We start from the raw sequence: 54525 nt of genomic DNA, 5'->3' as shown, positions 1-54525 counted from the left end.
GGGGTTGTCGTTCATGCTGGTGATCATGGAGTCGATCTATGTGATGACCCGCCGGCCGATCTGGCGGACCATCACCCGGTTCTGGGGCGTCCTCTTCGGCATCAACTTCGTTCTCGGCGTCGCCACCGGCATCACCATGGAATTCCAGTTCGGGATGAACTGGAGCTACTATAGCCACTACGTCGGCGACATCTTCGGGGCCCCGCTGGCCATCGAGGGGCTGATGGCCTTCTTCCTCGAGGCCACCTTCGTTGGACTGATGTTCTTCGGCTGGGACAAGCTTAAGCCGCACGCCCACCTGTTCGTCACCTTCATGGTGGCGCTGGGCACCAACCTGTCGGCCCTGTGGATCCTGATCGCCAACGGCTGGATGCAGAACCCGGTCGGCGCGGCCTTCAATCCCGACACCATGCGCATGGAAGTGACCGACTTCATGGCCGTGCTGTTCAACCCGGTCGCCCAGGCCAAGTTCGTGCACACCGTCAGCGCCGGCTATGTTTGCGCCGCCGTCTTCGTGCTCGGCGTCTCGGCCTTCTACCTGCTGCGGAACAAGCACGTCGGCTTCGCCAAGCGGTCGATGACCGTCGCCGCCGCCTTCGGTCTGGCCGCCTCTCTCTCGGTCGTCGTGCTGGGCGACCAGTCCGGCTACGCGCTGACCGACAACCAGAAAATGAAGCTGGCGGCGCTGGAGGCCATGTGGCGCACGGAGCCGGCCCCGGCCGGTCTGACGCTGGTGGGCATCCCCAGTATGGAGGATCGCACCACTCACTACGGCGTGCATGTGCCGTGGGTTATGGGCCTGATCGCCACCCGCACCATCGACAAGCCGGTCGAGGGCATCTTCGAGCTGGTCGCCACCGCCGAGACGCGGATCGAATCCGGGGTGATCGCCTATGACGCGCTGCAGAAGGTCAAGGCCAACCCGCAGGACATGGCCGCCCGCGGTCTGTTCGAAACCCACCGTCGCGACCTGGGCTACGGCCTGCTGCTAAAGCGTCACGTCGCCGATCCGCGTCAGGCCACGCCGGAGCTGATCCGTCAGACGGCGTGGGAGACGGTGCCGAACGTGCCGGTCCTGTTCTGGAGCTTCCGCGTCATGGCGGGCATCGGGATGTTCATGATCGCCCTGTTCGGCACGGCGTTCGTGCTGTGCACCCTGCGCAAGCACCAGACGAAATGGTTCCTGCGGATCGCGGTGCTGGCCATCCCCCTGCCGTGGATCGCCATCGAGTTCGGCTGGATTCTGGCCGAGTTCGGTCGCCAGCCCTGGGCGGTCGAGGGCGTGCTGCCGACCTTCCTCGGCGCGTCCAGCCTGACCGTGCCGCAGCTGTGGGCGACCATCGCGGGCTTCACCCTGCTGTACGGCACGCTGGCCGTCGTCGAGGTGAAGCTGATGCTTCAAGCCATCAAGAAGGGTCCGTTCCACGAACAGGAGGCGTTCGGCGATACCGACCCCGAGCAGCCCGGCGAGCGCGCCCCCGCGCCGGCCGTGGCCTGACCCAGACCTTCAGGACATCCGATCATGGAACTTCCTATCGACTTCGCCACGCTCCGCCTGATCTGGTGGGGACTGCTGGGCGTGCTGCTGATCGCCTTCGCCCTGACGGACGGGTTTGATCTCGGCGTCGGCGCCCTTTTGCCCTTCGTCGCAAAAACGGATGAAGAGCGGCGCATGGTGATCAACACCGTCGGCGCGACCTGGGAGGGCAACCAGGTGTGGTTCATCCTCGGCGGCGGCGCGATCTTCGCGGCCTGGCCCTTCGTCTACGCGGTCAGTTTCTCGGGCTTCTACCTGGCCATGTTCCTGGTCTTGTCCGCCCTGATCCTGCGGCCGGTCTCGTTCAAATACCGCTCCAAGCGGGCCTCGAAGACCTGGCGCACGATGTGGGACTGGGGCCTGTTCATCGGCGGCTTCGTGCCCTCGCTGGTCTTCGGCGTCGCCGTCGGCAACGTCCTGCTGGGCGCCCCCTTCCGGCTCGATGCCGACCTGCGCTCCTTCTACGACGGCAATCTGCTGGGCCTGTTCACCCCGTTCAGCCTGATCGCGGGCCTGCTGTCGGTCTGCATGCTGGTCCTGCACGGCGCCGCCTGGCTGTCGGTGAAGGCCGAACATGGGCCGGTGCTGGAACGGGCCCGCCTTTACGGCACCATCGCCGGCGTGCTGGCTCTGGTCCTGTTCGCGGTCGGCGGTCTGTTCATCGCCTTCGGAGACATGGGTTACCGCATCACCGGCGCGCTGGACCCGAACGGCTTCTCCAACCCGCTCCGCACAACGGTGGAGGCCGCTCCCGGCGCCTGGCTGGACAACTACAGCCGCTATCCCTGGATGCTGATCGCTCCGGCGCTGGGCTTCCTCGGCGCTCTGGCGGGCCTGATCGGCATGTGGCGCCGCTCCGCCCCGCTGGCCTTCGGCGGCTCCTCGGCCTCGGCGGTGGGCATCATCTCGACAGTCGGCCTGTCGATGTTCCCCTTCATCCTGCCCAGTTCGATCAATCCGCAGTCCAGCCTGACGGTCTGGAACGCGTCCTCCAGCCACCTGACGCTGTTCATCATGCTGTTGGTGACCATCGTCTTCCTGCCACTGGTCCTGCTCTACACCGCCTGGGTCTACAAGGTGCTGTGGGGCCGGACCTCGACGGCGGCGCTCAAGACCAACCCCGACCTGTACTGAACCCCGAGGAGATCTGACCCATGTGGTATTTTGCCTGGATCCTTGGCCTTGGTCTGGCGGTGGCGTTCGGCGTCCTGAACGGCCTGTGGCATGAGTTCGCCCTGTTCGATGAAGGCGATGAGGGCCTGTCCACCCCCGATGCGTCGAAAGAGGGCGATGTTCCCCTCTAGTCCCGCAGACCTGAAAACGTGGGAGCTGATCGCGCGCTACGACGCCCACGCCCCGCGTTACACCTCCTACCCGACGGCGGCGCAGTTCACGCCCGCCGTCGGAGCGGACGACTGGAGCGGCTGGCTAGTGGCCGCCCGTCCGGATCGCGCGGTGTCGCTGTATCTGCACATCCCGTTCTGCAAGCGGCTGTGCTGGTACTGCGGCTGCAACACCCGCGCGGTGAACCGCGAAAGCGTGATCACCAGCTACGTCGATCTGCTGCTGCGTGAGGTCGATCTGGTGGTGGCGCGGATGGGGCGGCGCCCGCGCGTCGGCTCGATCCATTTCGGCGGCGGCACGCCGAACATGCTGCCGCCGGTCGAGCTGGAGCGGCTGTACGCCGGTCTGGCCGAACGCTTTGACCTGACCGACTGTTTCGAGGTCGCCGCTGAACTGGACCCCGAGGTCCTGACGCAGGACTGGATCGAGGCGGCGGGGCGCATCGGCCTGAGCCGCGCCAGTCTGGGCGTGCAGGACCTGTCGCCGGACGTTCAGGCCGCGGTGAACCGGCCCGAACGGTTCGAGACCATCCAGTGGGCGGTGGCGGCGCTGCGGGAGCAGGGCGTCACCTCCATCAATCTGGACCTGATGTACGGGCTGCCGCTTCAGACCATCGAGCATGTGGTCACGACTTTGGGTCTGGTGACAACGCTGCGGCCCGAGCGGATCGCCCTGTTCGGCTACGCCCATGTGCCGTGGATGAAGCCGCACCAGAAGCTGATCCACGACGCCGACCTGCCGGGCGCCGAGGTGCGCTTCGCCCAGAGCCAGTCCGCCGCGCGCTATCTGACCGGCAAGGGCTGGGCAGCGATCGGACTGGACCACTTCGCCCTGCCGCACGACTCGCTCGCGGCGGCGGAGCGCGCCGGGCGGCTGCGCCGGAACTTCCAGGGTTATACGACGGATGAGGCCGAGGTGCTGATCGGGCTGGGCGCGTCGGCGATCAGCCGTGCGCCCGGCGGCTTCGCCCAGAACCATACCGTCGAACGCGACTGGCGCGCCGCCGTCGAACGGGGCGAACTGCCCATCGCGCGTGGCGTGGTCCTGACCGAACGGGACGCCTTCGTCGGCGAGATTATCGAACGGCTGATGTGCGACTTCACCGTCGATGTCCCGGCGATAGCTGACCGACGCGGACAGCCTCTGTCCGAGGTCGCCGGCGCGTGGCCGGCCCTCCGCCGGTTCCAGCGCGACGGCCTGGTTCGGGTCGATGAGGGCAGGGTGGACGTGACCCCTCCTGGACGACCCTTCGTAAGGGCTGTCTGCGCTGCCTTCGACCCGGATGCGGCCCGCATCCAGCAGCGGCACGCCCGCGTCGTCTGACCGGATAAATTACGCGGCCAGACAAGGGTTTGCGCTGGATCAATGCCGCGTTCGGCATAGGCGCGCATCACTCTTCCAAGACGCTCGCAACCGGCCGCATGAGGCGACCCCGGGCGTCGGGGATGAAAGAGATGAACTTCAGGACCCTGATCCTCGCCGCCGCCGCGGCGACCGCCTTCGCCGCTCCGGCGATGGCCCAGACCGCCAACACCTGGGAGGCCCCGCGCAAGGGCGACTGGCTGGTCACCGGCCGTGTCACCGACGTCTTCTCGGGCGCGGACAACGCCATCCTGACCAGCGCCGGCGCCGACAGCGGCCTGCATGTCGATGTGGGCGACAGTGTCATGCCGACCCTCGGCTTCACCTACTTCCTGACCGACCATTTCGCGATCGAGGGCATCCTCGGCACGACGCAGCATGAGATCCGCGCCCAGGGCGGCGGGACCGATGTCGCCGTGCATGAGACCTGGGTGCTGCCGCCGGTGGTCACCCTGCAATACCGCCCCCTGAGCGGCGGGCGTGTCAGCCCCTACGTCGGCGCGGGCGTGAACTACATGCTGTTCTACAGCGGCGACGACAAGAACGGCTTCACCGTCGATCTGGATGACGGCTTCGGCTACGCGCTGCAGGCGGGCGCGGACATCGGCATTCAGGGGCCGTGGAGCGTCAACGTCGATGTGAAGAAGATCTGGTTCAACACGGACGCCGACGTGAACAACGGCGCCCTGCACAGCGACGTCGACCTTGATCCGTGGGTCGTCTCGGTCGGTGTCAGCCGCAAATTCTAGGCTGATCAGGCCGCACCGACGCCCGGGCGCCGGTGCGGCCTTTCGCTGATCAGAGCTTCATGCCCAGACGCAGGCCGATGTCGTTCGAGCCTTCGTTCGGCAGCGAGGTGTCGGCGTTCGAGATGTGGTGGAAGGTGGCCGTCAGCGACCATTTTTCATTGAAGCGATAGCCGACGCCGAAACCGGTGCGGAACACCACACGGCTGCCGTGCGATTTCCATTCGTCCTCCAGCGGCGTGCCGCTGACGTCCAGCTTGCCGTCGTGCCAGGCGGCGCCGACCATGCCTTCCAGATAGATGGCGTCGTTCGGGCTGAAGACCTGGGATGCCAGGGTCCGTTCGGCCTGCAGGCCGAGATAGATCTGGTTGGTGTAGCCGTCGGTGTTCACCAGCGCGCCGGCCACGACCTTTGGTGAACCGATCAGACGCAAGGCTTCGATGGGCGTGGACAGGACTTCAACACCCAGATCGACACCGTCCTCGCGGTTCTCGCCGATCACGCCGGTGTCGTGCTGAAGCACGGCGAAGCGAACCTCGTCGACCAGCCGGAATTCCGGCGCGGTCTGGGCCCGGGCCTGTCCCGCGAGGGCGAGGGCGGCGGTGCAGGTCAGCAGGGCGCAAGTGCGGACGAACATGGTTCTCACCTTATTGTAGCGGTCCCGGACCGGGCGCGCCCTGCCGAGGATATGGACGGACGCCTGAAGGTCGCGACGCAAGCGCCGTCGAAGGCCGGGATTCCGTGAGGTTATTCAAGAATCCGGGGGTTGCAAGGGGAGGCCCGCCGATTGAATTCCGCCCCCCGGAAGCTTTGCCCGGCAAGGTTGCCGCGCCCGTCTGCCCGTGCCAGAAAGTCGCGAACGAACGGCGCTCTGACAGGAGAGAATCGATGAAGCCCGGCATCCTTGTGACTGGTGTGGTCCTTTCCGCTGCTCTTCTGGCGGCCCCGGCGACGCCGATGGCGGCCGCCCCGGCTGACGATGTCACCATCCACGAAATCGCCAATGTGCTGGAGCGTCCCGAATACGCTTCGCAACTGGAAGGCGTGACCTTCTATTTCGGCGACGCGCCGCACCCCCGTGTCGCGCGCCGCATCGAGGCTGACGCCACCACCTCGCAACGCAGCCGCCGCTTCGGCCGCTCGGCCGAGGAATCCTGCCAGTGGGTCATGCTGTCGGCCCTGATCCGCCTGAAGAACCAGACCTTGGCCAACGGCGGCAACGCCGTCATCAACGTCCGGTCCAACTGGGACAATGTCGAATGGTCCAGCCGCACCCAGTACAAGTGCTCGGCGGGCTTCCTTATGGCCGGCGTCGCCCTGAAGGGCGACATGGTCAGCCTTCGCTGATTTCAGGCGGCGCACAGTATGCGCTTGTGCGCCGTTGTTCCGAGTTATCGCCATGTCAGCCAGCTACCGCGTCTGTCGCGACGGCTGGTTGAGCTTTGCGACCACGTCCTGATTGTTGACGACGGCAATACGGAGCCCGTGCGCTCTGAAATCGCCGCCCTGCATGATCCCTCCAACGGCGTTCAGGTCCTGCGGCTGGACGTCAATGCGGGCAAGGGCGTGGCGGTCCTGACGGGCTTCCGCGAAGCCATCGCCCAGGGCTTCACTCACGCCCTCCAGATCGACGCCGACGGTCAGCATGACATCGAGGACGTCCACCGCTTCATCGAGGCCTCGCGGCAGCGGCCCGAGGCCCTGATTTGCGGTCAGGCGGTCTATGACGAAAGCGTGCCCAGGGCGCGCAAGATCGGTCGATGGATCACCCACGTCTGGGTGTGGATCGAGACCGCTTCGCTGGCCATCGCCGACTCGATGTGCGGCTTCCGCCTCTACCCGCTGCCCAAGGTGGCCGAGGTCATCGCGGGGACCAGAATCGGCTCGCGCATGGATTTCGACACCGAAATGGCCGTGCACATGCATTGGCGCGGGACGCCCGTAGTGAACCTGCCGACCAAGGTCATCTATCCGCCGGACAACGTCTCCAATTTCGAGATGCTGGCCGACAATGTGCGGATATCGAAGATGCACACCCGGCTGGCGTTGCAGGCCCCGTTCCGCCTGATCCGCAAGCTGTGGGTTTCAGTCTTCGCCCGGTAGTCGGACCGCTTCAACGGGGCCGTCCCAGACCAGCGTCAGGGCGAAATCTCCGTCGACAGTCTCATGCAGGACGTTCAGCCCCTCCGTCGTGCGGTAGGTCGGGGTTGTCGTGCCCGCCACAGCGCGCAGTCGCGCCGGGCCCGCCATCTCGCCGAACGCCTTGAAGTAGGCTTCGTGGAAGGTGAACACCCGCCAGGCGGCGTCGTCGTCCGTCGGCGTGGCGTCCATCAGCAGCCGGGCGATGTCCCGGATCGGCCGCGTTGGAAGACGATGCTCGATGTCGATGCCGATCCGGCCTTCCGGCGTCGCGGCCACGGCGATCCCGTTCCGGCTGTGCGCCCTGGACGACGGACCTTCGAACAGTCCGGTTCCAGCCCTCAATTCGGCCAGCAGGCTCGCCGCCGCTTCGCTCTGGATCGGGCGCGGCACGCGGGCGTCGCGGGGAAACTTTGCTATAAATCGAACAGCATAGCTCGCCGTCAGGGATCGATGGGTGCGCTGCATTACCCCGGATTATATTGAACTGCCCCGTGCAGCCATATAGGTTGCAAGGTGAACGTCGGGGGATGTGGGACAGTGCTAGCGTTGGGTGTGACCGCATGGGGCGCCATCCTCTCTTCAGAGAGCGATGAGCGTTTTGGCGTGGCTGAGGACGCCTCCGCCATCCCTGTGCAGCAACGCCGCCGCCTGCCTGCCTTCACCCGCAATGTCCTTCAATGCGCCCTGCCGCTGCTGCGCGATCGGCCCGGAACGCCGGTAGTGCTGTCCAGCCCCAACGGCGATCTCGACAGCACCGTGACCCTGCTCAGCGACATCGCGCGGAACGAGTTGCTGTCGCCGTCCCTGTTCGGCCTGTCGGTCCATAACGCCCCGCTGGGCGCGCTGAGCCTGTCCATTGAAGGTCCGGGCGATCAGATTTCCATCGGCGGCGATACGGCGACCCTGTCGGCCGGTCTGGTCGAGGCCTGGGCCCAGCTGACGACCGGGGAGGCCTCCTCCATCGTTCTGGTGCACGCCGACGAGCGCCTTTCGGGCCTCTACGCCGATCTGGATGAGGCCACCCCCGGCGTGTTCATCGCCATGACCCTCGCCCTGGTGGGTGACGGCGGGGAGGGCGTCGTGGTCACCCCCGGGCGCACCGGCGCACTGGCGGTGGTCAACGCCCTGAGGGCCGGACAGACGCGTCTGACCTTCTCGCCGCCGCGACTGGACGCGCTGGCGGCATGAAGGCGCTCGCAAGATTCTGGCTGCTGATCGCGACGGGCACGTCCTTCGCCCTGTTCGGGCTGGGGGGGCTGTTCCTCGCCATCGTGGTCTTCCCGCTGATCAACCTGCTTGTCCGCGATCGGGAGCAGCGGACCCGCATCGCCCAGCAGACCGTACACCGCGTCTGGCGCACCTATGTGCGGATCATGGTCTTCCTCGGGGCCGTTTCCTACGAGGTTCACGGCGCCGAGCTGCTGCGGAATGACCGGGGCACACTGGTCATCGCCAACCACCCCTCCCTGCTCGACATCGTCTTCATCATGTCCCTGATGGAGCGGACCCAATGCGTGGTGAAGGCGGGGGTCTGGCGCAATCCGTTCATGCGCGGCGTGGTGACGGCGGCGAACTATATTCCCAACGAGAACGATCCCGAGCGGCTGATCGAGGACTGCGTCGCGGCGTTGGAGGCCGGGAACAATCTGGTCATCTTCCCCGAGGGTTCGCGCACGCCGCCGGGCGTCAAGCCGAAGTACCAGCGGGGCTTCGCCTATATCGCCCACCGCTCACGGGCGCCGGTCCGGCTGGTCACCATCACCTGCAGTCCGCCGACCCTGCTGAAGGGCGAGCCGTGGTACAAAGTCCCCAGTCGGCGCGCTCACTGGGTTATCCAGGTCCATGAACATATTGACGTTCCGGACCAATCCATTCAATCCGCCATCGCCGCCCGGAGCCTGTGCATGCAGGTGGAGCGCCGAATAGAAGAACTGCTTGCCGCATGACGACACCCACCGAATTCGAGATGAAATCCGCGATCATCGAGGTCCTGAATCTCGAGGACATCACCCCGGACGACATCGGCGCCGACGAGGATCTGTTCGGCAACACCGGTCTGGCGCTCGATTCCATCGACGCGCTGGAGATCGGGGTCGCGCTGCAGAAGAAGTTCGACATCAAGATCGATGTTGATGACAAGCAACTGCACAGCCACTTCCAGACGATCAACGCCCTGATCGCCTTCGTGGCCCAGCAGAAGGCCCTGAAGCAATGAGCGCCGTCATGGAACGTGAGACCATCTATTCCGAGATCAAGGAGTATCTCGTCTCCGCCTTCGACGTGCCCCGTGACCTGATCACGCCCGAAGCCGATCTGGTGGAGCAGCTCAACCTCGACTCGATCGACGCGATCGATCTGATGGTCCAGCTGAAGGAAATCACCGGCCGCAAGATCGAACCGGACGAGTTCCGCGGCATCCGCACGATCGACGACGTGCTGAACCTCGCCCAGAAGAAGCATGCCCAAGGTTGATGTACCGGCGGTTCTGCTAGTCGCAACCTCGGTACTCTACCCTGTCGTCGCCGCGATCGCGGTGCGCACCGTCGGACCCGGATGGGTGGTCGGCGGTCTGCTGGTCTTCCTGCTTCTGCGCACCCTGTCTGACCGCGCCCGTCGCACGCCCGGAGCCCTGACCTTGGGGCTGTTGCTGGCGGCGGGGGGGCTGGTGACGGTGGCCCTGTTTGATCGCGAGCTGTCGGTCCGGCTCTATCCGGCCTTCATGAACGCGGCGATGTTCCTCGCCTTCGGTCAGACGCTTCTGCGCGGTCCCAGCATGATCGAGCGGTTCGCGCGGATGACCGATCCGGACCTGCCGCCCAGCGGAGTCGCCTACACCCGCGTGGTCACCATGATCTGGACCGGCTTCTTCGTTCTGAACGGCGCCGTCGCGGTCTGGACCGCCATCTGGGCCGACTGGCATGTCTGGACCCTCTACAACGCCGGCGTCTCCTATGCGCTGATCGGTGTCCTGATCGTCGGCGAGCTGGTGGTGCGTCCCTTCGCCCGGCGCGCCATGGAAGCACGATGAAAGGCCTTATCCAGACCCTGATCCAGACCGACGCCGCCCGTCCGCTGTTCCAGCGCGACGGCGAGGTCGTAACGGCGGGCGACGTCCGACGTCTGGCCGCCGCCCTTCTGCCGCGTGTACAGGCCACGCGCGACACGGTCTTCCTCAGCGTGGCGTCCGCCGCGCACCTGACCGCCAGTCTTCTCGCCGCCGCCGCGGCCGGGCGGATGATCGCCATGCCCGCCCACGCCCAGCCGGAGTATCTGGCGGAGATCGGCTGTCCGCCCGAGGCCCTGATCACCGACGACCTTTTCGGGGGTCTGCTGGATGGCGATGTCGCCGCGCTGGCTGACGCCGTCACGGACCCGGTCATCGATTTCTTCACCTCGGGCTCCTCGGGCGCGCCCAAGCGTGTCCGCAAGAACCTGTCCCGGCTTGAGGTCGAGGCGCGAGCTCTCGACAACCTTTGGGGCGCGGAGGCGGGGCCGGTCATTTCGACCGTCTCCCATCAACATTTCTACGGCTTCCTCTTCCGCGTGGTCTGGCCGGTCATGTCCGGTCGGGTCAGCGACGACGCTCCCGCCGTCTATTGGGAGAACCTCGAAGGCCGTTTCGGCGGGACCACGCTGGTCTCCAGCCCGGCCCATTTGACCCGTCTGTCGCCGCGCGTGGAGATGTACCAGCCGACGCCCGGTCTGATCTTTTCCTCCGGCCAGCTCCTGCCGACCGATGCGGCGGCTGAGTGCGTGATGGTCTTCGGTCGCCCGGCCACCGAGGTGCTCGGCTCGACCGAGACGGGCGGCCTCGCCTGGCGCCGTCAGACCGCGCCTGACGCCCTCTGGACCCCATTCCCGGACGTCTCGATCACCGCGGATGAGACGCAGGCCCTGATCGTCCGCTCGCCCTATCTGCAGGACGACGGGCCCGAGCGGACGGGCGACGTCATCGACCAGCAGGCCGACGGCCGCTTTCGTCTGAAGCCGCGCGGCGACCGGATCGTGAAGATCGACGGCAAGCGGGTCTCGCTGGCCCGGGTCGAGGACATGCTGGGCCGACTGCCAGAGATCGCGGCCGTCGCCGCCCTTTCGCTGCCGGATCACAAGGGCGCGCTGGGCGCGGTGGTCGAGCTGACCCTCGCCGGTCAGGCCTTGCTGGCGGAGGAGGGGACATTCCGCCTGTCCCGCCGCCTGCGCGCCGCTGTCTCTCCCCTGCTGGAGAGCGCCGAGCGCCCGAAATACTGGCGCTTCGTCGACCGGATCGAGACCAACAGTCAGGGCAAGCGTATCCTGTCCACGCTCAGCGCCCTGTTCGGCGCGCCTGAAGGGAGCCGCCCATGACCGTGACTGCTTCCAGCCCGCTGGACGTGCTTGATCTGGATATCCGGCGCACCGGCGAGACGACGGCGGAGATCGCCTTTACCCTCGTCCCCGAGCTGATCTATTTCGACGGCCATTTCCCCGGCCAGCCCATCCTGCCGGGCGTGTCACAGGCTCATCTGGCCGTGCTGCTGGCCGAGCGGGTATGGGGCGGCTGGCCGTCCAGCGCGACCATCTCGCGGCTGAAATTCCGCCGCGTGCTGGCGCCCGGCGACGCCGTGGTGCTGGAGCTGCGCCACTACCCGTCGACGGGCGGGCTGTCGTTCGTCTTCAAGCTGAACGGGGCGCCGGCCTCACAGGGCGACGTCGGCGATCTGGCCTGATACCGGTCCGGGCCGACGTCAGGCCCGCTTGAACACCAGCGAGGTGTTGATGCCGCCGAAGGCGAAGTTGTTGGACACGAAATAGTCCCCGTCGATCACGCGTCCGCCCACGCCGACGTAGTCCAGTTCGGCGCAACGCGGGTCGTGCTCGTGGAAGTTGGCGATGGGCGAGATCCACCCCGTCCGCAGCATCTCCACGCCCAGCCAGGCCTCGATGCCGCCACAGGCCCCCAGCGAGTGACCGAAATGGCCCTTCAGGGTGTGGAAGGGCACGTCCTTGCCATAGACCGCTTGGGTGGCCTGGCTCTCGACCACGTCGCCCGCGACGGTCGCGGTGCCGTGCCCGCTGATGAAGGCGATGTCGCTGACGCCGATCCCGGCCATCTCCATGGCCTGACGCATGACCCGCTCCTGGGTCTCACGCGCCGGGTGCGAGATGTGGGCGCCGTCGGCGTTGGTGGCGAAGCCCGTCACCTCTGCCAGAATGGTCGCGCCGCGCGCCAGCGCGTGCTCCCGCTCCTCAAGGATCAGGAAGCCCGCGCCTTCGCCTGTCACCATGCCGTCGCGGCTGGCTTCGAACGGGCGGCAGGCGGATTCCGGCGTATCGTTGCCGTTCGAGCTGGTGGCGTACAGGCGGTCGAAGACCATCGCCATGCTGGGACAGAACTCTTCGGTCCCGCCCACGATCATGATGTCCGCCTGATTGTGCAGGATGGTCTCATAGCCGTAGCCCACGCCCTGCGAGCCCGAGGTGCAGGCCGAGGAGGTGGTGATCACCCGGCCGGTCAGGCCGAAGAAGACGCTGATGTTCACCGCGGCCGTGTGGGCCATCATGCGGATGTAGCTGGTGGCGTTGAGCCCGCCCGCCTTGCCCGTTTCGAGGAAGTGCACGAAGTCCCGGATCGGGTCGGTCGAGCCGAACGATGAGCCGCAGGCCACGCCCGTCCGGCCGGTCTTCAGCACCGGATCATCGGTGAGGCCGGCCTGGGCTAACGCGCGCTCGACCGAGTCGACCGCCATGATGCCGACCCGGCCCATCGAGCGGGACTTCTGGCGGTGATAGCGGCCTTCGTGGACGAACCAGGACGCCGGGGCGCCGACCTTGCAGGTCAGGTCCGTCAGGCGCTCCCAGTCGGCGATGCGGCGCGTGCCGGTCTCGCCCGCGCGCATGCGGCGCTCGATTTCAGCCCATTCGCCCCCCAGGGCGGTGACGCCGGCCATGCCGGTCACCACGACACGACGCGTCAAATCAACCCCCCGTTCACGCCCAGAACCTGACGGGTGATATAGCCCGCGTCCGGTGAAAACAGAAACCCGACGGCCGCCGCGACTTCGCGCACCGTGCCCATGCGCTGCATCGGAACGGCGTCCACGATCTCCTTGGGGATCTCGTCGCTCATGGCCGTTTCGACCAGGCCGGGGGCGACGCAGTTGACGGTGATCTTGCGTTTGGCCAGCTCGACCGCCAGCGCCTTGGCGGCGCCGATCAGCCCGGCCTTGGAGGCGCTGTAGTTCACCTGTCCGCGGTTGCCGATCACGCCGGAGACCGAGGCGATGGCCACGATCCGCCCGCCGTCCCGACGCCGGATCATCGGCATGATCAGCGGCTGCAGCACATTGTAGAAGCCGTCCAGATTGGTCCGCAGGACCACATCCCAGTCGGCTCCGTCGATGGCGGGGAAGGCGTTGTCGCGGGTCACCCCGGCGCTCAGCACCACGCCCCAGAAGCCGTCCTCTCCGATGCGGGCGACCAGGGCGTCACGCGTGGCGTCACGGTCCCGGACGTCGAAGCCCAGCACATCCGCCACGCCGCCCGCCTCAACGATGGCCTGAACCACGGCCTCGGCGCCGGCGCGGTCGCCGCCGTAGTGGACTGTGACGGGATGACCGGCGCGCGCCAGATGCAGGGCGACCTCGCGGCCGATGCCCTTGCTGGCGCCGGTGACCAGAACGGGTCGCTTCAGGTTGTCTTGTGTCATTGCTGTGATCGCAGGAAGGCCGACAGGTCGTCGGGGCGGTAGGCGTTGATGGTGGCGCTGGCCAGTTCTTCCCCGGCGTCGTCCAGAATCCGGCAGCGGAAGGCGGTCATGCCCTCGTCGCTGATCAGGGGCGTCACCTCGGTCACCAGCCGCTCGCCCTCGGTGAAGAAGGTGCGGGAGACAGCATATTTCCGACAACCCAGCAGCAGGCCGACGACGGGCGGCAAACCTTCGTCGCGTCGGTCCAGTCCGTCCGAGGCGCTGATCGTCTGCGCCATCAGCTCGAAGCCGACATAGGCGGGTACGCCGCGTCCGGGCTGAAAGAAGAGCTGGTCAGAACGGATCACCACCTCGCTGGTCACGACCTCGTCCTCCCGGCCGATGATCCGGTCGATCAGCAGCATGCCGGCACGGTGGACGATCAGCGCCTCAATGGGGGGGAACTCGGTCATGCGGCGGTCAGAACCAGCGCGACGTTGTTGCCGCCGAACGCATAGCTGGCGCTCAGGATCGCCTTCAGCGAGGCGGTTTCGCCCGCTTGCGCCAGCCGGATCACCGGCAGTTCGGGATCGCGTTCGCCGTCCCAGACATGCGGCGGCAATTGTCCCTGCTCCATCGCCAGCAGGCACAGGGCCGCCTGGATCGCCCCGGCGGCGCCGAGGGTGTGTCCGGTCAGGGCCTTGGTCGAGGCGGCGGGGGTGTCCAGTCCGAACACCCGCTCGACCACATGGGCCTCCATCTGGTCGTTCAGCGGCGTCGCCGTGCCGTGCAGGTGGATGAAGTCCACCGCCTTGCGCCCGGCGTCGCCCTCAAGGCCCGCCATGGTCAGGGCGGCGCGCATGGCCGCCTCCGCCCCACGGCCCGTGGGGTCCGGCGCCGACATATGGTGCCCGTCGACGCTGCCGGCCCATCCCGCCAGTCGGTAGGGGCCGGGCTCGCGGGTCAGCAGGAACAGGGCGCCGCCCTCGCCGAGGTTCAGCCCGTCCCGGTTCGCGCTCATCGGGGCGCAGACCACGCCCGACAGCGAGCCCAGAGCCGAAAAGCCGTTCAGGGTCAGGTCGCACAGCGAGTCCGCGCCGCCACAGATCACCACGTCGCACAGACCCGACTGGATCAGCCGCGCGGCCGAGGCCAACGCCCGTCCGCCCGAGGTGCAGGCGGTCGAGACCGAGAAATACGGGCCCTGAACACCGGCCAGTCTGGCGGTGAAGGCGGCGCTGTCGCCCAGTTGTTGTGGCCTGATCGAGAAGCCTTCGGGCCATTGGTCGGTCGCCAGCCTGGCTTTCAGGGCCTCGCCGGCTTCGCCGATGCCGGAGGTCGAGGTGCCGATCACCACGCCGATCCGGTCGGCGCCGTAGCGCGCCTTGGCCGCCTCGACGGCGTCCTTCAGGGGCGCAAAGCAGTGGGCCAGAATCTGGTTGGTGCGGGTCTCGTGCGCCGGGCCGTCCAGATCGAAGGGCAGCCGTCCGACCGGCACGACCCGGCCCGTGGTCAGGGTGGCTTCACCCGACAGTCGGACGGGCTCGGCGGCGAACAGGGCGGCGGCGACCGCCTCCCGGTCCGCACCGAGCGCACAGGCGACCGAATAGTCGGCGATATGGATCGGCGTCGCCATCAGTCCAGCGACCGGCTGGTGATGGTGACTTCGTAACCGAAGGCCAGATTGCGGGACACGCGACGGGCCGGATTGGCGGCGTCCGGCACGATCTCGGAGATCAGTTCATCACCGCGACGGACCTGACGCCCGCCGTCGGCGGTTTCGGTCAGGGTCACACCCTCGGGAAGGGCGGCGTTGATCGCCTCCGCGGGCCACAGGGCGATGAAGATGTCCGCCAGAATGTTCGCCACCGGAATACTGTCCGGAGCGATGGGCGAACGGGTCTCGCGCACACCTGCGGCGGTCCAGGTGATGGTCGACAGCCGCAAGCCGCCGCCCGCCATGGTGATGACGATCTCCACCTCGTCGGGGGACAGCGCCAGGATCGACTCAAAGGCCGCCTGACGGTCGCCATGCCGAATCTGTCCGGCCTGCATCAGCGTGCGGGTCTGCGGATAGGCCGGCGGGCTGGGCAGCGTCAGGACGATGTCCGGCGCGATCCGCGCCTGCAACTCGGCCCCCGCCGTCGCGTGCGAGGGATCACGGGGCGCGGTCGCGCACCCCGTGACCGTCAGCAGCAGGACCGTCAGGCCCAGCGCTGACGCCAGCCTCAGGCGAGGCACCACTGCTCCACGGTCCGCATCGTCCGCTTGGGCGACTTGACGAAGATGTTGCTGCGATCCCAGGCATAGCCGGCCAGCACCGAGGTCAGCTGGCGGGTGATGTCGTTCATCTCCTTCGGCCGATTGAAGATGATCGTCTGCAGGGCGCCCGTGTACCAGGCGTCCACGCACTCCCGGAAGGTGTCGATACCGACGTAGAGCTCCCTGGAGAACTCCTCCTGCCAGTCGATGGTCTCGCCCTTGAGTTGGCGGTCCACCAGACCGGCGGCCAGGGTCGCGGACTTGAAGGCGATGGTCACGCCCGACGAGAAGACCGGGTCCAGGAACTCCGCTGCATTGCCCAGCAGGGCAAAGCTCGGGCCGTGCAGGCTCTTCACATTGCAGGCATAGCCCACGATGGTCGCGGCGGGGCGATAGACCTCGGCGTCCTTCAGGATGTCCTGCTTGTGCGGAACCTTGGCGATCAGGTTCCACAGGCGCTCGTGATCGGTCGCGCCGGCGGCCTCGATGTCGTCCTGTGGTCCGACCACGCCGACCGACGAGATGCCGTTGGCCAGCGGGATCAGCCAGTACCAGATGACCGGGTTCTCGGGGTGGATGGTGACCAGGATCTTGTTCCGGTCGAAGTGCGGGGCGGTGATGTTGTCCTTCACCTGACCGAAGACCGCGCGACGGGTGGGGAAGTCCGACGGGGTTTCCAGATCGCACAGCTTGCTCAGCGTCCGCCCGAAGCCGCTGGCGTCCAGCACGAAGCGGGCCTCGATGCGGCGGGTCTCGCCGGCTTCGTCACGCACGGTCACCACGGCGCCGTCGTCATCGCTCTCGAAGGCGATGACTTCCTGACCAAAGCTGGCCGTCGCGCCCTGTTTGACCGCGCCCTTGGCCAGCAGGTCGTCGAACTCCGAACGCATGACCTGGAAGGTCGTGGACCGGCCTGGTGCGCTCTTGTCGGGGAAATAGATCGGGGTGGTCACGCCCGCGCGTTCAAAGACGACGCCGTCCTTGAACTGGAAGCCGTGGGCCTCGATGTCCTCCAGCAGGCCGGCGTCGCCGAGGAACTCCAGCGACTGGGCCAGCAGGCTTTCGCCGATCGAGAATCGCGGGAAATGGGTGCGCTCGATCATCTCGACCTTATGGCCCTTGCGGGCCAGCAGCGCTGCGGCGAGCGAGCCCGCAGGCCCGGCCCCGATGATCAAGACATCAGTCCTGCTTGTTTGCATGAGCCAACTTCCCCCTCACTTTGATCGGCACGAATGAACACAGGTACGCGGCAGTCACCCCGACGGCGACCGCGATCCCGAAACTGGCGACCGGGAAGGTCCCGCTCAGCCCCAGAAGCCCCATCGAAAGGATGGTGGTCAAGCCGGCAAGGAAGACCACGAGCTCCTTTGACTCCCCGTCGGTCTCTTTCGCCTCGAACAGGAAGACCGAATGGTCGATGCCCACGCCGATGACGACGAACAGCGCCGCGACCGAGAAGAAGGACACCGGCATGCCCAGCGCCGAGGGCAGGGCAACCGCCATCAGCACGCCGACGGTCGGCGCGGCCAGAATAGCGAGCGCGCGCCAGGTCCGGTACAGCACCAGAACCAGAACCGCGCAGGCGGCGAACGTCGCCAGCACCGCGCCCGCCGCCAGTCCGCGGAAGGTGGCGAAGGCCTGGGTGTAGCGCGCCGTCGGGTCGACCACGCGTGAGCCTTCACGGTCTTCCTTCGGCTGGTTCACGGCCGTCGGCCCCAGCGGCGCCACGAGATAGTGCAGTCCGCCGGCCGAGCCTTCCAGATTGGCGATCAGCGGCGGCAGGGCAGGGGCGGGAACGGTCGTGGCGAACGCATCAACCGTTGTCAGGCCCAGATCCTGCGCCCGGGCGGCGAGGCGGGGCTCGAACAGTTCCGTGCGCAGGCGCGCTTCGTTTTCGGCGCGCCGTGCGTTCGACGGGTCGAAGCGGCTGACCGCGAGCACATCGCGGGCCGCATCCGCCGGCCAGCCGGCCAGCCGGGCTTCCTCGCGACGTCGGGCCTCCTGTGCGTCGGCGCCGAAGGACAACAGGAACTGAGGCGAGGAGCTGAAGCCCACGGCTTCGCGCACCTTCGCCTCCTCGGCGGACAGCTGGGCCGATCGCGGCTGGAACTGGCGCACGTCGTCCAGCACGTTGAAGCGCACCACGCCCGCGCCGACGGCGCCCAGCACGATCAGCAGGCCGACGACCGAATAGGCGCGCTTCCAGCGGAAGGCGAGGAACGGGCGCTCCAGCCAGTTCCACCAGGCCGTCAGCTTTTCGGCGTTCTTCCTCGGCTTCGGATCGAGGTACGGCAGGAGGGTAATGGTGAACCACCAGGCCGTCAGGATGCCCGCCACCGAGAAGACCGCCACCTGATTGAAGACCTCGACGCCGAACAGGCCCAGCCCGGCGAAGCCCAGCGAGGTGCTCAGCGCACAGACGGCCAGCGGACGACGGATGACCTTCAGCCGTTCCTTACGGCTGGCCCAGCCTGTCTGCGGACCGGTGGCGAGGTAGTGCAGCGCATAGTCGGACGTGACCCCGATCAGGGCCGAGCCGAAGACGAAGACCAGCACATGAACGCTGGGGAAGAACAGGAAGGCGGCGCCCAGCGACCCCGCGGCGCCCGCGGTCGTCACGGCGAAGGTGCCCAGAATCGCGTGCGGCCGCCGGAAACAGGCCAGCAGCAGGGCGAGGATGACCACGCCGGAGATCCCGGTGATCAGGGCCATCTCGTTGCGGGTCTGCTTGGCCGCGTCCTCGGCGAAGAAGACGACCCCGGCGCGCGACGCCTCGACGCCCGGCCAGCGGCCCTGCCAGCCGGTGAAGGTCTCGGCGATCCGGTCCTGTACGTCGATGCGGTAGGCCGACGCGGTCAGCACGCCGGACACCAGAACCGAGTCCCCGATCTGTCCGCCCGAAGGCGGCGCAAGGCATTCGGCCAGTTGCAGGGTCAGAAGGAACGGGTCCTTCTCCAGCATGCCGCCCGAGACCGGGGCCAGGGGGGAATAGAGCAGAACCTGCGACCGCCGCTCGACCGCCGCCGCGTCGAAGCTCGCCGGGTCGGCGCTGCACGACAGCTGGTTGCGGTTGGCGAACATCCAGCGGCCCAGCGCCTCGCCCTGGGCGTGGTCCGGCGCGAAACCGGCGGCGACGAAGCTGCGCTCCAGATCGGCGGCGGCTTCCTGCGCGCGGGTCGGGTCTTCGGCCGATACCAGCACGGCGACCCGCTGCGAGGCCGTGGTTCCGGCGTCGGCGACGGCCGCCCGGATGACGGGTTCAAGCGCGGTGCGCGGCAGCAGGTTCTGGATGTCGACGTCGAAGGCGTTGGGCTGCTGCACGCGCAGGCCGATCGAAACGCAGGCGACGAGGCACCACAGCGCACAAAGAACCGCCGCCCCGATCCGGAACAAGTCTTATCTCCGGGCCGGGGTAAGCGCGATTTGCATACGGTCGCCGTTGGCCTGCAGCACCTCGACGGAGTTGACCCGTTCGCAGCCCGAGATGTCGATGGACGAAAGCTGACGGGCCAGCGCCGGGGCGCGCGGCGTCAGGCGCAGACGCCAGCTGCCGCCCGGTCCCGCCGGACGGCGGGTGATGTTGTAGTGACGGCGCATGGCCGCGATGTCGCCCGACAGCAGGTCCAGCAGGCCGGTCGACAGGAAGGCTTCACCGCCCTGGGCTCCCATGCGCTGGGCCGGCCCGTTCTCGACCGACTGGGTCACGCCGGACGGCGTGATGACGGTGCGGACGTCCAGCGGGTCGGTGACGTGCCAGTCGACGCGGTTGTCGGTGATCCGGGCCTGACCGCGCGACACCAGCGGCGCGCGCACGCCCGACAGGTTCCGGGTCTGGACGAAGTTCAGGGCGCCGCGCTCGGCGGGCAGGCGTTCGGGGTTGGCGCAGGCGGCCTGCGCCGGCGTGACCGTCAGCCAGCCGGCGACAAGAACGGCTCCAAGCGCGCCCGCAACACGGGCGGCGTAACCCAGAGCATTTCCTGCGTGTTGATGCGCAACGCGACCTGGGACGAACTGGCTCGCATCACCCTCTCTCCGGTTGCCTCGTTCTGAACCAGATAGGTGATCCGGAGTATGCTCTCCCATTCGACAATCCCTGCGGTGATCTTCACCGGCTGATTCAGCCGCATCGGCCGAATATATCGCATCCGTAAGTCAATGATCGGCCAAGCGAACCCGCTCTCGACCATCTCCTCATAGCTGTACCCAATCCGCTCCATCACGGCAACACGACCGAGTTCGAGGAACCGGGGGTAGTTGCCGTGCCAGACGATGTTCATCGGGTCGAGGTCGAAGAACTGCGGGACCGCGGACGCCGATGCGCTGACGATGGTTTTCACGCCTTCGTTCCCGCGTCCTCCGCCCAGTCGAGCGGGATGTCGCGCTCGGCGATCCGGGCGGTCAGGGCGACCAGTCGGCGGTCCAGCGGCGTGTCTTCCTCGATGAAAGGGACCGCCTCGACAAGAGCGGTCATGCCGGGGCCGATCATGTCCTCGGTGATCTCGCCGGACTTCAGTCGCAGGCGCAGGGCCTGACCGCAGGCGACCATGTGGGCGGCGGCGACCTGTTCGGTCAGCTCCAGCACCCGCAGGGCGTCGCGCGCGGCGATGGTGCCCATCGAGACCTTGTCCTGGTTGTGACACTCGGTGGAGCGCGAGAAGACGCTGGCGGGCATGGTGCCCTTCAGCGCCTCGGCGGTCCAGGCGGACACGCCGATCTGCAGCGCCTTCAGGCCGTGGTTGATCGCGGCGCGGGCGCCGGTCGCGCCCGACAGATTGGGCGGCAGGCCGTTGTTGCTCCGCACATCGGCCAGCAGGGCGAACTGACGGTCCAGCAGGTCCGCCACGTTGGCCACGAGGTTCTTCAGGCTGTCCATCGCGAAGGCGATATGGCCGCCGTAGAAGTGGCCGCCGTGCAGAACGTCGCCAGTCTCGGGGTCGAACAGCGGGTTGTCGTTGGCGCTGTTGATCTCGATCTCGATCATCTGGCGGAACGGCTCGATCATGTCCTCCAGCACGCCGACGACGTGCGGTGCGCAGCGGATCGAATAGCGGTCCTGCAAACGGGTCGGCGCGTGCAGTTCGGCGAACGGCGCCAGGTCCTCGGCCACTCGCGCGGCGAACCGGCCCTGACCGCTGTGCGGCTTGGCCAGCGACAGGCGCGGATCGAAATGCTTCGGATTGCCCAGCAGGCCGATGGTCGCCATGGCGGTCAGGCGGGCCGACAGGCGCGCCAATCCTTCGGCGCGATGCAGGGCCAGCGCGGCCAGACCGGTCATCACCGACGTCCCGTTCATCACCGCCAGCCCTTCCTTGGGCCGCAGGACGATGGGCTTCAGGCCGGTCTGGGCGAAGGCCTCCGACGCGGTCATCACCTGACCCTTGTACAGCACGTCCCGCTCGCCGATCAGCGAACCGGCGATATAGCTGAGCGGCGTCAGGTCGCCACTGGCGCCGACCGAACCTTCCGCCGGGATCAGCGGCAGGATGTCGTGGCGCAGCATGTCGGTCAGCAGAGTCGCCAGATCGGTCGAGATGCCCGACCAGCCGCGCAGCAGGGCGGCCAGACGCACCGCCATAACAGCGCGGGTCTCTTCCGGATTCAGGAAGCGGCCCATGCCGACGCCGTGGAAACGAGTCAGGTGCAGGGGCAGTGCGGCGACCAGTTCGGCGGGGATTTGCGTCGTGCAGCTGTCGCCGTAGCCGGTGGTCACGCCATAGATTTCACCATCCCGCGCCAGCAGGGTGTCGATGTGGTTCGACGAGCGGGCGACCCGCTCCAGCGCAGCCTCGCTCAGGCGCGCGTCCGCCTCGCGCCGGGAGAGGGACCAGACCTCGTGTACGGTCAAATCCCGGGCGCCAAATTCAACGATTTTAGTCACTTATGCGGTTCCCCGACGCATCCCCAACGTCAGGCCAATAAGCATAGAAATTGAACCATTGGTAGGGCGCCGCCAGCACCAGTTTTTGCAGTGCATCAACATAGCCACGCACCAGTTCCTGCAAGGCGGCTTGCCTCTGTCCCCGGGGGATGGCGACCCCGTCGTTCAACAGGGAAACCTGCGCCCGGTAACGACCGTTCAACTTATAGCAGAACATCGTATAGACAGGGCATTTGAGGGCTGTCGCCAGCACGAACGGGCCTTCGGGGAAGGCCGCCGGCGCGCCCAGAAAATCGGCCATGATCGCCCGCCCGGTGTCGGTCACGGGCATGCGGTCGGCCATGACCACCACCCACTCGCCGCGCTCGATGCAGCCCGAAAGCGCGGCCGCTGTGGCCACATTGAACGCCGAAACCTGCACCAACGAAATCTGACTTTGTGGCGCGTAGCGCTGGATCAGGGCGTTGTACCGCTTCGCGTGCGGGGAATGGATCAGGATGGTGATGCGGCGCTTCTGGTGTCGCGAGGCGATGGCCCTGACGATCTCGGTGGCGCCGACGTGGGCCGACAGCACCAGTGTCCCGCGTTTGTCGTTGCGCAGCTGCTCGAAACCGTCACCCTCGATCTCGTCCACCTGCAGTCGGTCGATGCGACCGATCCAGGCCTCCATCTTGTCGATGAGGGATTCGCCGAAGGCCAGGAAATGCCTGATGGCCTGCGGGTGCCCCGGACGATCCGTTCGCCCCTGCGCCTTCCAGACCCGACGCAGGTAATCCAGCGACGCCAGCCGCTGCCGCCGTCCCGCCAGATAGAAGTACAGAATCACCGGCGTCGCGACGATCCGGCAGCCTGTGCGGCCCAGGACGCGATAGATGAAGCCCATCAGGGCCGGGCCCCAGGCGGCGCCACGCTCTCTCATGTCGGCCCAATGCCGCCGGTCTTCCCCCGCAGTCGCCACAACCCCTCCTGATGACAGGGGGGTCTTATATCGACGGCCGCCCTCGACAGGCAATGTGACCGGACAATCCGCCGCTGGTTCCCGCCTTGACGGTCACGGTGTTCGACTTCAAAGCTCGGGCTCCGGGCTGGGGGGACTGGCCGCGCGAATACAGGGTGCCGGCATTCAGGACGACGTCTTCCCCGCGACCCCGTCGCCCCCTCTGACCCCGGCGTCCGTCCCGGTCGGGGACGATGGCTTCATCACGGTGTCCGACCTTTTCTACCGGCATCGCGGTGCGGATCGCGACGCCCTGTCCGACGTCTCGTTCACGGTGCGGCGGGGCGGCTGCTTCGGCCTGCTGGGGCCGAACGGCGCGGGCAAGAGCACGATGTTCGGCCTGCTGACCGGCCTGTTGGCTCCACAGAAGGGCGAGATCAGGATCGACGGCCTGTCGATCCGCCGCGATCTCAAGGCGGTGCGCCAGATCGGCGCCTTGGCGCCACAGAATCTGGCCTTCTATCCGGACCTCACGGCGCGCGAGAACCTGTCCTTCTTCGCCGGCGCCTGTCGCCTGTCCAGCGCCGTCTGGCGCGAGCGCTTCGCCGCGGCCGTCGAGACCTGTCAATTGCAGGACCTGCTGGATCGCCGCGCTGAAACCTTCTCGGGCGGGGAGAAGCGGCGGCTCAATCTGGCCATCGCCCTGCTGAACGCGCCGCGCGTGCTCTATCTCGATGAACCCACCGTCGGCATCGACGCGCGTTCGCGCCAGACCATCATTGAGGCCATCGCCGCGCTGAAGGCGGAGGGCGTGACCGTCATCTACACCTCTCACTACATGGAGGAGGTCGAGGCGCTGTGTGACCACCTCGCGATCATCGACCGCGGGCGGGTGCTGGCCATCGGCTCGAAGGCGGAGGTGCTGACCCGCTACGCCCACGGCGCGCTCGAAGTCCGGCTCCTGTCGCCGGTGTCGGCGCAGGGCAGGGCGATCCTGTCGGAGGGCGGCGTCGTCTGGGCTGATGATCTGACGCTGACCCTGCCGGTGTCCGACGCGGCCGGTCCCGCCGGGGCCTTCGCCCTGCTGGCCCGCGCTGAGGCGCAGGTCGCACAGGCCGCCTATGGCGTGGCCCGGCTCGAGAAGGCCTATCTGGCGATCCTCGATCAGGGAGCGGCGTCATGAAGCGCTCCGCCCTGATGGCGTCCTTCGTCAAGGAATTGCGGTTGCTGTCGCGGGATATCCACGGCCTCGCGCTGCTGTTCATCCTGCCCCTGACCTTCATCCTGATCATGTCTCTGGCGCTTCAGGACATGTTCGAGACGCGCGGCGGCGCGGGCGTCGCCGTGTTGTTCGTCAATCGGGACGGCCAGGAACAGTCACGGGACTTCATCGACCGGCTGAAGGCCAACGACGCCTTCGACCTGCGCGCCGTGTCGGTCCAGCCGGGACCGGAGGCCGCCAAGGCCCTGCTCCGGACCGAGGACGCGGCCTTCCTGCTGGACGTCGGGGCGGGCTACGAGACCCGCATCGCCGAGCTGTCGTCGGACGATCCGTCCCCGCTGGTCACTGTCACCACCGCCGCCGACACCAATCGCCAGATCGAGAAAATCTTCGTCGCCGCCGTGAACGAGGCCGTCGGCCGCCAGCGCTCCGAACGCATCCTCGAACGCGTCGGCTACCCCATGCCGGAGAACGAGAAGCGCGGGACCGGCGGGCGGGTCGCGGTCAACTACGCCTACGCCGATGCGGGCCATGACGCCGCGCCCAGTTCGGTCCAGCAGAGCGTCCCGGCATGGCTGGTGTTCGCCCTGTTCTTCGTCGCCGTGCCCTTCTCCAACAGCTTCATCCGTGAGCGTCAGGTCGGCGCCCAACGCCGGCTCCGGACGACCAACATCGGCCCGCTGGCCCAGTTCTTCGGCAAGCTGATCCCCTATTTCGGCATCAACCAGCTTCAGGTCGTCCTGATGCTCGCCGCGGGGGTCTGGCTGGTGCCGCTGCTGGGCGGTGATGCGCTCAGGATCAACGGCTCCCTCCCGGCCCTGATCGCCCTGTCGGCGGCGCTCAGTATCGCCGCGCTGGGCCTGGCCTTGCTGATCGCGGTCAGCGCCCGGACGACCGAGCAGGCGACCCTTCTGGCCGGTCTGGGCAGCATCGTTCTGGCCGCCATCGGTGGGGTGATGGTGCCCAAATTCGTCATGCCCGAGGTGATGCAGCGCATCGCCGAGCTGTCGCCCATGTCGTGGGGCGTCGACGGTTTCCTGGCTCTGCTGCTGAACGGCGGCGACGTCGTGGACATTCTGCCTGAACTCTTCAAACTGACCGCCTTCGGGGCGGTCGCCATGGTCCTGGCCCTGGTCCGTTTCCGCCTTCGAGAGTGAGCCCGATGACAAGCCCGATGGACCACAACGAACTGGTCGAGGCGCTGAAACGCCTCATCATCGAAGAGTGCGACAAGGATATCGACCCCGCCGACATGCCGGTCGATGAACCGCTGATGGGCGGATCACTGGATCTCGATTCGCTCGACGCACTCCAGGTCAGTCTGGCGATTCAAAAGCAGTACGGCGTGCGGATCGAGGGCGGGCCGGACGGACGCAAGGCCTTCGCCAGTATCAATGCGCTGGCTGACTTCATTATCGCCGCCAAGGCCGCGCCGCCCGCATGAGCCGAAGCTATTTCGTCGGGGCGGGGCTCCACACCTGCCTTGGACAGGACGTCGCCGCCAATGTCGCGGCCCTGTTCGCGCCACCCCCGGACGCCGCGTCCGTCCCGCTTGAGGCGGGCGGACTGCGCGCGGTCGTGCCCGCCCTGCTGCTCAAGGATCGACCGCTCGTCGATATCGAAAACCGGCTAGAACCGGTGTTGGAGGCCGTTTGCGCCGAGGCGATCGAGGCCGCCGGCCTCACCGCCGCGGAGCGCGCCGACACGATCCTTCTGCTCGGTTCGTCGTCGGTCGATATCTCGCGGTCCGAGGCGATCTATCAACGCGAACTGGCTGAAGGGCTGGACGCCCATCCGTTGACCCACAACAACAACCTCGGCCGTCTGGCCGAGCGGCTGCGTCGCCGTTTCGGTCTGGGCGGCCCGGACTACACCGTTTCGACCGCCTGCACGGCCAGCGCCAACGCCCTGATCTACGGCGACGCCCTGATCCGCAGCGGCCGGGCCGGACATGCGTTGGTGGTCAGTTCCGAGAGCCTGAACATCATCACGGCCATGGGCTTCCAGGGACTGAACCTGCTGTCGAAGACCGGCACGATGAAGCCGTTTGACAGCGCGCGCGGCGGACTGGTTCCCGGCGAGGGCTGCGGCGCGGTGGTGGTCAGCGGCGGCAAGCGGCATGGGAACGGGGCGGGGGCCTTGGCGAGCTCGGGCTTCCACCTGCGCGGCGCCGCCAACCTTTGCGACATCTTCGGCATGTCCGCCGCCAACCCGGACGGCAGCACCGTGCTTGAGGTCATCCAGCGCGCCCTCGCCTCGGCGGGCGTCGAGGCCGGACGCATCGCGGGCATCAAGACCCACGGCACCGCAAGCCTGCTGAATGACGAGGCCGAGGCCGCCGGCATGGCCCGCGCCTTCGGGACCGTGCCGCCGCTCTGTGCGCTCAAGCCCTTCATCGGCCACACCTTCGGCGCCTGCGGCCTGAATGAACTGATCCTGTTCTGCGCCCTGCTGGAGCAGGGGTATTTCCCGGCCGTCCCGGGCGTCTGCGCCGAGCCGGGCGAACTGGGGATCAGCCTGTTCCAGACCCCGCAGCCCATGGCGCCGGGCGTCTTCATGCTCAACTATTTCGGCTTCGGCGGAAACAACACCTCGCTCGTGATCGCGAACGTCGATGACTGAAGTCCTGATCCACGCCCTGGGCGACTATTACGCCCCCGTCGAAGACATCCCGCCGGACCTGCGCGCCCTGCTGACCGCCGAAACCGGCAAGCCGGTGCGTCGGATCGGCCGCTTCATCCAGTCGGCCCTGATCGGCGCCGCCCGCTGCGTCGGCGCGGAGACCCCGCCTGCCGAAACCGCCGTCTACATGGCTTCGCGCCGGGGCGATCTGGAGGTGACGCTGGAAGTGATGGAGCCGCTGTTCAAACACGGCGAACCGCCCAAGCCGCTCAGCTTCATCAACACGGTGTCGAACGCCGCCTGCTTCTACGTCGCGCGCCATTTCGGCCTGCATGGACGCAGCTGCTTCCTCAGCAACACCCACTTCAGCTTCGAGACGGCGCTTCAGCTGGCCCTGCTGGATATCGAGACGGGGCTGGTCAGCTCGGCGCTGGTCGGTTCGGTCGATATCGCCACGGGGCCGATGGAGGTGCACCGCCGCCGCCTGCGGCTGGAGGACGGCACGCCGGTCGCCGAGGCCAGTCACTGGCTCTGGCTGCGCGCGGACGGACAGGGGCCGTCAGCCCTGCGTTCGGTCGACTTCTTCGCGGACCGCGCGGCCCTGTCCGACTGGCTGGCGAAACAGACGCTGGACCCGGCGCGCACCGTCTTCAACCGCGGCCAGTATCTGCCGTCGGATGAGGTCGCGGGCGTGATGCGTGAGGCGGGGCTGAGCCGCCTGACCGACGCCGCCGACGGCCGCGCCTGCTACGACAGCCAGAGCGTCGGCGCCCTGGGCGACTTCATCCGCGACGGCGACGCCGAGGTGCTGCTTCAGGTCAACGCCAACGACAGCGGCGGCTATGCGGCCATCCTGCTGGAGGTCCGGCGCGGTTAAACGTGCCGGAGGCTCTTCCAGACGGCCAGTTCCCTGTCGGCGATGCCGTTCAGGATGGCGTCCAGCTCGTGCACATCCATCTGCGCCCGCCCCCGGCACATCTTGCTGGCGCGCAGGGCGAACCGCCGCCACTCGTCGCCCGCCGCCGTCAGTTCCTTCGCTGCGTCGGCCAGCGCGGGCTGGCCCAGCAGGCGGCTCGCCTCCTGCAGGAAGGACGCATAGATGAAGCGGAACCCGGCCCCGCCGGTCCCGATCTCCTCCTGCATCCGCACGATGTGGCCCAGATAGAGCGGCAGGTAGGTGTCGCGGTTCGCATCGCGCGACAGCTTCACGATGTTCCGCCCCAGGAAGCGGATGCCCTTCACCCCGGCGATCGGCACCGGGGCCTGCATCGTTTTGGCGTTCCAGCGGATGGCCTTGGGGATTTCGGTCGCGTAGTCGACCTCGCCCGGTGTGCCGGTCGGGTAGTACATCAGCCCCTTGGGCTCCATGTCGCCCTTGGCGAAGCGGGCGCGCTGCATCGAGGCGCGATCACAGCGGACGGTGGTTTCGAACAGCGGATCGCTGACCAGATAGTCGTCCCCCTCGCGCCCGTAGACCACCAGATTGTGGGCGTTGAAGTGAAACCGCATCTGCTCCGGGAAATAGGGCAGCCAGTAGACGCAGGTTTGCAGCCCGACCGCCCGCCCGGCGTCCAGCGCGGCGTCCAGCGCCCGTTCGGCCTCGGCCGGGTCGCTGAACCGTGTGCGCTCCCAGCGCATGCCGACGCGCCTCTCGACGCCCTTGATGATGTTCCCCGGCAGCATCCGGTAGGCGATCAGCGGCATCCCGGCCAGCTTGATGATCGGCATGTAGGCGAAGGTCAGCGAGGCCGACAGACCAAAGGCCATCGGCTCGCTCATCGGCAGGCCGTGGTGGGTCAGCATGTTCGCGACCACGCCGCTTTCGCAATGCGCGGACTGACGGTGGTGGAAGTCGCTCATGGGCTCAGGCGTCCGGCGCGGCAGGGAGGCTCCGGAGGTCCTCGACGCTCATGCCGAGCACCTCTGCGTAACGGTTCAGGATCGTGTCCGGCAGGCGGGCGAACACGGCGGGCTTGAAGTGGCGCGAGGTCCGCCAGCGCCAGAAGCCGGTGGCCGAGGCGAAGCTGGCCCGGTCCATGCGGCGTCGATACATATGGTACTCCAGCGGCGCGGTCAGGCCCGCCTTCGCCCGTTCCCATGCATCGTCCCGCTGCTGGTTCAGCACCTCGACGGCGGCCAGCGTGGCGTAGGATTCCACATCCCAGCCCAGCGACTGAACCTCGGTGTAATCGCCCTGTTCATCGACGGCGTAGAACAGCTTGCGCTGTCCCGCGTGGGTCAGGGATGGGTCTTGCGGGACCTCATCGGTCTTCATCGGTCAGCCCTGCACCACGGTCAGGTGCATGAAGCTGCCGGAGAACCGGCCGCTTTCCGGCACCCAGCACAGCAGGCGATGACCCGGCTTCAGCCGGCCGCTGGCCAGCAGTTCGTCGATCATTACATAGATCGAGGCCGAGCCGGTGTTGCCGCGCGTCGTCAGATTGGTGAACCAGCGCTCCTGCGGGATGTCGAAATCGACGTTCAGCATCGACTGGTACAGCCGGTCGCGGAAGAACTCCGACGAATAGTGGGGCAGGAAGAAATCCACGTCCGAGGGCTTCAGGCCGCGCTTTGCGGCCATGCCGGGCAGGGGCTTCTCCAGCGTGTAGCGCAGGACGTTGTCGTTCAGCAGGCGCACGTCCTGCTTGACGGTCAGAACGGATTGGGCGGCCCGTTCCTCGGCCGTGAACTGGGCCCAGCCGGTGATGCTGCCGTCCTCGTTCTTGACCCCGCCCATGTACATGCAGGTGTCCATCTCGCCCGAGAAGGAGTGCAGGTCGATCCAGTCCACGCGCAGGTTCAGCGCGCCCGCTCGCGCCTCCGGCTCCAGCAGCAAGGCGCCCGCGGCGTCCGACAGCATCCAGCGCAGGAAATCCTTCTCGAAGGCGATCTCCGGGTTATCTTCCAGCGCATCCACCCGGGCGTCGATCTCGGGCGTGAAGTTGGCCGCCGACATCACGGCCGAGGCGGTTTCCGATCCCGTCGCCACCGCCGCGTCGGTGTCGCCCGCGGCGACCGACAGCCAGGCGTACTTCAGCGAAGCCATGCCGCTCATGCACACGCCTGCGGTCGAAACCGACTGAACGTCCTGCAAACCCAGTTCACCCTGCACCATGGAGGCGTGACCAGGCATGATCTGGTCGGGGTTGGAGGTGCCGCACGCCAGGCACTCGACAGCGTCCAGATCGGTATCCAGCAGGCGCACGGCCTCGGCCGCCAGCTGGGCGTTGGTGTGGGTCGGCTTCAGCGTCTCGGGGTCGATCGCATAGTGGCGGCTCTTGATGCCGTTCGAACGCAGGATGGTGCGGCGGGCGCGCGACGGACGCGGCCCGACCTGCCCCAGAATCCGCTCCATGTCGTCATTGCCCACCGGGGCGTTCGGCAGGAAGGCGGCGGTACGCGTAATGTAGACGGAACGGGTCAAGAGGGGCTTTCCATCAGTTGCATGGATTCCCCGGAGGGAGCGGCGAAATAGGCCCGTTGACGGGCGACATGGGCTTTCAGGAACGGCTTGAGCAGCGCCTTGATGATGGCCAGCAGCGGCACGACCGTCAGGATCAGGGTGATCAGGAACAGCACATAGATCACGATGACCAGCTGACGCAGGGCCGACGACGGCGTGCCGGTCGCGCGCAGCAGCTTGCCCCAGATCATGAAGCTGCGTTTGGCGGTCTTCTCGGATTCGATCAGGCCCTCACGCACCGTCACGGCGCCCAGACCGCCCAGCATCGGGGTGTTGTCCTCACGCTTGCGCTTCGGCAGGGCGGCGGCGATGGCGCGGCCGAAGCGGGCGCATCCGGCGACATCCTCCTTCGACACGCCGGCTTCCGGGATCAGCCCGTTCAGGAACGGGCCCTTCTTGCCGGTCAGCATCCACATCGGGGTCGAGACGAAGGTGAAGGCGCTGTGCGCGCTGTCGGTCAGCACGATGTTGTCGACCAGTCGCCCGCCCAGTTCGCTGATCAGCGTCTTCATCCGCTCCTGCGCCATCAGCCACATGTTGCGGCAACCGATCAGCGTCACGACGGGCTTCCCGGCCAGCAGCTTGCGCGCGCCCTCGGACTTCAGGAAGGCGATGGTCGGCAGGGACGGGGACAGGAACCAGACCTGATAGGCCAGGATCACCAGATCATAGTCGGCGTCCGGATCGACGCCGGGCGCCTCCGCCGGTTCGACGTCTTCATAGACGGTCTCGGGGAAGGTGTTGAAGAAGCGGAAGAAGGGCCACGGGAAGGGCCAGGGCTTGTTCGGCTTGAGCTCGGAGACGGTGACCTCGATGTCCGCGTTCGCCCTCAGCGGCGCGATCGTCGCATCGACGATGTCGGCCAACTGTCCCGTCTGCGAATAATAGACGACCAGCACCTTGCGCATCGTGAGCGTTCTCCCCCGAGAGTCACATAAAACCCTACAACCACTCCACCGGCGCCTGCGGACGGGTGCGGTTACGCTCGCGCGGGGCGAGCGTTTTCCACGTTATGCCAGTGCAAACTGACCTGTAGCGAGAATTTCGTCCCCGACAAAGGCACGAAAACTGACCTTGTCGTCACGAATTTCGGCCCACTCCACGCTCAGCTTTTCTCCGGGAGCCAGCATCCGCTGGAATTTGGCCTTCCGGATCCCGCGCAAGGGCCTGTCCGGCGACAGTTCACGCCAGTCGTCAGCCAGAAGATCGAGGATCATCACGCCCGGCACCAGCGGATTGCCCGGAAAGTGTCCCGGCAGGGCAGGGTGGTCGAGGGGGACGGACAGCGCCGGTTTCATCAATCGCTCACTGCTCGCCAACCACCGTGGTCAGGTTTATGGAACGGTCAAAGACTTGGCAAGCAAGGGGGGCTGCCTTGACCATGGCGACCACGGGGGCGTCTGGCGCACCGATTCTGCAAGGCGCCGAACTGCATCGGCTGGTTCCCCACGACGGGGCCATGCGCTTGTTGGCGCGGGTGTTGAAGGTCGAGGGCGCGGCTATCCTGTGCGAGGCGGATTCGCATCTGTCCGACGACAATCCCCTGCGCTCGCACGACCGCCTGCCGATCACCGCGGGCATCGAGTATGCGGCGCAGGCCGCCGCCATCCACTCCTCTCTCACCGGCGACAAGGCCGAACCGGGGCGTGGCGGCAGCCTGGCGGTCCTGTCGAACATCAACTGGCATGTGGACCGTCTGGACGACATCAACGGCCCGTTGCGGGTCGGCGCCACCCAGATCGCGCGCACCGGCGCCGCCTTGCAGTACGAGTTCGCGCTGGAGACGGTCGGCGGCGCCGTGCTGATCGACGGCGTCCTGATGATCGCCCTCGCCTGACTTTCGGCCTGACCTCCCGGTTCCCATCCCCGCGACACGACGATACCCTTGCCGACAGAAGGGGCTTAAGACCCCTCGGCGCCCGGAGTTTCCTGCCCTTGCCATCCGCTACGACAATCTCGCTTGACGTCATGGGGGGCGATCAGGGGCCGCCGGCGATCATCGGCGGGGTCCACGAGTATCTGAAGGGCCACGATGGCCGGAACCTGCGCTTCCTGCTGCACGGGGACGAGACCGCCATCCGCGCCGAGATGGCCCGGCTGAAATTGTCGGGCGGGAACATGGACATCCGGCATACCGACAAGGTCATCCCGATGGGCGAAAAGCCCGCCCAGGCCTTGCGCCGGGGCAAGGGAACCAGCCTTTGGAACGCCGTTGAGTCGATCCGCGCGGGCGAGGCCCACGCCGCCGTCTCCGCCGGAAACACCGGCGCCATGATGGCCATCTCCAAACTGATCCTGCGCATGGCCGTGCCCGCGCTGGAGCGCCCGGCCATCGTCGCCAATTGGCCGACCGCGCGCGGCATCAGCGTGGTGCTGGATGTCGGCGCGAACATCGACTGCGGCGCGCGTCAGCTGGTTGAGTTCGCCATCATGGGCGAGTCCTTCCACGCCGCCGTCCATGGCTCCACCCGCCCCACCATCGGCCTGCTGAACGTCGGGTCAGAGGACAACAAGGGCCATGACGAGGTGCGCGAGGCCCACCGCATCCTGCGCGAATGGGGGCAGGGTCTCGACTATCGCGGCTTCGTCGAGGGCGACGACATCGCCAAGGGAACGGTCGACATCATCGTCACCGACGGCTTCACCGGCAATATCGCGCTCAAGACCACCGAGGGCACGATCCGCTTCCTGCTGACCCTGCTCAAGGAATCGCTGACCTCCACCACCCTGGGCAAGGTCGGCGCCCTCATGGTGAAGCCCGCCCTGCGGACCATGGTCCACCGCATCGACCCGGGCCGCTACAACGGCGCGCCTTTGCTGGGCCTGAACGGTCTGGTGGTGAAAAGCCACGGCAGCACCAACGCCGCCGGTTTCGCCTCGGCTATCCGGGTGGCGGTCGATCTCGCGCGCAGCGACTATCTGGCCAAGGTCGCCGCCGGTCTGGAGCGACTGGGCGACATCATGGAAGCCACGCCGGAAGAGGCGCCGGTCAGTCAGCCCGTCGGCGCCTGATCGTTTCTCAACACCGGCGCCGCCGCCAGGATCGCCTGACTGCGATTGTTGACCTGCAGCTTCTTCAGGATGGCCGAGACGTGCTGTTTCACCGTGCCCTCCGTCAGATTCATGTCACCCGCGATCTGCTTGTTCAGCTTGCCGTCCACCAGTGCCCGCATGATCCGCAGCTGGGCCGCTGACAGGGTCGAGATGCGACGGTGGAAATCGACCGCCCTCGGGTCCGGCTCGACATTTTCGGGGAACAGGGTCTCGCCCCGCAGGATCGCGCCCACCGCGTTCACCAGCGTCTCCACCGGTTCCGACTTGGACAAATAGGAGTCGACCCCGAACGCCCGCGCCATTGACAGCGAATGATGGTCCGTCCGCGCCGAGACAATGGCGATCTTTCCGTCCGGCAGGATCTGCTGAAGCCGTAGCAGGGCGCTGAAGCCCTCGGCATCGGGCAGCATCAGGTCCAGCATCACCAGCTTCACCCTAGGCCCATGCAGGCGGACATAGGCGTCCGCCTCGGTCGCCGATGTCACGCGGCCCACGTCCAGATGGGGATAGGCGGCCTTGATCGACAGCTCGAAGGCCTGTCCCACCAAGGGGTGGTCATCGACGATCAGAACGATCCAGCGCACAGCTGATCCTCCGATATCAACCTTGGCTATACGCCAATTCGCACGGTCAGATTGCGAGTGTGAGTCCTAACAGCAGGTTTGCCTACCCGAAAACTGACCATTTTTGCGGGAGCGGGATTCTCGTCTCAACCTATAACTTTGGTTCGATTTGCACCATTTCAGCGGGGCGGGTTGTGGACCTGCCCGCCGATCAGGATGATTTGGACGCCAACGCAGACGAGGCCCCTCGTCGTTGGAGATCGAAAATGATCAAGTCGCTTGCCGCCGCCGCCGCCCTTCTGACTGTCGCTATCGCCGCCCCGGCCATGGCCCAGTCGGCGTCCACCACGGGGACGGGCTCCATCACCGTCATCCGCCCGCTGACCATCACCAAGAACGCCGACCTGAAGTTCGGCACGGTGGTGCGCCCCTCGACCGGATCGGGCACCGTGACCGTCAGCGCCGCCGGCGCGCGTTCGGTGGCCGGCGGCGTCGTCGGCCTGAACTCGGGCGACACACCGCAGGCCGCCCAGTTCACCGTCGACGGCGAAGGCGGCCAGTCGATTTCGGTCACCATCCCCGCGACCTTCTCGATCGCCAACGGCACGGACACCCTCACCGTCACCACCTCGAACAACCTGACCGGTTCGGCCGCCGCCCAGACCCTCAGCAACGCCCTGGGTTCGGCCGGTTCGCTTAGCTTCCGAGTGGGCGGAAGCGTCCCGGTCGCCTCCACCTCGCCGACCGGAGTCTACACCGGCGCCTTCACCGTTTCGGCGGCCTATAACTGATCGGCGATCCGGTGTTTCCGCTGCGGGAAGTCCGGTCGGCCCGTCCCGTCGTTAACGCATCGGTTGTTCGCGAGAACTACCTTCGCGCTCAGGATGGACTGAAGAAGGTCGTCGTGATGTCGATGCGTCTTGTTCTTTCGGCCGCGTTTCTGCTGCTGATCGCGGGCCCCGCCGGGGCCCAGGTCGGCGCGGACCTGAACATCTCTCCCAAGCGGGTGGTGTTCGAACCGGGCGAGCGCAGCGCCACCGTCTATATCTTCAATCAGGGTGATCAGGCCGCGACCTATTCGGTCGAGCTGGTCGACCGGGTCATGCTCGCTGACGGCCAGATCGTGGCCGCCGCGGACCAGCCCGGAGCCACGCTCGATTCCGCCGCCGACCTTGTTCAGTACACGCCGCGCCGGATCACACTGCAGCCGCGCGAAAGTCAGGCGATCCGTGTCCGCGCCCGTCCCGGCGCCGGGGGCGAGCATCGCACGCACCTGACCGTCACGGCCCTGCCGTCCGAGACCGCCGGCTTCACCGTCGAACAGGCGGTCCAGCCCGGCGCGGACGAGGTTGCGGTGCAGGTCATCGCCCTGTTCAGCGTCAGCATCCCGGTCATCGTCCGTGACGGCCCCGCCGACGCCCGCGCCGCCGTCGAGAACCTGTCGGTCCTGCGGGCCGAGAACGGGGCGCAGGTCCTGTCCCTCGACCTCGTCCGACTGGGCGACAGCTCGGTCTACGGGGATGTGGAAATCCATCTGGGCGCCGGCCCCGACGCGCCTCTGGCGACCGCGGTGCGGGGCGTGGCCGTCTATCCCGAGATCAGCCGCCGCACGGTGGTGACGCCGTTGCAGACAGCGCTGGCCCCCGGTCAGACCGTAACCGTGGTCTATCGCGACGACGACGCCCGTCCCGGTGAAATCCTGGCGACGGCGACCCTCGTCGCGCCGTGAGGCTGGCCGTGCGCGCCGGTCTCGCGGCCCTATCGCTGGCGGCCGTGCCCGCCGAAGCGGTGGGGCAGGAGCTGGCGCGCAACCTGTTGATCGCCGCCGATCCCCAGCCTTTCAGCCCGGACGACCTGCTGTGGATGGAGGTCCGCTCGGGCGATGTGAAACTGACCGACAGCCTGAACGTCTACGCCTCCCGCTCCGGCGTCTATGTGCCACTGGGCGAACTGTCGCGGGTGCTGGACCTCGCCGTCGGCGTCTTCCCGGCCCAGCGTCGCGCCGAAGGCTGGGTGATCTCCCCGGATCGTCGGCTGGTCGTGGACCTCGCCTCGGGTGAAGCGCGCATCGACGGCCGCACCGTCCGCTTCGCCGCCGAACAGGCGGCCATCTACAACGACGACCTCTACGTCCGCATCGACCTGCTACAACAGCTTCTGCCGCTGCGGCTCAGCCCCGACACGGCCGCGCAGGTCATGGACCTGACTCCGACCGAGGCCTTGCCGTTCCAGCAACGGGCGGATCGCGAGCGGCGACAGGCCGCCCTGGGCGGAGCACCGGACGAGCCGGAACCCGTCCGTATCGACACCCCCTATACGGTCTTCACGCCGCCATCGTTCGACGTGAATCTGGGCGGACTTCTCGGCCGGGACGGCGTCGATCAGGCCGGGCGCTATGACGTGCGCGCCGCCTCCGACCTGCTGTGGGCCGGGTTCGAGGGCTACCTCGGCTCGAATGAAGACGGGGAGGTGAACGATGTCCGCGTCGTCCTGACCCGCAAGGATCCGGACGGCCGCGCGCTGGGGCCATTGGGCGGCACGCGGGCGGGGCTGGGCGACGTCTTCACCCCGTCCATGCCCATCGGCGCGGCGGGCTTCGCCGGGCGGGGCCTGTTCTACACCTCGGCTCCGCTGGAGAACCTCGACCTCGCCACCCCCCTGAACCTGCGCGGCGAACTGGCGCTGGGCGAGGAGGTCGAGCTTTACATCAACGAGGTGCTCCAGGCCGCGCAGACCTCGCCGGTTCAGGGACGCTACGAGTTCCTCGACGTGCCGCTGGCCTTCGGGCTGAACACCATCCGTCTGGTCTTCTACGGCTCGCAGGGACAGCGGCGGGAGGTCGTCCGCCGGATCAATTTCGGCGCCGGTCAGGTAGAACACGGGCGTCTGGTCTTTCGCTTCGGCGCGGTCGAGCAGGGGCTGACCGTGTTCAACGTCGGCCAGCGGACGGTCAGTCCGTCCACCGGCGAAGCGCGTCTGGCGGTCATGGCCGACTACGGCCTGACCCCCGGCCTGACGATCAGCGCGGGTCTGGCGCGGTTCACGCCGGACGGCGCAGAGGCCCGGTCGCTGGCCGCCGTCGGCCTACGGGGGTCACTGGGGCCGGTCGCGGCCCAGATCGACATCGCCTTCGATGACGCTGGCGGCAGCGGCGGCACAGTCGGCTTCGCCGCCCGCCCGTTCGGCGTCTCGGTCATCGCCCGCCATTCCGGGTATCAGGGCGGCTTCATCGACGAGACCCGCCAGCTCGGCGTGGTCGATCTGGCCCCCCTGAGCAGCGCCACCGACCTGCGACTCGATGGTCAGGTGAAGGGCCCGCGTGGTCTCGCGGCGCCGGTGTCGTTCAACCTGCGCCGGCTGCGCCGCATGGACGGCATCGTGCTGACCGACGCGGAGCTACGCGCGTCGGCCCCGCTGGGCCGCCTCTACGTCTCCAGCAGCGTCGCCTGGCAGGACGACACCAGCAATGGCGCCGGACCGCGTTGGCTGGGCTCGACCGATGTGGCGACGCTTCTGTCGTCCCGGCTGCAACTGCGTGGCGGTCTGTCCTATGAACTGTCTCCTGATCCGCGCGTCGAAACCGCCTACGCAACCCTCGACTGGCAGGTCACCGAGCGGAACGCCCTGCGTCTGGGCGTCGTCCGCACGCTGGGTCCGTCCCCGGAAACCAGTTGGCAGGCGTCGAACCTGTGGCGGGCCGACCGCTTCGACCTGGCCTTCAACGCCTCCTACGAAACGGAATCCAAGGAATGGCGGGTCGGCGTCCAGATGGGCTTCGGCTTCGGCTACGACCCGTTCGCGCGCGGCTATCGCATGACCCGTCCGGGCGCGGCGTCCGGCGGCGCCGTGGCCGTCAACGCCTGGGTCGATGAGAACGCCGACGGTCGCCGTCAACCGGACGAGCCGGGGGTCCCCGGGCTGATCGTCGATACCCCCGTCGGCCCGGTCGATACGGACGCGAACGGGCATGCGGTCGCGGTCGGGCTGGGCGACGGCGCTTCGGCCCGGATCCGCCTGAATGCCGAGGGGGTGGATGATCCCTTCCTGATGGCCGGGCCGCCCGTGATGGCTTTCACCCCGCGTCCGGGCCGGACGGCGGTGATCGACTATCCGATGCGTCGCAGCGGCGAGCTGGAGCTGTCCGCCCGCCTGCGCCGCGCCGATGGCTCGCTGCGCCCGCTGGCGACTCTGAACGTCGAGCTGGTCTCCGCCGACGGCCGCACCGTCGTCGCGGCCCGCAGCGACCACGCCGGTGTCCTGTTCTTCGAGGCCGTCGCGCCGGGCGACTGGACCGTGCGGCTGGAAGAGGCCCAGTCCCGCCAGTTGAACCTGAAGCAGGTCGAACCCGTTCAGGTAACGATCCCCGCCATCGGCGGTTTCGTCCGTGGCGGCGCCGTCATCATCGAAACTGCGGGGGAGGCCAATCCATGAAGCGTCTGATCGCGGCGGTCAGCGCCGCCCTTATGGTCCTCGTCGCCGGCTCCGCCCACGCCGACCCGACCGTCACCCGCTCGCCCGCAACCGCGCCGGTGCTCGGCACGACCATCCGAGGGGCCAGCGCCACCACCTTCTCGATCACCACGGCAGGCGCGGTCAGCCGCACCTCGGGCGATGCCATCCGTCTGTCCAGCAGTTCGGTGACGACGCCCACCATCACCATCAACTGCGGCCTCCTGAACCTGAGCGGTCTGTGCGCCCTGCGCCATATCCGGGTGACGATCACCCCGGTGGCGACCAGTCCGGCCCGGATCACCCGCTTTCGGGTCGGTTCGATGACGGGCGGCGTCTATCGCGCCGGTTCGGCGCCCGCGGAGGCCTCGACGCTGGTGTTCGACCTCAACCCGCTGGGTCTGTTCACCACCGCGACCTTCAAACTGGGCATGGATGTCCAGCTCGCGGCCGGCGCCGCCGGCGGCGTCCAGACCTTCGACTATATGATCACCGTGCAGTTCACGACATGAAACGCCTCGCCCTCCCGCTCCTGACCGTGCTGATCGCGGGCCTGCCTGTCGCCGCCGTCGCCCAGTCGCAGAACGGTTCGGGGACTCTGACGGTCCAGCGCGGCCTCAGCATCGCAACCGTCAGCCCGATGCGGCTGCAACCGAACGAGACCAATGTCGCCCTGTCCGTCAGCGGGACCAACCTCGTCGACGCCCCGGCCATGATCCAGATCAGCGGCGATCCGGGTCGCATCTACCGCATCCGCCTGCCGCAGGACGACGGGGATCAGGACGTGGCGGTCATCGAGGATCTGAAAATCTGGAGCGCAACCTCCGGCGACATCTCCGAAACCCGCGTGGCTCGCCTTGACCTTCAGGGGCATGACCTGTTGCGGGTGTCCGGGCGTTTGCGCGTCCGGCTGGACGGCGCGACCGAGCCCATGGCCGCCCTGCCGTTGAGCATCGACTACGAATAGGCGTTCATATCGCGTCGGATGGCCGCGATCAGCGCCTCGATCTGGGCGGAGGAGGGGGTGCCGCCGTCCGCGAACTTCTGATCCACCGCCTTGGCCTGCCCGCCGATCTCGTTGAAGCCGAAAATGCCCGCCGCTCCCGCCAGCCCGTGGGCCAGCGCTTCGATCCGGGCGCGGTCACCGGCCTTCAATGCGGCGGACAGGGCGTCCGCGTCCGCCAGCGCCCGCTCGCGGAACCGTTGCCTGATCGCATCCAGCGTGTCACCGCTCATGCAGGGCGTCCCATCAGGATGTCGCGGACCTGCCCGGCCAGCGTCATGGGGTCGAACGGTTTGGTGATCACGCCCACGGCGCCCAGCTCCAGATAACGGTCGCGTTCACCGCTCTGCACGCGCGCGGTCATGAAGATCACCGGAGTTTGTTCCAGTCCGGGCAACACCCGCAGCCGGGCCAGGGTTCCCGGCCCGTCCAGACGCGGCATCATCACGTCCAGCAGGATCACGTCGGGCCGCAGGCCGCCTTCCAGCAGCTCCAGCGCCACCTCTCCGGACTCCGCCGTCGTCAGCTCGATCTGCGGGTCCAGTTCCAGCGAGAAGGCCGCGACTTCCCGGATGTCGGGCTCGTCGTCCACATGCAGGATCGCCAGTGCGCTCATCAGCGGCCTCCCTTGCCCGTCAGACGGCGGACCGTCCGCACCAGTCCCGCCAGCGACGTGCGGGACTTCACCAGAACCGCCTCGACCCGGTGGCCGAGGGCGGCGTCCATTTCCTGCGCCGAATAGACGATCACCGGGACGGACTGGCCCTCGCCGTCGTCCAGATCGGCCAGCAACTCCAGCCCGGACCCGTCCGGCAGGCCCAGATCCAGAATGACCAGATCTGGCGTGCGCGCCTTCAGCGCCTCGCGGGCGGCCGACAGCGACGGGGCCCCCGTCACCTCCGCCGCGCCGGACAGGGCCGATGCCGTCACCGCCAGAATGTCGGGGTCGTCGTCGACGTGCAGCACCACCGGCCGCTGCTTCTTCAGCCGCTCCAGAATACCGGCGACCGCGCCGCGCAGCCGGGTCTGGTCAAACGGCTTCTCCAGCCAGTCGATGACCTCCAGCGACCGTCCCCGCGCCCGCCCGCGCGCCACGTCGGCCGACACCACGACCACCGGAATGTCCCGTGTCCTCGCGTCGGATCGCAGCGTGCGAATCAGGCCCACCCCGTCGGCGTCCGGCAGGTGCAGATCGACCAGAACGGCGGCATAGGCGTCCGTGCGGACGGCGTTCAGGGCCTCGCGCGCCGTCGCGGCGATGTCGGCGCTGAACCCGTCCTGCGCCAGCATGGTCTTCAGCACCCGGGCGGCGTCGGCGTCGTCCTCGACGATCAGCAGATGCGGTCCCGCGCCGCCGCCCGTCTCGGCGTCGTCCAGTTCCAGCGGCAGATCCAGATGGAAGGTCGCGCCTTCGCCCGGGGCGGACTCGAACCACAGCCGCCCGCCGTGCCGTTCCGCGATCTCGCGCGCGATGGCCAGCCCCAGTCCCGTCCCGCCCTTGGCGCGGGTGTCGGAAGAATCCGCCTGTGCGAATTTCGAGAAGATGCGGGCCCGGAACTCGTCGGGGATGCCCGGGCCGTTGTCCCGCACGCTCAGCCGGGCGATCCGGGTTTCCGGCTGGACGGAGACCTCGACCTCGCTTCCCGCCGGCGAGAACTTCACTGCGTTGGACAGCAGGTTCACCACCACCTGTATCAGCCGGTCGGCGTCGCCCCGAACCGGCGCGGTCTCTCCATGCTCCAGCCGCACCACCACGCTCAGGTCGTCGGCCAGTCCATGCACATTCTCGATCGAACGCACGGCGATGTCGCGCAGGTCCAGCGGCGCCATCTCCAGCGTCATCTGGCCGGACTCCAGCTTCTCGACATCCAGAATGTCGTTGATCAACCGCACCAGCCGCTGGCTGTTGGAGTGGGCGATGCTGATCAGCCGCGCGGCCTTGTCCGGAATCTCTCCCGCCGCCCCGCCCGCCAGCAGGCCCAGCGATCCGGCGATGGAGGTCAGGGGCGTCCGCAGTTCGTGGCTGACGGTCGAGACGAACTGCTGCTTCATCTCCTCGACCCGGCGCCGCTCCGAGATGTCGCGCACCACGGCTACCATGTGCACGCCTGTCTGCAGGGGCATCAGGCTCAGGGCGACGTCCACCGGGAAGGTCCCGCCGTCCCGCTGTCGCGCGGTCAGTTCGCGCACGACCCCGTTCGCCAGTTCGCCGTCGGTGAAGCCCAGCCGGCTAAGGAAGCTCTTGGACCCGTCACCGCTCTCCTTCAGGTCCAGCAGCACCGAGATGTCGCGCCGCACCAGCTCCGGCCCGGACCAGCCGAACATCCGCGTGGCGGCGTCATTCATCGTCTCGATGCTGCCGCTGGGGTTCAGGGTCAGGATGGAATCGATGGCGCTGTCGAAAATGGCCGTCTGCCGCGCCGCCGTGGTGCGCACCTCGTCCAGCAGGCGGCGGCGGGTGCTGATGTAGCGCCAGACCAGAAAGGCCGTGCCGATCACCGTCCCCAGCAACAGGGCGAACAGACCCGCGACCAGCCGCTCCGTCGCCGCGCCCTGCGCCGTCGCCTGCCCGATCAGCCCGTCCAGGGACCTGGCCTCTGTCTGCACCATCCGGTCGACCACGACGCGGATGTCATCCATCGCCGCCTTGCCCGCGCCCTCGGCCACATAGGCCAGGGCGGCGTCCCGGCCCTGCTGCTGGCGGGTCCGTATGCCGGTGCTCAGGGTGTTCTGCTTGCGACCGACGAGGGTTTGCAGCGTGCGGATATCCGCCTGCTGGGCCGGCTGGGTCGCATACAATCGCTCCAGCCGCCGCATCTGGGCGGTCAGCCGCTTCTCGGCCTCATCATAGGGCTGCAGGAACCGTTCATCGCCGGTGATGATATAGCCGCGCTGCCCCGTCTCCGCGTCCTGAAGCAGGGAGAAGACGCTCAGGATCTGCGTGCGCGTCTCATGTGACCGCTCGACCTCGGCCCGGACGGCGTCCTCGCGCCGGAACTCGCGCGTCAACTCCAGTCCGATGCCCGCCAGGGCCGCCACGACGATGACCCCCACCGCCGCGATCAGCAGCGTGGGGCTCAGACGGGAAACCGGAACCGGTTGTCGCATGAACTCCGTCCCAACGTTCGGCGAAGACTCTCCGGGGCGGGAGAGTGCGCACCTTACGGATTACTTCAACCCCCGCGTGAGAGATTTGCATCCTGCGCGCTTGGTCGGGCGTCAGGGACGGACAGCGTGATACAGCGCCTCCTGCGGGGTCGTGGTCCAGACCAGATCGCGGTGCGCGGCCAACCAGTCCAGCGGTTCGGCGTGGCCACCAGCGCCGATGCCTTGGCGAAGGACGGCGCGTTCGCGCGGACCTCCGTGGCGCCTTGATCGGTCGCGGGGCGGAGCCGTCCGAGATGGCCGGAGGCCATCGCTTCCCTAGCCTCGGATCACGCTTCTTCGATCCGCGGCTCTACGTTGACGCGCAAAACGCCTTCGGAGCTTTTTTGCGTAAGCCCTGCCGCGCCAACATCCGTGTTGATCGGGACATGGGGGAATAGACCCTGATCGATCTCAGCATCGAGGCTGACGTCCGGATGCGTCGAAGGGTGTTGGGCATGAGGCGGGGTATCAGCTCACTGTGCCCCGAAAGTCGCAGAAATTGAGATACTTGATCCGGCGCGTGGCGGACAGAGAGGGATTCGAACCCTCGGTACGCTTTCACGTACACACGCTTTCCAAGCGTGCGCGATCGACCACTCCGCCACCTGTCCGTTTCCACGACGTCGCCCGAAGGCCTGCGCGCAGCGCCGGACGGTCCATCCGGCGAGGGGCGCTGATTAGAACAGTCAGACCCCCTCGGCAAGCGCCTGTTTAGGCCCCATATGGTCAGCGAACGATTTGTCCGGAGTTCTCCCATGCTCTCGCAGAAAACCACCCTGCCGACCGCCGACACCGCCCTGCCGGGCCGCGCCGAGCCCTTGCACACCGATGAAGTCCATTTCGTCACCGGCCGCCCGCTGAAAGGCCCCTACCCGGAAGGGTTCGAGACCGCCATTTTCGGCATGGGCTGTTTCTGGGGCGTCGAGCGGATCTTCTGGCAGTTGCCGGGCGTCTGGGTGACCTCGGTCGGCTATACCGGCGGCCTGACGCCCAATCCGACTTATGAAGAGACCTGCACCGGTCGCACCGGCCACGCCGAGGTGGTCAAGGTTGTCTTCAACCCGAAGGAGATCAGCTACGGCGAGCTGCTGAAGGCCTTCTGGGAAAACCATGACCCGACCCAGGGCATGCGTCAGGGCAATGACATCGGCACCACCTACCGCTCGGCCATCTATTATCTGAACGATGCGCAGAAGGCCGAGGCCGAGGCCTCGCGCGACGCCTATCAGTCCGCACTCGACAAGGCGGGCCGGGGTCAGATCACCACCGAGATCACCGAGGCCGGGCCCTACTACTTCGCCGAGGACTACCATCAGGGCTATCTGGCCAAGAACCCGGCCGGCTACTGCGGTATCGGCGGAACCGGCGTGGTCTGCCCGATCGGCATCGGCGTTTCGGCCTGATCATGGACCGGGCAGGGATAGGCAAGGTCTGTCTGGCCCTGCCCGGGGCCACGCTGGACCATCCGTTCGGCGACGACCACGACGCCTACAAGGTCGGCGGCAAGATGTTCGTCATGGTGGGGGAACAGGGCGGTGTCTCCTTCAAGGTCTCCGACATCGCTTATGAGGCGCTGACCGGGGAGGGTCGGGCGCGTCCGGCCCCCTACATGGCCCGAGCCAAATGGGTGAACCTGCCCGACCCCTCCGCCTGGCCCGACGATGAACTGGCCGAGCATTTCGCCATCGCCCACTCGATCATCGCGGCCAAACTGACCCGCAAGCTGAGGGCCGAGCTGGGGCTGGGCTGAGGCTCCAAAAACATCGGTTTTTGGAATTTGTCTGAATCGGCAAGCGATGGTCTCCTGACGCCCTCGGGGGAGACACATCATGATCGCCAGACACCTGATCCTGCTCGGCGCCTGTGCGGTCGGGCTCGGATCCTGCCAGCAGCCTGAGGCCAGGATCAGCGCGGCGACCGATCAGCCGCACGTCGCAGCCGCCGGCGATATCGAGGCGGGGCGCTATCTGGTGCTGACCGGCGGCTGCAACGACTGCCACACCCCCGGCTATCCACAGCGGGGCGGCCGTATTCCTGAAAGCGAATGGCTCAAGGGCTCCGGGACCGGCTTCTACGGCCCTTGGGGCACCACCTATCCGCATAACCTGCGCCGCACCGTGGCCGCGATGAGCGAGGACGACTGGGTCGAGATGCTGAACACCCGCGAGGCCCTGCCGCCCATGCCCTGGCCCAGCGTCCGCGCCATGGCCGAGGCCGACAAGCGGGCGGTCTATCGCTACATCAAATCCCTGCCGCTCGAAGGCGACCCGGCGCCGACGGCATTGCCGCCCGGACAGGTCCCGACCACGCCCTATGAGAACATGATGCCCCACGGGCCGGGGGCGTAGGGCCTACACATTCCGTTCGGATGCGCGGTTCTATTGGGCGGGCCGCGCCTTCTCCTCCGCGATCCAGCGGTCCATCCGCTCGTCCAGCAGGGCCATCGGCAGGGGGCCGTCGACCAGCAGGGCGTCGTGGAAGCGGCGCACGTTGAAGCGGTCGCCCAGCTCGGTCTCCGCCCGCGTCCGGATAGCGCGCAGGCGGATTTCACCGACCTTGTAGGCCGTCGCCTGACCCGGCCAGCCGATGTAGCGCTGCAGCTCGGTCTCGATGTTGTGCGGGGCCAGCGCCGAGTTGTCGCGGAAGCAGGCGCGGGCCTGTTCGATGTCCCAGCCCAGCCAGTGAATGCCCGTGTCCGCCACCAGACGGCAGGCGCGCCACATCTCGTAGCTCAGCCGCCCGAACCGCTCATAGGGCGTGCGATAGAAGCCCATCTCCTCGCCCAGAAACTCGGCGTACAGGCCCCAGCCCTCGACGAAGGCGGTCACATCCACCCCGCGCCGGAAGTATGGCCCGGCCTCGGCTTCCTGTTGCAGGGCGATCTGCAGATGGTGGCCGGGCACGGCCTCATGCAGGGTCAGGGCGGGCAGTTCGTACAGCGGGCGCTGATCCAGCCGGCTGGTGTTGACCATGTAGCCGCCGGCGATCCCGTTCTCCATCGAACCGGGGAAGTAGCGGCCGGTGGTGTAGTTGGCCTCGATCTCCGCCGGCACCGGGCGCACCCCGTACGGGGTGCGCGGCAGGGTTCCGAACAGGGCGGGCAGGCCGTCGTCCGACCGCTTGGCCATCTCCGACGCCTTCTCCAGAAGTTGCTCGCGGCTGGTGGCGTAGAACTGTGGATCGGTGCGCAGGAAGGTCAGGAAGCTCGCGAAATCGCCGGTCCAGCCCGCCGCCCGCATCTCCGTGTCCATCCGCGCCCGGATGCGCGCCACTTCCTGCAGACCCAGCTGGTGCACCTCGTCCGGGGTCATGTCGGTGGTCGTGTAGCCCCGCACCAGGAAGGCGTAGAGGTCGCGCCCGCCGGGGCGGTGCGCCAGCCCCAGCGTCTCGGGCGCGCGGGGCAGATAGTCCTGCCGCAGGAACCGCACCCACTCGCGCCGTTCAGGCATGATGCGGTCGGCCACCACGGCGCGGGCGCGCGCGGTCAGGGCCGCCTGCTGCGCCGCCGGGATCGAGCCGGGCAGGGCGGCGAAGGGCTTGAGCAGCGGATCGGTTTCCGGCGTCAGCGCCGCCTCCGGCTCCATCAGGCTCAGGGCGTTCTCGACGATGGAGCGGGGCTGCACCAGACCGGTCTCAAGCCCTCGCTGCGCCGCCGCCCGCTGGTCGCTGTAGAAGCGGGGCAGGGCCTCCAGCCGGGCGATGTACAGTTCGGCGTCCTGCGCGTTCGTGATCCGCGTCACCGCCGCCAGATAGCCCGCCGTCTGTCCCGGCCCGCCTTCGGAGTTGAAGGCCTCGATACGTCCCGTATCCAGCGGAATCCGGTCTCGCGCGCGCTGCAGCACATAGGTCAGGAAGGCGTGGTTCAGCCGATCGTCCGGCGTCAGCGTCGCCGGGTCCAGCGCCGCCAGCCGGTCGGCGAATCCCTTCAGCACCGGCTCCTGCGCCACCTCGAAGGCGCGTGAGGCGTCGGGCAGTCGCCCCTGCGCCGCACGGTCGCCCTCCATCCCCGCGGTGATCGGATCGATGGACCGCAGGTAGGCTTCGTAATCCGACAGGATCGCCGCCAGCCTTGCGTTCTCCGCCTGCCGGACGGCGGCGGGCGGCGGGGTCTGCGCGACGGCGGGCGCGGCGCAGACGGCCAGCAGGGCCGCCGCAGAGGCGGCGAGGATGATGGTCTTCATTGGGGCTCCCTCCCGGATGCGGGCGGGACTGCACCGGAGCCGGGCGTCGCCGTCAACCGCAGAAGGCGAAGAACCGTTCGACCCGGTCGCTGGATCCCGGATGCGGCGCATAGGCGTGGCGGTCCTCGCCCTGCCAGACCGCCAGCCAGCCGACCCGGCGGAAGCGCTGGAACACCGGATCGCCCGCCTTGGCCTCGGCGGTCAGGAACAGGCCGTCATTCAGCTCGGACGGCTCGGCCTCGGCGGGATAGCGTTCGGTGTCGCCGCCGGATTCCAGGTGGATTTCGTGCGCCGCGCCTTCCGGGGCCACCGCGCTCAGCGCCAGCCGGCCGGAGTTCTTGCGGCAGTCCAGCCCGATCCGCAGGTCGTCGCTCTCCTCCAGCCCATAGGCCAGACGCGCCTCCTGACCGTCCTGATGCAGGAACCAGTCATAATGGGCGACCGGGGCGGGGGCGGCGCTCGACGCCGCCGACAGCCCCATCGGCTGGCTGGTGGTGTTGCACGCCGCCACAGCCAGCGTCAGGCCGGACAGGACAAGCAGGGCAGGGGCGCGCATGGGAGTCTCCGGATCATCCGGAGCAAAGTTCCGCGAAGCGACGCAGCTTGGCAAGATGGGCGGCGGGAACCTCGACCGTTCGGCGCTGTTCGCCGACGGCAACGGCCAGCCGTCCTCCGGCGCCGAAGGCCGCGAAAACAGGGTGGTCCGTTCTCAGGGCCAGCTTAAGGCCCCCGCCGCGCGCGCCCTGCGCCTCGGCCACGGCGGCGGCGTCCCCCGCCGTCACGCGCGCCATGCCGGCGCCGGCTTCGCCGCCGTACAGCGTCAACCGGGCCACGCTGCTGCCCGGCTCGCATTCCAGGGTTGTGCGCAGGTTGGCGGTGTCAGGCACCTCATTGGCCAGAACCACGGGCTGATCGTCGCTGTACAGGGTCCAGGTCCAGGCGGCTTCGGCCGGAGCGGCGGCGGCGTTTTGCGGCCACAAGGCCAGAGCCGCGACGGCGGCCAGGATCGGGATCATGGGTTCAGCCCCCGCTGATGCTTTTGGCCACAAGACGTGGTCAGACGTGGTCGGTTCCGCAATAGGCGAAGAAGCGATCGATCAGCGCACGCTCCGACCGCGTGGCCGTCAGCTGGAACCGGCCGGCGTCTCCCTCGACCGTCAGGCGACCGGTGCGGGCCATGGCCTGCATCGTGGGGTCGCGCAGTGAAACGCCGATGTCCTCTTCCAGATCGCCGCTCAGCGGATCAATCGCCGCCTCGGTCATGGAGGCGCGCATCAGGCGCGGCGTGGCGGGCAGGGCGTCGCCATAGACCGCCAGCTGTTGCTGACCCGGCTCGCAGGTCATCATCAGGGCGACCTGATCGGAGTTGGCGACGCCGTAGGCCAGCTTGGCCATCGCGCCCTCCTGGCTCAGATGCCAGCCCATCCCCGGCTCTCCCCGCTCCACGTCGGTCGCGCTGGACTGCGCGGCGAACGCGATCAGCCCAAGGGCGGCGACGGCGGGAATTGCGAACTTCAGCATGGACGGACACTCACCTCTCAAGGGGGCAAACGTTGATGTCCGTTAAGAGTTCACGGCTCAGCTGAACGGCGGCTGACGAAAACCGGGCTGTGGCGCAAAGGGCGCGGTGGTTGCCCGGGTGGCAGCCTCAGGCGGGTAGGATGTGAGCCCGGGCGGCGATTGGTGATTGGTGATTGGTGGTTCAATCAGTCCCGGCGCGCAGATGACTTGGAACCAGCCGTTCAACCGCTACTCACCACTCACCAATCACTTCCCGACCGCCGTCAGGGCCGGTTGGCCGCCCCTTGTTAGGGCGCGATCAGAACGGCGAGAACCGCTCCACCACCGACTGCACCGCCGGGGCGCTTTGCACGCGCGAGATGTCGCCACGGCCGCCATAGCTGATGCGGGCTTCAGCGATCTGGGTGTGGTTGATGGTGTTGGCCGAGGAAATGTCCTCCGGACGCACGATCCCGGCGACGGTCAGTTCGCGGACCTCGCGGTTGGTGCGCACTTCTTGCCGACCCTGGATGATCAGGTTGCCGTTGGACAGCACGTCGGTGACGACGGCGGCGATGGTCAGGCTGACCTTTTCGGCCCGGTTCACCGAGCCGGAGCCGTTGGAGTTCGATTCCCCTTCCAGCCCGATCATGTTCGCCGCGTCGAAACCGCCCGGGAACAGGCGGCCCAGACTGCTTTCCATGCCGAAGAAGTTGCTCAGCCCCGCCGAGGCGTCGTTGCTGCGGGCGCGCTGGGTCGAGTTGTTGGTCTGCGCGCGGTCGTCGATGTCGATGTTGATCGTCAGGATGTCGCCCACGTGCCGCGCGCGCTGGTCGCCGAAGAAGGTGCGGGCGCCGGTCCGCCACAGGCTGTTGGCGCTGGCGGCGCGGTCGGCGCGGATCGCGGCCTGCTGTTCCGGGCTGGGCAGATAGGCCTGTGAAGTCGGGACCAGGGCGGCGGGATAGCCGATCGGCGCCAGTTCGGGGCCCATGACGGCCTCCATGGCGGTCGAACAGGCCCCCAGAGACAGGGCGGCGGCGGCGACGGTCAGGGTCTTGGCGTAACGCATGGAACTTCCCTTTATCGGGCGGCGAACTGGTGGGCGCGAGCGGTCTGGGCGGCGGGACCGGCGATGGCCTGTCCCGGGCCGACGGCCACGGTGTCGATGACGCGGTTGGATTGCAGGTTGCGGACGGCCAGCGGCTGTCCGGCGGCGGCGTTGCCTTCGGCCCGGCCCGTGATGGTCAGGCGCACCCCGCCGGTCTCGTACAGCACCTCGATCATGTCGTTGCGGCTGATGACGCGTTGGCCGGGGGCCGTGCGCGCGGAGGCGGGGGGCGCGCCGGTGAAGGCGGCGGCGGCGACGGGGGCGGAAGTGGCGGCTCCGCCCGGCGCGGCGCCGGCGTCACGCACCACGACCCGGCGCAGCCCGGTCGGATTTGCCCACTCCAGCCCGGCCTGACGGGCCATGCTCTGCAACTGGGCGGCTTCGAACACGATGGAGGGGCCGACCCGGCGGCCCACGACGACGCCCGCCGCGCCGTCGGCGCCGTCGAAGATGTCGCCCAGCGTCACCTGTCCGTCGCCGTCCACCGGATTGGCCTTCAGCGTCACCGGTCCGGCGAGGGCGGGGCCCGCGAACGCCAGCGGCAGGCTGAACGTCAGGGCGCCGACGGCGGCCAGGATCAGGGCCTTCACGACTTCACCTGCGCGCTGACCGACAGCATCTGATCGGCGGTGGTGATGACCTTGGAGTTCATCTCATAGGCCCGCTGGGCGATGATCAGGGCCGAGATTTCCGACACCGCATCGACGTTCGACGCTTCGGTGAACTTGTGCAGGATGTCGCCGTAGCCGATCTCGCCGGGCGCGCCGACGTTGGCCGGGCCGGACGCCGCCGTCTCCAGCAGCAGATTGTCGCCGATGGCTTCCAGACCCGCCTCGTTGAAGAAGGAGGCCAGTTCGATCTGGCCGACCACCTGCGGGGTGGTGTTGCCGTCGGTGAAGACCTGCACCTGACCGGACTTCGAAATCTGCACATCAACCGCATCCTGCGGGATGTTGATGTTCGGCTGCACCGCATAGCCGTCGTCGGTGACCAGCTGGCCTTCGCCGTTGATCGCGAAATTGCCCGCGCGGGTGTAGGCCGTCTCGCCCGAGGGCATCAGCACCTGGAAATAGCCGCGACCGTCGATGGCCATGTCGTACATGCCGCCGGTCTGGGTGGGGGTGCCCTGATCGGTCACGCGATACACGGCCCCGGCCTTCACGCCCGCGCCGATCTGGATGCCGGTCGGCACCACGGTCCCCTGCGTGGACGACTGCGCGCCCATCCGCTCGAGGTTCTGGTACAGAAGGTCCTGGAACTCGGCCCGTTGGCGCTTGTAGCCGACGGTGTTCATGTTCGCGATGTTGTTCGAGATGACCTCGACGTTCAGCTGCTGGGCGGCCATGCCCGAAGCCGCGGTTCTGAGCGCACGCATGTCCCGGTCCTCCCTTACGACGCCCGGCCAAGGCGCTCGACGGCGCGCTTGGACAGGTCGGTGGTGTTCTCGATCATCCGGCTGACGCTCTCGTAGGCGCGCTGGATCTCGATCAGATTGGTGATCTCGAGGATCGGATTGACGTTCGAGCCTTCCAGCATCCCCTGACGCACGCTGGCGTCGGTCGCCTCGGTGCTCACGGCGTTGGAGGCGTTGCGGTACAGGCCGTCGCCGCTCTTCTCGAGCGCGCCCAAGGTGTCGAAGCGCACGACCGACAGGCGGCCGACGACTTCCTCGTCCTGGGTGATGGTGCCGTCGGCGCCGACCGAGATTTCGCCGCGCGTCGGGTCCAGAATGATCTCGCCGCCGTCGCCCATGACCGCCGCGCCCTGCTTGGTAGTCAGGCGTCCGGTCGGGTCCAGGGTGAAGGCCCCGTCGCGGGTGTAGGCCAGCCCGGCGCCGTCCTGCACGGTGAAGAAGGCGCCTTCGCCCTCGATGCCGAAATCCAGCGGGCGGCCGGTCTGGGCCAGCGAGCCCTGGCTGAAGTCCCGGCCCACGCCATTGTCCAGCACGAAGCTGACGCCGGGGCGGACGAAGGCGTTGCGGGCGCGCTCGCCCACCTCTTCGCCGACCAACAGCTGTTCGACCTTGAAGCCGTTGGTGTCAGCGTTCGCGATGTTGTTCGCGACGATGTCCAGCTCGCGGCGAAGCGTCATCTGGCGTGACAATCCAACGTAGGCGGCGTTTTCCACGGGCGGCTCCTTTCGCCCAAACGCCTCGCAACGGTCGTGCCAACAGGGTTAATCCAGTCGTGGCGGGCATTTCAGCCGCAAAGCCGGTTTTGGCGCCCGGCAGGATTTGCCGATTGTAAACGGCTCGTTAACCAAACCCGGCTGAATTGGGAGCCTGAGATTCTCGGGGCGCGGGGCGCATGCTGAAACTGGGCAAGAAGAAGGACGCGGATGCCAATCTGCCGGCCGTCACCGAGGGTGAGGGCGGGGATGGCGAAGGCGCGCCCGCCAAGAAGAAGCTGCCCCTGTTGTTCATCATCATTCCGGCCGCCGTGCTGGTTCTGGGCGGCGGCGGGGCCGCAGCCTTCGTGATGATGCAGCCCAAATCCGCGCCCGCCGAAGATCACGGCGGCGGCGACCACGGCGCTGAAAAGAAGGAAGAGGGCGGCCACGGCAAGAAGGCCGGGAAAAAGGAAGGCGGCGGTCACGGCGGCGCCGCCGAGGGCGAGGCTGATCCCTCGCTGGGCACGATCGCCGAAGGCCCCGACGGCGTCACCTTCTACACCCTGCCGGACCTGCTGGTGAACATCCAGTCGGCCAACGGTCGCCCGTCCTATCTGAAGCTCAAGCTGACGCTCGAGATGCAGGACCCCGAGCTGGCCACCCATCTGCAGGGCGAGATGCCGCGGATGCAGGACATGTTCCAGGGCTTCCTGCGCGAGCTGCGCCCGGAAGACCTCGCCGGTTCCTCCGGCACCTTCCAGCTGCGCGCCGAGATCCTGCGCCGCGTCAACCTGATCGCCGCGCCTGGCAAGGTCGACGCCGTGCTGATCGAAGAAATGCTGGTGCAGTAGCCGATGACTGACGCCGCCTTCGCCGACGATATCGATCCGTTCGCCGAGCCGCTGGCCGACGACCGGCCCATCGCGACCGAGCGCGTCCTCAATCAGGACGAGATCGACAGCCTGCTGGGCTTCGACCTCGGCGACGACGACGGCTCAGAGCGCTCGGGCATCCGGGCCATCATCAACTCGGCGCTGGTCTCCTACGAGCGTCTGCCGATGCTCGAGATCGTCTTCGACCGTCTCGTGCGGTTGATGACGACCTCCCTGCGGAACTTCACCTCCGACAACGTCGAGGTCAGCCTCGACAACATCTCCTCGATCCGTTTCGGCGACTATCTGAACTCCATCCCCCTGCCGGCCATCCTCGCGGTCTTCCGCGCCGAGGAGCTGGACAACTACGGGATGCTGACGGTCGATTCGAACCTGATCTACTCGATCGTCGACGTCCTGCTGGGCGGTCGCCGGGGCACCGCCGCCCTGCGTATCGAGGGCCGTCCCTACACCACCATCGAGCGCGTTCTGGTCCAGCGGATGGTCGAGGTCGTGCTGGCCGACGCCCGCGCCGCCTTCGAGCCCCTGACCCCTGTCCACTTCAATCTGGACCGGCTGGAGACCAACCCGCGCTTCGCCGCCATCGCCCGCCCGGCCAACGCCGCCATTCTGGTGAAGCTGCGCATCGACATGGAAGACCGCGGCGGCCGCATCGAGCTGCTGCTCCCCTACGCCACGCTCGAACCCATCCGGAAGATGCTGCTGCAGCAGTTCATGGGTGAGAAGTTCGGCCGCGACAATATCTGGGAAGGCCACCTGGCGACCGAGCTCTGGACCACGGAAACCGAGGTCCGCGCCGTGCTGGACGAGCAGCAGCTGCCCCTGTCCAAGGTGCTCGACTTCGAGGTCGGCGACACCCTGATGCTGAACGTGAACCCTGAATCGCCCATCTCGGTGCGCGCCGGGTCCATTCCGCTGACCGTCGGCCGCATGGGTCGCAAGGGCCAGCATATCGCCGTGCGTATCGAGGCCCCGGTGAACGTCGAGGCCGCCTCCAGTCTGGTGAAGGGAAAGCGCTGATGACCGGCATGATTCTGGATGGCGTCCTGATGCTGCTGCTGGTCGCGGCGCTCGGCTACGGCGTGCGGCTGGAGCGCAAGCTGACCGCCCTGCGCGCGGGCCAGCTGGCCTTCGCCTCGGCCGTCAGCGACCTGAACACCGCCGCGGGTCGCGCCGAGGCCGCGCTGGCCTCCCTGCGCGCCTCGGGACAGGAGACCGATCTCCTCCACGACCGCATTATCAAGGCGCGTGAGGTCAAGGCCCAGCTGGAGACCCTGATCGCCCGAGGTGGCGAATACGCGCCGGCCCGCGCCGCCGCCGCGACTGCTGCTCCGCGTCCCGTGGCTCCTGCCCCGGTCGCCGCCGCTCCGGTGGACGAGGACGACGCCCGCGCCGCCCGCATGCAGGCGCTGGCCGAGCGTATTCAGGGCATGGCCGCTCCGGCCCGTCCCTCGGCCGCCGCCGGCAACGTCCACGCCATCCTCGGCGCCCTGACCAAACACGGCGCCGCTAACCAGTCTGCGAAGCAAAGCCTCAACCAGGCGCGTCGCAATCTGGACGACGATCTGTTCGCCGCCTGACCTTCCCCTTGAGGATCTGAGTACCGCCCATGGCCAGGATTCCCCGCCTTCTGCCCCTGATCGCCGTCGCCATCGGCGGCGTCGTGCTGGTGCGCGCCGTCGGCGTCGCGCCGGGCCTGTTCGAAGGCGCCAAGGCCTGGGCCGAGGAAGCCGTGCCCGCCGCCGCCGGCGCTCCGCCCAACGCGCCCGCCGCCGTCTGCGCTCTGACGCCCGAGCAACTGGCCCAGCAGGCGGGCATCTCCCCGGCCGAGCTGCGGATCATCCAGTCGCTGTCGGCCCGTCGCGCCGAGCTGGACGCCCGCGACACCGACATGGCCTCCATGCTGCCCCTGCTGACCGCCGCCGAGCAGAAGCTGGACGCCCGCGTCCAGGCCCTCGAGCAGGTCAAGCGAGAGGTCGCCGCCATGCTGGGGCAGGTGGAAGGCAAGGAAAAGGAAGAGATCGACCGTCTGGTCGCCGTCTATTCGGCCATGCGTCCGCGCGAGGCCGCCCGCGTCTTCGCCACGCTGGATGATGATGTCCGCCTGCCCGTCGCCGCCGCCATGCGCCCGCGCACCCTGGCCGCCGTCATGGCCCAGATGGAGCCGGACGCCGCCCGCTCGCTGACCGAGAAGCTGGCCCGCCGCTTCGCCGCCCAGCAGGAACTGGCCGCCCGCGCCTCGCGCGCCGCCCAGGCTGAGCCCGAACCGGCCGCCGCCGCCGCGCCGACGCCCCAGCCTGCCGCTGCCGCGCCCTCCGCCCAGCCGCCTGCGCCGCGCC

At 67.8% G+C, this 54525-nt stretch carries 63 protein-coding genes and 1 tRNA gene (1 of these 64 only partly in view); 33 read left to right on the top strand and 31 right to left on the bottom strand.

Translation table 11 applies throughout. The features are described 5' to 3' along the window. From ACODRV_RS12655 to ACODRV_RS12635, 5 genes are all read left to right on the top strand, one after another. Window positions 1-1498 carry the 3' portion of a cytochrome ubiquinol oxidase subunit I gene (locus ACODRV_RS12655; protein ID WP_488908608.1) on the top strand. Its footprint begins 83 nt before the window's first position, so the window shows 1498 of its 1581 coding nt (coding positions 84-1581); its start codon lies off the left edge, out of view; it ends in the stop codon at window positions 1496-1498. Between the two features lie 24 nt (window positions 1499-1522). Further along, entirely contained in the window at window positions 1523-2671 is a 1149-nt protein-coding gene (gene cydB, locus ACODRV_RS12650; protein WP_141627337.1) for a cytochrome d ubiquinol oxidase subunit II, read from the top strand. 20 nt (window positions 2672-2691) lie between these two features. Next, complete coding sequence (gene cydX, locus ACODRV_RS12645) at window positions 2692-2841, top strand: cytochrome bd-I oxidase subunit CydX (RefSeq protein ID WP_141627336.1); 150 nt, start codon at window positions 2692-2694, stop codon at window positions 2839-2841. Continuing rightward, window positions 2828-4204, top strand: coding sequence for an oxygen-independent coproporphyrinogen III oxidase (gene hemN / locus ACODRV_RS12640; protein WP_488908550.1), 1377 nt, complete (start codon window positions 2828-2830; stop codon window positions 4202-4204). Before cydX ends, hemN begins: the two co-directional genes overlap by 14 nt. Before the next feature lie 131 nt (window positions 4205-4335). After that, complete coding sequence (locus ACODRV_RS12635; protein ID WP_488908549.1) at window positions 4336-4992, top strand: OmpW/AlkL family protein; 657 nt, start codon at window positions 4336-4338, stop codon at window positions 4990-4992. A 49-nt stretch (window positions 4993-5041) separates the two neighbouring features. Here ACODRV_RS12635 and ACODRV_RS12630 read toward each other — a convergent pair whose 3' ends face one another. Further along, complete coding sequence (locus tag ACODRV_RS12630) at window positions 5042-5626, bottom strand: acyloxyacyl hydrolase (RefSeq protein ID WP_141627333.1); 585 nt, start codon at window positions 5624-5626, stop codon at window positions 5042-5044. A 251-nt stretch (window positions 5627-5877) separates the two neighbouring features. Between ACODRV_RS12630 and ACODRV_RS12625 the strand changes: the two genes are divergently transcribed. Continuing rightward, window positions 5878-6336: a hypothetical protein gene (locus ACODRV_RS12625; RefSeq protein WP_488908548.1), complete on the top strand. Its 459-nt coding sequence runs from the start codon at window positions 5878-5880 to the stop codon at window positions 6334-6336. Window positions 6337-6354: 18 nt separating this feature from the next. After that, window positions 6355-7092: a glycosyltransferase family 2 protein gene (locus ACODRV_RS12620; RefSeq protein ID WP_141627331.1), complete on the top strand. Its 738-nt coding sequence runs from the start codon at window positions 6355-6357 to the stop codon at window positions 7090-7092. Here ACODRV_RS12620 and ACODRV_RS12615 read toward each other — a convergent pair. Beyond that, complete coding sequence (locus ACODRV_RS12615; protein ID WP_141627330.1) at window positions 7075-7596, bottom strand: 4'-phosphopantetheinyl transferase family protein; 522 nt, start codon at window positions 7594-7596, stop codon at window positions 7075-7077. The two genes, ACODRV_RS12620 and ACODRV_RS12615, sit on opposite strands and share 18 nt — an antisense overlap. 138 nt (window positions 7597-7734) lie before the next feature. Between ACODRV_RS12615 and ACODRV_RS12610 the strand changes: the two genes are divergently transcribed. From ACODRV_RS12610 to ACODRV_RS12580, 7 genes are read left to right on the top strand one after another with little or no spacing between them, the layout of a single operon-like run. Continuing rightward, window positions 7735-8319, top strand: coding sequence for a beta-ketoacyl synthase chain length factor (locus ACODRV_RS12610; protein ID WP_168196846.1), 585 nt, complete (start codon window positions 7735-7737; stop codon window positions 8317-8319). Next, window positions 8316-9077, top strand: coding sequence for a lysophospholipid acyltransferase family protein (locus ACODRV_RS12605; protein WP_488908547.1), 762 nt, complete (start codon window positions 8316-8318; stop codon window positions 9075-9077). The genes ACODRV_RS12610 and ACODRV_RS12605 overlap by 4 nt, the downstream gene beginning before the upstream one ends. Continuing rightward, window positions 9074-9346 carry a phosphopantetheine-binding protein gene (locus tag ACODRV_RS12600; protein WP_141627327.1) on the top strand — a complete coding sequence of 91 codons (273 nt, stop codon included), beginning with the start codon at window positions 9074-9076 and terminating at the stop codon, window positions 9344-9346. The genes ACODRV_RS12605 and ACODRV_RS12600 overlap by 4 nt, the downstream gene beginning before the upstream one ends. 8 nt (window positions 9347-9354) lie before the next feature. Further along, complete coding sequence (locus ACODRV_RS12595) at window positions 9355-9603, top strand: acyl carrier protein (protein WP_141628343.1); 249 nt, start codon at window positions 9355-9357, stop codon at window positions 9601-9603. Next, entirely contained in the window at window positions 9590-10159 is a 570-nt protein-coding gene (locus ACODRV_RS12590) for a COG4648 family protein (RefSeq protein ID WP_488908546.1), read from the top strand. Before ACODRV_RS12595 ends, ACODRV_RS12590 begins: the two co-directional genes overlap by 14 nt. Beyond that, entirely contained in the window at window positions 10156-11475 is a 1320-nt protein-coding gene (locus ACODRV_RS12585) for a class I adenylate-forming enzyme family protein (RefSeq protein WP_488908545.1), read from the top strand. The genes ACODRV_RS12590 and ACODRV_RS12585 overlap by 4 nt, the downstream gene beginning before the upstream one ends. Then, window positions 11472-11837, top strand: coding sequence for an ApeI family dehydratase (locus tag ACODRV_RS12580; protein ID WP_488908544.1), 366 nt, complete (start codon window positions 11472-11474; stop codon window positions 11835-11837). Before ACODRV_RS12585 ends, ACODRV_RS12580 begins: the two co-directional genes overlap by 4 nt. Before the next feature lie 18 nt (window positions 11838-11855). On the opposite strand, the gene ACODRV_RS12575 is transcribed toward ACODRV_RS12580, so the two are convergent. The 11 genes from ACODRV_RS12575 to ACODRV_RS12525 all read right to left on the bottom strand — a co-directional run bounded on the left by ACODRV_RS12575 (window position 11856) and on the right by ACODRV_RS12525 (window position 22854). Next, a complete protein-coding gene (locus ACODRV_RS12575; protein ID WP_205750750.1) occupies window positions 11856-13085 on the bottom strand; it encodes a beta-ketoacyl-ACP synthase in 1230 nt (409 codons plus the stop codon). Next, entirely contained in the window at window positions 13082-13816 is a 735-nt protein-coding gene (locus tag ACODRV_RS12570) for a 3-ketoacyl-ACP reductase FabG2 (protein ID WP_370450951.1), read from the bottom strand. Before ACODRV_RS12570 ends, ACODRV_RS12575 begins: the two co-directional genes overlap by 4 nt. Beyond that, window positions 13813-14268: a hotdog family protein gene (locus ACODRV_RS12565; RefSeq protein ID WP_488908543.1), complete on the bottom strand. Its 456-nt coding sequence runs from the start codon at window positions 14266-14268 to the stop codon at window positions 13813-13815. Before ACODRV_RS12565 ends, ACODRV_RS12570 begins: the two co-directional genes overlap by 4 nt. Further along, complete coding sequence (locus ACODRV_RS12560) at window positions 14265-15431, bottom strand: beta-ketoacyl-ACP synthase (protein ID WP_488908542.1); 1167 nt, start codon at window positions 15429-15431, stop codon at window positions 14265-14267. The genes ACODRV_RS12565 and ACODRV_RS12560 overlap by 4 nt, the downstream gene beginning before the upstream one ends. Then, window positions 15431-16036, bottom strand: coding sequence for a DUF3261 domain-containing protein (locus ACODRV_RS12555; RefSeq protein ID WP_488908541.1), 606 nt, complete (start codon window positions 16034-16036; stop codon window positions 15431-15433). The genes ACODRV_RS12560 and ACODRV_RS12555 overlap by 1 nt, the downstream gene beginning before the upstream one ends. Then, entirely contained in the window at window positions 16024-17232 is a 1209-nt protein-coding gene (locus tag ACODRV_RS12550) for an NAD(P)/FAD-dependent oxidoreductase (protein WP_205750749.1), read from the bottom strand. The genes ACODRV_RS12555 and ACODRV_RS12550 overlap by 13 nt, the downstream gene beginning before the upstream one ends. Before the next feature lie 4 nt (window positions 17233-17236). Beyond that, window positions 17237-19450 (bottom strand): MMPL family transporter, encoded by a 2214-nt coding sequence (locus ACODRV_RS12545; RefSeq protein ID WP_488908540.1) that lies wholly within the window; start codon window positions 19448-19450, stop codon window positions 17237-17239. 3 nt (window positions 19451-19453) lie between these two features. Then, window positions 19454-19903: an outer membrane lipoprotein carrier protein LolA gene (locus tag ACODRV_RS12540; RefSeq protein WP_255431461.1), complete on the bottom strand. Its 450-nt coding sequence runs from the start codon at window positions 19901-19903 to the stop codon at window positions 19454-19456. A 62-nt stretch (window positions 19904-19965) separates the two neighbouring features. Then, window positions 19966-20394 carry an acyl-CoA thioesterase gene (locus tag ACODRV_RS12535; RefSeq protein ID WP_205750748.1) on the bottom strand — a complete coding sequence of 143 codons (429 nt, stop codon included), beginning with the start codon at window positions 20392-20394 and terminating at the stop codon, window positions 19966-19968. Beyond that, window positions 20391-21902 carry an HAL/PAL/TAL family ammonia-lyase gene (locus ACODRV_RS12530; protein WP_488908539.1) on the bottom strand — a complete coding sequence of 504 codons (1512 nt, stop codon included), beginning with the start codon at window positions 21900-21902 and terminating at the stop codon, window positions 20391-20393. The genes ACODRV_RS12535 and ACODRV_RS12530 overlap by 4 nt, the downstream gene beginning before the upstream one ends. A 25-nt stretch (window positions 21903-21927) precedes the next feature. Next, window positions 21928-22854 (bottom strand): lysophospholipid acyltransferase family protein, encoded by a 927-nt coding sequence (locus tag ACODRV_RS12525; RefSeq protein WP_141627316.1) that lies wholly within the window; start codon window positions 22852-22854, stop codon window positions 21928-21930. A 286-nt stretch (window positions 22855-23140) separates the two neighbouring features. On the opposite strand from ACODRV_RS12525, the gene ACODRV_RS12520 reads away from it, so the two are divergent. From ACODRV_RS12520 to ACODRV_RS12500, 5 genes are read left to right on the top strand one after another with little or no spacing between them, the layout of a single operon-like run. Continuing rightward, window positions 23141-24055 carry an ABC transporter ATP-binding protein gene (locus tag ACODRV_RS12520; RefSeq protein WP_168196844.1) on the top strand — a complete coding sequence of 305 codons (915 nt, stop codon included), beginning with the start codon at window positions 23141-23143 and terminating at the stop codon, window positions 24053-24055. Then, window positions 24052-25251, top strand: coding sequence for an ABC transporter permease (locus ACODRV_RS12515; protein WP_141627314.1), 1200 nt, complete (start codon window positions 24052-24054; stop codon window positions 25249-25251). The genes ACODRV_RS12520 and ACODRV_RS12515 overlap by 4 nt, the downstream gene beginning before the upstream one ends. 17 nt (window positions 25252-25268) lie before the next feature. Then, window positions 25269-25538 (top strand): phosphopantetheine-binding protein, encoded by a 270-nt coding sequence (locus ACODRV_RS12510; RefSeq protein WP_141628339.1) that lies wholly within the window; start codon window positions 25269-25271, stop codon window positions 25536-25538. After that, window positions 25535-26716 (top strand): beta-ketoacyl synthase N-terminal-like domain-containing protein, encoded by a 1182-nt coding sequence (locus ACODRV_RS12505; protein ID WP_488908538.1) that lies wholly within the window; start codon window positions 25535-25537, stop codon window positions 26714-26716. Before ACODRV_RS12510 ends, ACODRV_RS12505 begins: the two co-directional genes overlap by 4 nt. Beyond that, complete coding sequence (locus ACODRV_RS12500) at window positions 26709-27593, top strand: beta-ketoacyl synthase N-terminal-like domain-containing protein (RefSeq protein WP_141627312.1); 885 nt, start codon at window positions 26709-26711, stop codon at window positions 27591-27593. The genes ACODRV_RS12505 and ACODRV_RS12500 overlap by 8 nt, the downstream gene beginning before the upstream one ends. On the opposite strand, the gene darH is transcribed toward ACODRV_RS12500, so the two are convergent. The 5 genes from darH to ACODRV_RS12475 all read right to left on the bottom strand — a co-directional run bounded on the left by darH (window position 27590) and on the right by ACODRV_RS12475 (window position 31477). Continuing rightward, entirely contained in the window at window positions 27590-28576 is a 987-nt protein-coding gene (gene darH, locus ACODRV_RS12495; RefSeq protein WP_488908537.1) for a BtrH-related acyltransferase DarH, read from the bottom strand. The genes ACODRV_RS12500 and darH overlap by 4 nt on opposite strands. A gap of 4 nt (window positions 28577-28580) precedes the next feature. After that, window positions 28581-28991 carry a DarG family dialkylresorcinol biosynthesis protein gene (locus ACODRV_RS12490; protein WP_488908536.1) on the bottom strand — a complete coding sequence of 137 codons (411 nt, stop codon included), beginning with the start codon at window positions 28989-28991 and terminating at the stop codon, window positions 28581-28583. A 3-nt stretch (window positions 28992-28994) separates the two neighbouring features. Continuing rightward, a complete protein-coding gene (locus tag ACODRV_RS12485) occupies window positions 28995-30140 on the bottom strand; it encodes a beta-ketoacyl-ACP synthase III (RefSeq protein WP_488908535.1) in 1146 nt (381 codons plus the stop codon). Next, on the bottom strand, window positions 30137-31087 hold the full coding sequence (locus tag ACODRV_RS12480; protein WP_488908534.1) for a dialkylresorcinol condensing enzyme: 951 nt from the start codon (window positions 31085-31087) through the stop codon (window positions 30137-30139). The genes ACODRV_RS12485 and ACODRV_RS12480 overlap by 4 nt, the downstream gene beginning before the upstream one ends. Before the next feature lie 102 nt (window positions 31088-31189). Further along, entirely contained in the window at window positions 31190-31477 is a 288-nt protein-coding gene (locus ACODRV_RS12475) for a 3-hydroxyacyl-ACP dehydratase FabZ family protein (protein WP_141627308.1), read from the bottom strand. A gap of 83 nt (window positions 31478-31560) precedes the next feature. Here ACODRV_RS12475 and ACODRV_RS12470 point away from each other — a divergent pair, with 83 nt between their 5' ends. Both ACODRV_RS12470 and plsX read left to right on the top strand, forming a co-directional pair. After that, window positions 31561-32016, top strand: coding sequence for a hotdog family protein (locus ACODRV_RS12470; protein WP_488908607.1), 456 nt, complete (start codon window positions 31561-31563; stop codon window positions 32014-32016). A 98-nt stretch (window positions 32017-32114) separates the two neighbouring features. After that, entirely contained in the window at window positions 32115-33191 is a 1077-nt protein-coding gene (plsX, locus tag ACODRV_RS12465) for a phosphate acyltransferase PlsX (RefSeq protein WP_488908533.1), read from the top strand. Here the strand turns inward: plsX and ACODRV_RS12460 are convergent. Continuing rightward, window positions 33173-33817, bottom strand: coding sequence for a LuxR C-terminal-related transcriptional regulator (locus ACODRV_RS12460; RefSeq protein WP_141627305.1), 645 nt, complete (start codon window positions 33815-33817; stop codon window positions 33173-33175). The genes plsX and ACODRV_RS12460 overlap by 19 nt on opposite strands. Window positions 33818-34062: 245 nt before the next feature. Between ACODRV_RS12460 and ACODRV_RS12455 the strand changes: the two genes are divergently transcribed. From ACODRV_RS12455 to ACODRV_RS12435, 5 genes are all read left to right on the top strand, one after another. Beyond that, window positions 34063-34587 (top strand): DUF4402 domain-containing protein, encoded by a 525-nt coding sequence (locus ACODRV_RS12455; RefSeq protein ID WP_141627304.1) that lies wholly within the window; start codon window positions 34063-34065, stop codon window positions 34585-34587. 116 nt (window positions 34588-34703) lie between these two features. Then, on the top strand, window positions 34704-35525 hold the full coding sequence (locus ACODRV_RS12450; RefSeq protein WP_488908532.1) for a fimbrial biogenesis chaperone: 822 nt from the start codon (window positions 34704-34706) through the stop codon (window positions 35523-35525). An 8-nt stretch (window positions 35526-35533) separates the two neighbouring features. Next, on the top strand, window positions 35534-38227 hold the full coding sequence (locus ACODRV_RS12445; protein WP_488908531.1) for a hypothetical protein: 2694 nt from the start codon (window positions 35534-35536) through the stop codon (window positions 38225-38227). Beyond that, on the top strand, window positions 38224-38757 hold the full coding sequence (locus ACODRV_RS12440; protein ID WP_141627301.1) for a hypothetical protein: 534 nt from the start codon (window positions 38224-38226) through the stop codon (window positions 38755-38757). The genes ACODRV_RS12445 and ACODRV_RS12440 overlap by 4 nt, the downstream gene beginning before the upstream one ends. Next, window positions 38754-39212, top strand: coding sequence for a hypothetical protein (locus ACODRV_RS12435; RefSeq protein ID WP_141627300.1), 459 nt, complete (start codon window positions 38754-38756; stop codon window positions 39210-39212). Before ACODRV_RS12440 ends, ACODRV_RS12435 begins: the two co-directional genes overlap by 4 nt. Here the strand turns inward: ACODRV_RS12435 and ACODRV_RS12430 are convergent. The 4 genes from ACODRV_RS12430 to ACODRV_RS12415 all read right to left on the bottom strand — a co-directional run bounded on the left by ACODRV_RS12430 (window position 39203) and on the right by ACODRV_RS12415 (window position 43006). Next, window positions 39203-39481 carry an Hpt domain-containing protein gene (locus tag ACODRV_RS12430; protein ID WP_488908530.1) on the bottom strand — a complete coding sequence of 93 codons (279 nt, stop codon included), beginning with the start codon at window positions 39479-39481 and terminating at the stop codon, window positions 39203-39205. The genes ACODRV_RS12435 and ACODRV_RS12430 overlap by 10 nt on opposite strands. Next, window positions 39478-39864, bottom strand: a complete 387-nt coding sequence (locus tag ACODRV_RS12425) for a response regulator (protein ID WP_141627298.1) — start codon at window positions 39862-39864, stop codon at window positions 39478-39480. Before ACODRV_RS12425 ends, ACODRV_RS12430 begins: the two co-directional genes overlap by 4 nt. Then, window positions 39864-42356 (bottom strand): CHASE3 domain-containing protein, encoded by a 2493-nt coding sequence (locus ACODRV_RS12420; protein ID WP_141627297.1) that lies wholly within the window; start codon window positions 42354-42356, stop codon window positions 39864-39866. Before ACODRV_RS12420 ends, ACODRV_RS12425 begins: the two co-directional genes overlap by 1 nt. 560 nt (window positions 42357-42916) lie before the next feature. After that, window positions 42917-43006, bottom strand: a tRNA-Ser gene (locus tag ACODRV_RS12415). A gap of 144 nt (window positions 43007-43150) precedes the next feature. On the opposite strand from ACODRV_RS12415, the gene msrA reads away from it, so the two are divergent. The 3 genes from msrA (at window position 43151) to ACODRV_RS12400 (ending at window position 44743) form a co-directional block, all read left to right on the top strand. Further along, window positions 43151-43798, top strand: coding sequence for a peptide-methionine (S)-S-oxide reductase MsrA (msrA, locus tag ACODRV_RS12410; RefSeq protein ID WP_141627296.1), 648 nt, complete (start codon window positions 43151-43153; stop codon window positions 43796-43798). A gap of 2 nt (window positions 43799-43800) precedes the next feature. Continuing rightward, window positions 43801-44145, top strand: a complete 345-nt coding sequence (locus tag ACODRV_RS12405; RefSeq protein WP_488908529.1) for an MmcQ/YjbR family DNA-binding protein — start codon at window positions 43801-43803, stop codon at window positions 44143-44145. Window positions 44146-44224: 79 nt separating this feature from the next. Further along, window positions 44225-44743 (top strand): cytochrome C, encoded by a 519-nt coding sequence (locus ACODRV_RS12400; protein ID WP_488908528.1) that lies wholly within the window; start codon window positions 44225-44227, stop codon window positions 44741-44743. 30 nt (window positions 44744-44773) lie between these two features. Here ACODRV_RS12400 and ACODRV_RS12395 read toward each other — a convergent pair whose 3' ends face one another. The 8 genes from ACODRV_RS12395 to flgF form a co-directional block, all read right to left on the bottom strand. Next, window positions 44774-46576 carry a DUF885 domain-containing protein gene (locus tag ACODRV_RS12395; protein ID WP_488908527.1) on the bottom strand — a complete coding sequence of 601 codons (1803 nt, stop codon included), beginning with the start codon at window positions 46574-46576 and terminating at the stop codon, window positions 44774-44776. Window positions 46577-46628: 52 nt separating this feature from the next. Next, window positions 46629-47132 carry a hypothetical protein gene (locus tag ACODRV_RS12390; RefSeq protein WP_488908526.1) on the bottom strand — a complete coding sequence of 168 codons (504 nt, stop codon included), beginning with the start codon at window positions 47130-47132 and terminating at the stop codon, window positions 46629-46631. 13 nt (window positions 47133-47145) lie between these two features. After that, window positions 47146-47592 carry a hypothetical protein gene (locus tag ACODRV_RS12385; RefSeq protein WP_488908525.1) on the bottom strand — a complete coding sequence of 149 codons (447 nt, stop codon included), beginning with the start codon at window positions 47590-47592 and terminating at the stop codon, window positions 47146-47148. 40 nt (window positions 47593-47632) lie between these two features. Beyond that, a complete protein-coding gene (locus ACODRV_RS12380) occupies window positions 47633-48097 on the bottom strand; it encodes a hypothetical protein (RefSeq protein ID WP_488908524.1) in 465 nt (154 codons plus the stop codon). A 298-nt stretch (window positions 48098-48395) separates the two neighbouring features. Beyond that, window positions 48396-49145: a flagellar basal body L-ring protein FlgH gene (gene flgH, locus ACODRV_RS12375; RefSeq protein WP_488908523.1), complete on the bottom strand. Its 750-nt coding sequence runs from the start codon at window positions 49143-49145 to the stop codon at window positions 48396-48398. A gap of 11 nt (window positions 49146-49156) precedes the next feature. Then, window positions 49157-49774, bottom strand: a complete 618-nt coding sequence (locus tag ACODRV_RS12370) for a flagella basal body P-ring formation protein FlgA (RefSeq protein WP_488908522.1) — start codon at window positions 49772-49774, stop codon at window positions 49157-49159. Continuing rightward, a complete protein-coding gene (gene flgG / locus ACODRV_RS12365; protein ID WP_141627288.1) occupies window positions 49771-50559 on the bottom strand; it encodes a flagellar basal-body rod protein FlgG in 789 nt (262 codons plus the stop codon). Before flgG ends, ACODRV_RS12370 begins: the two co-directional genes overlap by 4 nt. Window positions 50560-50573: 14 nt before the next feature. Further along, a complete protein-coding gene (gene flgF / locus ACODRV_RS12360; protein ID WP_488908521.1) occupies window positions 50574-51311 on the bottom strand; it encodes a flagellar basal-body rod protein FlgF in 738 nt (245 codons plus the stop codon). Window positions 51312-51490: 179 nt separating this feature from the next. Between flgF and ACODRV_RS12355 the strand changes: the two genes are divergently transcribed. The 4 genes from ACODRV_RS12355 to ACODRV_RS12340 all read left to right on the top strand — a co-directional run. Next, window positions 51491-52144 (top strand): flagellar basal body-associated FliL family protein, encoded by a 654-nt coding sequence (locus tag ACODRV_RS12355; RefSeq protein ID WP_488908520.1) that lies wholly within the window; start codon window positions 51491-51493, stop codon window positions 52142-52144. A gap of 3 nt (window positions 52145-52147) precedes the next feature. Next, window positions 52148-53206 (top strand): flagellar motor switch protein FliM, encoded by a 1059-nt coding sequence (gene fliM, locus ACODRV_RS12350; RefSeq protein WP_488908519.1) that lies wholly within the window; start codon window positions 52148-52150, stop codon window positions 53204-53206. Continuing rightward, window positions 53206-53766: a DUF6468 domain-containing protein gene (locus ACODRV_RS12345; RefSeq protein ID WP_141627284.1), complete on the top strand. Its 561-nt coding sequence runs from the start codon at window positions 53206-53208 to the stop codon at window positions 53764-53766. Before fliM ends, ACODRV_RS12345 begins: the two co-directional genes overlap by 1 nt. A 29-nt stretch (window positions 53767-53795) precedes the next feature. Further along, window positions 53796-54525, top strand: a 730-nt coding sequence (locus ACODRV_RS12340; protein WP_488908518.1) for a MotE family protein, incomplete at its 3' end; no start/stop codon positions are given.

This window comes from Brevundimonas sp. FG8 (genome assembly GCF_057808845.1).
Note: the sequence above shows the minus strand (reverse complement) of the source record. Positions and strands in the feature narration are given on the sequence as shown.

Coding starts and splice junctions, on each gene's coding strand:
- ACODRV_RS12500 (WP_141627312.1), top strand. CDS start 26,709: ATGACTGAAGTCCTGATCCACGCCCTGGGCGACTATTACGCCCCCGTC.
- ACODRV_RS12630 (WP_141627333.1), bottom strand. CDS start 5,626: ATGTTCGTCCGCACTTGCGCCCTGCTGACCTGCACCGCCGCCCTCGCC.
- ACODRV_RS12470 (WP_488908607.1), top strand. CDS start 31,561: ATGGCGACCACGGGGGCGTCTGGCGCACCGATTCTGCAAGGCGCCGAA.
- ACODRV_RS12425 (WP_141627298.1), bottom strand. CDS start 39,864: ATGAGCGCACTGGCGATCCTGCATGTGGACGACGAGCCCGACATCCGG.
- ACODRV_RS12345 (WP_141627284.1), top strand. CDS start 53,206: ATGACCGGCATGATTCTGGATGGCGTCCTGATGCTGCTGCTGGTCGCG.
- ACODRV_RS12625 (WP_488908548.1), top strand. CDS start 5,878: ATGAAGCCCGGCATCCTTGTGACTGGTGTGGTCCTTTCCGCTGCTCTT.
- ACODRV_RS12510 (WP_141628339.1), top strand. CDS start 25,269: ATGGACCACAACGAACTGGTCGAGGCGCTGAAACGCCTCATCATCGAA.
- ACODRV_RS12400 (WP_488908528.1), top strand. CDS start 44,225: ATGATCGCCAGACACCTGATCCTGCTCGGCGCCTGTGCGGTCGGGCTC.
- ACODRV_RS12570 (WP_370450951.1), bottom strand. CDS start 13,816: ATGACACAAGACAACCTGAAGCGACCCGTTCTGGTCACCGGCGCCAGC.
- ACODRV_RS12590 (WP_488908546.1), top strand. CDS start 9,590: ATGCCCAAGGTTGATGTACCGGCGGTTCTGCTAGTCGCAACCTCGGTA.
- ACODRV_RS12450 (WP_488908532.1), top strand. CDS start 34,704: ATGTCGATGCGTCTTGTTCTTTCGGCCGCGTTTCTGCTGCTGATCGCG.
- cydB (WP_141627337.1), top strand. CDS start 1,523: ATGGAACTTCCTATCGACTTCGCCACGCTCCGCCTGATCTGGTGGGGA.
- ACODRV_RS12615 (WP_141627330.1), bottom strand. CDS start 7,596: ATGCAGCGCACCCATCGATCCCTGACGGCGAGCTATGCTGTTCGATTT.
- ACODRV_RS12635 (WP_488908549.1), top strand. CDS start 4,336: ATGAACTTCAGGACCCTGATCCTCGCCGCCGCCGCGGCGACCGCCTTC.
- ACODRV_RS12435 (WP_141627300.1), top strand. CDS start 38,754: ATGAAACGCCTCGCCCTCCCGCTCCTGACCGTGCTGATCGCGGGCCTG.
- fliM (WP_488908519.1), top strand. CDS start 52,148: ATGACTGACGCCGCCTTCGCCGACGATATCGATCCGTTCGCCGAGCCG.
- ACODRV_RS12605 (WP_488908547.1), top strand. CDS start 8,316: ATGAAGGCGCTCGCAAGATTCTGGCTGCTGATCGCGACGGGCACGTCC.
- ACODRV_RS12620 (WP_141627331.1), top strand. CDS start 6,355: ATGCGCTTGTGCGCCGTTGTTCCGAGTTATCGCCATGTCAGCCAGCTA.
- ACODRV_RS12430 (WP_488908530.1), bottom strand. CDS start 39,481: ATGAGCGGTGACACGCTGGATGCGATCAGGCAACGGTTCCGCGAGCGG.
- ACODRV_RS12380 (WP_488908524.1), bottom strand. CDS start 48,097: ATGCTGAAGTTCGCAATTCCCGCCGTCGCCGCCCTTGGGCTGATCGCG.
- ACODRV_RS12490 (WP_488908536.1), bottom strand. CDS start 28,991: ATGAAGACCGATGAGGTCCCGCAAGACCCATCCCTGACCCACGCGGGA.
- ACODRV_RS12405 (WP_488908529.1), top strand. CDS start 43,801: ATGGACCGGGCAGGGATAGGCAAGGTCTGTCTGGCCCTGCCCGGGGCC.
- ACODRV_RS12355 (WP_488908520.1), top strand. CDS start 51,491: ATGCTGAAACTGGGCAAGAAGAAGGACGCGGATGCCAATCTGCCGGCC.
- flgH (WP_488908523.1), bottom strand. CDS start 49,145: ATGCGTTACGCCAAGACCCTGACCGTCGCCGCCGCCGCCCTGTCTCTG.
- ACODRV_RS12440 (WP_141627301.1), top strand. CDS start 38,224: ATGAAGCGTCTGATCGCGGCGGTCAGCGCCGCCCTTATGGTCCTCGTC.
- darH (WP_488908537.1), bottom strand. CDS start 28,576: ATGAGCGACTTCCACCACCGTCAGTCCGCGCATTGCGAAAGCGGCGTG.
- ACODRV_RS12395 (WP_488908527.1), bottom strand. CDS start 46,576: ATGAAGACCATCATCCTCGCCGCCTCTGCGGCGGCCCTGCTGGCCGTC.
- ACODRV_RS12595 (WP_141628343.1), top strand. CDS start 9,355: ATGGAACGTGAGACCATCTATTCCGAGATCAAGGAGTATCTCGTCTCC.
- ACODRV_RS12505 (WP_488908538.1), top strand. CDS start 25,535: ATGAGCCGAAGCTATTTCGTCGGGGCGGGGCTCCACACCTGCCTTGGA.
- msrA (WP_141627296.1), top strand. CDS start 43,151: ATGCTCTCGCAGAAAACCACCCTGCCGACCGCCGACACCGCCCTGCCG.
- ACODRV_RS12560 (WP_488908542.1), bottom strand. CDS start 15,431: ATGGCGACGCCGATCCATATCGCCGACTATTCGGTCGCCTGTGCGCTC.
- ACODRV_RS12385 (WP_488908525.1), bottom strand. CDS start 47,592: ATGATCCCGATCCTGGCCGCCGTCGCGGCTCTGGCCTTGTGGCCGCAA.
- ACODRV_RS12475 (WP_141627308.1), bottom strand. CDS start 31,477: ATGAAACCGGCGCTGTCCGTCCCCCTCGACCACCCTGCCCTGCCGGGA.
- ACODRV_RS12480 (WP_488908534.1), bottom strand. CDS start 31,087: ATGCGCAAGGTGCTGGTCGTCTATTATTCGCAGACGGGACAGTTGGCC.
- ACODRV_RS12525 (WP_141627316.1), bottom strand. CDS start 22,854: ATGAGAGAGCGTGGCGCCGCCTGGGGCCCGGCCCTGATGGGCTTCATC.
- flgG (WP_141627288.1), bottom strand. CDS start 50,559: ATGCGTGCGCTCAGAACCGCGGCTTCGGGCATGGCCGCCCAGCAGCTG.
- ACODRV_RS12390 (WP_488908526.1), bottom strand. CDS start 47,132: ATGCGCGCCCCTGCCCTGCTTGTCCTGTCCGGCCTGACGCTGGCTGTG.
- ACODRV_RS12600 (WP_141627327.1), top strand. CDS start 9,074: ATGACGACACCCACCGAATTCGAGATGAAATCCGCGATCATCGAGGTC.
- ACODRV_RS12455 (WP_141627304.1), top strand. CDS start 34,063: ATGATCAAGTCGCTTGCCGCCGCCGCCGCCCTTCTGACTGTCGCTATC.
- ACODRV_RS12565 (WP_488908543.1), bottom strand. CDS start 14,268: ATGACCGAGTTCCCCCCCATTGAGGCGCTGATCGTCCACCGTGCCGGC.
- hemN (WP_488908550.1), top strand. CDS start 2,828: ATGTTCCCCTCTAGTCCCGCAGACCTGAAAACGTGGGAGCTGATCGCG.
- ACODRV_RS12515 (WP_141627314.1), top strand. CDS start 24,052: ATGAAGCGCTCCGCCCTGATGGCGTCCTTCGTCAAGGAATTGCGGTTG.
- ACODRV_RS12580 (WP_488908544.1), top strand. CDS start 11,472: ATGACCGTGACTGCTTCCAGCCCGCTGGACGTGCTTGATCTGGATATC.
- ACODRV_RS12420 (WP_141627297.1), bottom strand. CDS start 42,356: ATGCGACAACCGGTTCCGGTTTCCCGTCTGAGCCCCACGCTGCTGATC.
- ACODRV_RS12585 (WP_488908545.1), top strand. CDS start 10,156: ATGAAAGGCCTTATCCAGACCCTGATCCAGACCGACGCCGCCCGTCCG.
- cydX (WP_141627336.1), top strand. CDS start 2,692: ATGTGGTATTTTGCCTGGATCCTTGGCCTTGGTCTGGCGGTGGCGTTC.